Origin of the sequence: Streptomyces sp. NPDC101151, assembly GCF_044768335.1 — a bacterium.
In the GTDB taxonomy this organism is placed as follows: Bacteria; Actinomycetota; Actinomycetes; order Streptomycetales; family Streptomycetaceae; genus Streptomyces.
On the sequence record NZ_JBIWPP010000003.1, the window covers coordinates 363,177 to 420,847 of the forward strand.

A 57,671-nucleotide genomic window follows, 5' to 3' on the forward strand; every position below is an offset into this window, starting at 1 on the left:
CTGCTCTTCGACGCCGGCACCACCAGCTCGAAGACCCTGCTCGAGGTCGGGCCGGCCGGCTCCTCCGCCTCCCACGCGGCCGACCCGACCTCCCTGCACGACATCTACGTCCGCATCGGCGGCGCGGGCGTCGGCAAGGCGGCCACCGGTGTCGTCGTCAACAGCGACCACGTCATCGGTGACCACATGTGGATCTGGCGCGCCGACCACGGCAGCGGCGTCGGCTGGACCAGCAACACAGCCGACACCGGGCTCACGGTCAACGGCGCCGACGTGACGATGTACGGGCTGTTCGTCGAGCACTTCCAGAAGTACCAGGTCATCTGGAACGGCAACGGCGGCCGCACCTACTTCTTCCAGAACGAGATGCCGTACGACCCGCCGAACCAGTCGGCGTGGATGAACGGTTCCACCCAGGGCTACGCCGCCTACAAGGTCGCCGACTCCGTCACCGGCCACCAGGCCTACGGCCTCGGCAGCTACTGCTACTTCAACGTCAACCCGAACGTGACCGCCGCGCACGCCATCGAGGCACCGAACAACGCGAACGTCCGCTTCACCAGCATGGTGACCGTCTCCCTCGGCGGCACCGGCACCATCAGCCACGTCGTCAACAACACGGGAGGACCCTCCAACTCGGCCACCAACGTGGCCGACCTCACCAGCTATCCCTGACCGGTACGGGCGGCGGGGACACCAGGTCCTCGCCGCAGCCGGGATCCGTCCCGTCCCACCCCGTGTCTGCGCGGGCCGCCGACTCGACATCGAGGCAGACTGGACCGAAGAGGACGGGAGGACCGCTTCGGTGACGGGTCTGCTGTGGGAGTACGACGGCTACGACCCCGCGGAGGAACGCCTGCGGGAGTCCCTGTGCACCCTGGGCAACGGCTGCTTCGCCACCCGGGGCGCGCTGCCCGAGTGCGCCGCGGACGCCGTGCACTACCCGGGCACCTACGCGGCCGGCTGCTACAACCGGCTCACCTCCGAGATCGCCGGGCGCCGGGTCGAGAACGAGGACATGGTCAACCTCCCGGACTGGCTGCCGTTCCGCTTCCGCCCCGCCGGCCACGACTGGCTCACCCCCGACACCGCCCCGGTCACCGAGCACCATCTGGCCCTCCATCTGGACCCGGGCGTACTGGAGCGCCGCACCCGCTACCGGCTCCCCGCCGGCGGCACGCTTCTGGTCCGGCAGCTCCGACTCGTCCACATGGCCGACCCGCATCTCGCCGTCCTGCGCACCGACCTCACCGCCGAGGGCCGCACCGCCGAGCTGGATGTCGAGGCCGCGCTCGACGGAAGCGTCACCAACTCCGGAGTCGCCCGCTACCAGGACCTGGACGGCCGGCACCTCACCCACGTCGAGGCCGGCAGTGCCGCACCCGGTACGGCGTGGCTGCGCTGCCGTACCCGTACCTCGGACATCGTCGTCGGGCTCGCCTCACGGCTGCGGGCCGACGCACCGGTCGAGGACGCGCACGAAGCGCAGCGGGCCGTGCAGCGCCTGCGGCTGTCCCTGACACCCGGCCGTACGGTCACCGTGGACAAGACCGTCGCCCTGCACACCTCCCGCGACCCCGCCATCAGCGACGCGCTGTGCGCGGCCCTCGACCGGGTCACCGACGCACCCGGCTTCGACGAACTGCTCAGCTCGCACAGCACCGCCTGGGAGCAGCTGTGGCGGCGGGCCCGGCTGGAGGTTCCCGGCGAACCCGGCCGCATCCTGCGCCTCCACCTCTTCCACGTGCTGCAGACCCTCTCCCCGCACACCGCAGACCTCGACGTCGGCGTGCCCGCGCGCGGACTGCACGGCGAGGCGTACCGGGGGCACGTCTTCTGGGACGAGCTGTTCGTCCTGCCCTACCTCAACCTCCATCTCCCCGAGGTCTCCCGCGCCCTGCTCCGCTACCGCCACCGCCGCCTGGACGCGGCCCGGCACGCGGCCCGCCAGGCCGGCCGGCGCGGTGCGCTGTACCCGTGGCAGAGCGGCAGCGACGGCCACGAGGAGACCCAGGAACTGCACCTCAACCCCCGCTCGGGGCACTGGCTGCCCGACCACTCCCGGCTGCAGCGGCACGTCGGCTCGGCGGTGGCGTACAACGTGCTCCAGTACTGCGAGGCCAGCGGTGACACCGACTTCCTGCAGACCGAGGGCGCCGAGATGCTGCTGGAGATCGCCCGCTTCTGGGCCGACTCGGCCGCCTACGACGAGCACCTCGGCCGACACCGCATCCGCGGTGTGGTGGGCCCCGACGAGTACCACGACGCCTACCCCGACGCGCCCGTACCCGGTCTGGACGACAACGCGTACACCAACGTCACCGCCGCCTGGGTGCTCAAGCGCGCCCTCGGCCTGTTTCGCTCCCTGCCCGAGCCGCGCCGCCGCGAACTCACCGAGCGCACCGGCCTGGAAGACGACGAACTCGCCCGCTGGGAGGAAGTCTCCCGAACCCTCCACGTGCCCTTCCACGACGGTGTGATCAGCCAGTTCGAGGGCTACGGCGACCTTGCCGAGCTGGACTGGCACGGCTACCGCGAGCGGTACGGCGACATCCGGCGCCTGGACCGGATCCTGGAGGCGGAGGGCAACACCGTCAACCGCTACAAGGCGTCCAAACAGGCCGACGTCCTGATGCTCGGGTATCTGTTCTCACCGGCCGAACTCCGTGACCTCTTCACCTGGTTGGGCCATCGCCTCGACGAGGACACCTGGACCGCGACGGTCGACCACTATCTGCACCGCACCACGCACGGCTCCACCCTCAGCGGCCTGGTCCACGGCTGGATCCTGGCCCGCGCCCGCCGCGCCGACGCCTGGACCTTCGTCCAGGAGGCCCTGCGCGGCGACATCGCCGACGTCCAGGGCGGCACCACCGGCGAGGGCATCCACCTCGGCGCCATGGCCGGCACCCTCGACCTCGTCCAGCGCTGCCTCACGGGCCTGGAGACCCGCGACGGACTGCTCTGGCTCGACCCGGTCCCGCTGCCGGAACTCTCGACCTACGGCTTCGCGTTGCGCTACCACGGCCACTGGGGCGTCCGCCTGCGCCTGCGCTCCGGCCAGCTGGAGGCCGCCATTCCGTCCTCCCCCGGCCGTACCCCCATCGACATCCGGCTGCCGGACCGTGTGGTCCGGGTCGGGCCGGGGGAGAGGGTACGGATGCGACTGCCCGACTGACCCGCTCCTGGTGCGCGATGTCTCGACGGCGGCCGTCGTCGGGCCCAGGATTCCCTCGCATGGGGGTCGGTGTCGGTACGGGAGCGGAGACGAGGACATGCGGGAGACGATCGCGACCGGGTGGCCGGGGCGGCGGGCGCCCGCCGGTCGGGGTGCCGACGGGCAGGCCCTGCTGCGCGCACTGGCGGTGGACGACGAGGAACCCGCGCTCGAAGAGCTGCTGTACCTCCTGGGCGGGGACCCGCGGGTCGGCACCGTCGTGCCCGCCCTGGACGCCGGCGAGGCGCTGCGCGTGCTCGAACGGGCCATGGCGGCCGGGCCGGACGGCCCCGAGGCCGTCGACGTCGTCTTCCTCGACATCAACATGCCCGGACTGGGCGGCCTGGACCTGGCGGACCTGCTCGGCGGCTTCGCCGCACCACCGCTGATCGTCTTCGTCACCGCCCACGAGGACTTCGCGCTGCGGGCCTTCGACCTCAAGGCCGTGGACTACCTGCTCAAACCCCTCCGCAAGGAGCGCTTCGCGGAAGCCGTACGACGCGTCGCCGAGCTGACCCGGGCCGGACAGGGCCCCAGGCCCCCGGCCGGCCAGGGCGGGCCGGGACCGGAGCCGGCCGGCGCGCTCGGCGACCAGGTCCCCGTGGAGCTGGGCGGGGTGACACGCTTCGTCCCGATCGCCGACATCACCTACGTCGAGGCACACGGCGACTACGCGCGACTGCACACCCGGCAGGGCAGCCACCTGGTGCGGATCCCGCTGTCCACGCTGGAGGAGCAGTGGCGCTCCCGCGGGTTCGTGCGCATCCACCGCAGCCGTCTGGTGGCCCTCGGCCGCATCGAGGAACTCCGCCTGGACGGCGGCAATCTGACCGTCAGGATCGGCGACCGCATCCTCGCCGTGAGCCGCCGCAACGCCCGGGAACTGCGGGATCTGCTGGCCAGGCGGGCCCAGGGCGCGGGGGGCGCGCCGCGGTGAACCGCCGGCTGCCGGGAGGCGACCGCGGCGCGGCTGTGGCGAGGGTGTGGCGAACCTCGTCGTGCGTCTATCTCACCGATGGCGCGCTGCGTACACTCGCCGCAACAAGGTGATCACCGCGGCGTCGGGGGAGTGCGTCATGGGTGCGGATTCCGTCCCTCGCAGAGAAGTGGTCACCGGAGGGCCCCGCACCGACCGCCCCGGCCCCTCGTCGCACCGCCCGACTAGCACACCCGGCATCCGCCCCGCAGCCCCCGGCGAGGCCACCCTGGTCAGGGCACTCATGCGGCGTCAGATGCGGGCCGCTCTCACGGCCACGGCCCTGCTCGCGGTCTCCCTCGGTCTGCTTCCCGTACTCCTGCGGATCCTTCCGCTCGCCGGCACCCGGCCGAGCGTCCCGCTCGCCGTGTGGCTCGTCCTGGGCGTGGCCCCGTATCCGGCCCTGCTGTGCACGGGAGCCTGGTACGTCCGCCGTGCCGAGCGCAACGAGGGTGACGTGACCGCGCGTTGAACCAGACGTACGGAATAGCCGGCGTGTCGGCCGTGGTCCTCGCCACGGTGCTCGTCGGCGCGCTGGGCCTGCGCATCTCCCGGACCACCTCCGACTTCTACGTCGCCTCGCGCAGCGTCCCGCCGCGGCTCAACGCGTTCGCGGTCAGCGGTGAGTACCTGTCCGCGGCGTCCTTCCTCGGCGTCGCCGGACTCGTCCTCGCCCAGGGCGTCGACATGCTGTGGTTCCCCATCGGCTACACCGCCGGATTCCTGGTCCTGCTGGCCTTCGTCGCCGCCCCGCTGCGCCGCTCCGGCGCCTACACCCTGCCCGACTTCGCCGAGGCACGGCTGGAGTCCCGGGCCGTCCGGCGGATCGCGAGTGTGCTCGTCGTCGGCGTCGGCTGGCTCTATCTGCTGCCCCAACTGCGCGGCGCCGGACTGACCCTGCGGCTGCTCACCGGCGCGCCCAGCTGGTTCGGCGGTCTGGTCGTCGCCGCCGTGGTGACCGTGGCGGTGGCCGCCGGAGGCATGCGCAGCATCACCTTCGTCCAGGCCTTCCAGTACTGGCTGAAACTCACCGCCCTGCTGGTGCCCGCCGTGTTCCTGCTGCTCGCCTGGCGCGCCGACCACAGCCCGGTCCCGGCCTGGGACGAACGGCCCGTCTTCCAGCGCTCCACCCAGATGCGTGTCGACAGCCCGCTCACCGTCTCCGTGCACGAACCGGTCCGTGTCACCGCGACCGGAACCGTCGACGGACGGACCGTGACCGGCGGCCCCGTCACCCTCGGCACCGGCACCCACCGGATCGGCGCCGACACCACCCTGCGGTTCCCGGCGGGCGCCCGTGTGCCCGTACCCGACGACGGCGCCGACCGTGCGGCCCCGCCGAGCTGGGCCGACCCCCTGTCGGCCGGCCGTGAACAGCACGGCCTCTACGCCACCTACGGGCTGATCCTCGCCACCTTTCTCGGCACCATGGGGCTGCCGCACGTCGTCGTGCGCTTCTACACCAACCCCGACGGCCGCGCCGCCCGCCGCACCACCGTCGTCGTGCTCGGCCTCCTCGGCGCCTTCTACCTGCTGATCCCCCTCTACGGCGTGCTCGGCCGGCTCTACGCGCCCGACCTGCTGCTGACCGGCGACACCGACGCCGCCGTCCTCGTCCTGCCGCAGCGGCTGATCGGCGGAGCCGGCGGCGACCTGCTCGGCGCCCTGGTCGCGGGCGGCGCCTGCGCGGCGTTCCTGTCCACTGTCTCCGGACTCACCATGTCCGTCGCCGGCGTACTCGCCCAGGACGTGCTGCCGACCCTCGGCATCCGGCACTTCCGGCTGGCCACCCTGCCGGCGATCGCGGTGCCCACCGCCGCCAACACCGTCGTCAGCGACCTGCCCGTGGCCGACGCGGTCGGCCTCGCCTTCGCCGTGTCCGCCTCCTCCTTCTGCCCGCTGCTCCTCCTCGGCATCTGGTGGCGCGGCCTCACCCCGCCGGGCGCGATCGCCGGACTGCTCCTCGGCGGCGGTTCGGCGCTGACCGCGGTGACGGTGACCATCGCCGGCGGGGCCCGCTCCGGCCCGCTGCACACCCTGCTGGCCTGGCCCGCCGTCTGGTCGGTACCCGTCGGGTTCGCCGCGATGGTGCTGATCTCGCTCGCCACCCGCGAGCGTGCCCCGGCGAGCGCCGACGCCACGATGGCCCGGCTCCATCTGCCCGAGGCGCTCACCGCCGGGGCCGCGCCGCAGCACGCAGGGCCGCAGCGAGCCCGAGGGCGCCGCCCGTGACCGCACTGGGCACCGTCGCTCTCGTCGTGGCCGCGCTCGCGCTGTTCGCCCTCGGCGTCGCCCTGGGCCATGCCGGCGCCCGCCGGCAGCAGGAGAATCCGGCCGGCCCCGGCACCCCCGTCGAACGGGCCACCTTCCACACCCTGCACACGGCCTCGCTCGCCGCACCGCCGCTGCGCGCGGGCCTCACCCCCGACACCGCCCGCAAGGCGGCCAGGCGGCTGCGCCCCCTGCTCGGCACGGTCGCCCTCGCCCTCACCGACGAGGAGTCCGTGCTCGCCTGGGACGGCGCAGGCGACCACCACCGCGCCGAGGCCGAGGCCCAGCTCGCCCATGCCCTGCGCACCGGCCGCGCCCAGACCTTCGCGCTGTCCTGCGGCGACGACGGCTGCCCGGTCCGCTGGGGCGTGGTCGCACCGCTCGGTGTCGACGGCCGGGCCCCCGGCACGCTCGCCGCATTCGGCGGCCAGGAGTCCGCCGTGATCGTCCGGGCCGCCGAGGAGGTGGCCCGCTGGGTCTCCGTGCAACTCGAACTCGTCGACCTGGACCGGGCCCGCTCCGGCGTGATCGAGGCCGAGATCCGGGCACTGCGGGCCCAGATCTCCCCGCACTTCATCTACAACTCCCTGGCGAGCATCGCCTCGTTCGTCCGCACGGACCCCGAGCGGGCCCGGGAACTCCTGCTGGAGTTCGCCGACTTCACCCGCTACTCCTTCCGGCGGGGCGGCGACTTCACCACCCTCGCTCAGGAGCTGCGCTCCATCGAGCAGTACCTCGAACTCGCGCGCGCCCGCTTCGGCAGACGCCTCGAAGTGACCCTGCGGATCGCCCCCGAGGTGCTGCCGGTCACCCTGCCGTTCCTCTGCCTGCAGCCCCTCGTCGAGAACGCGCTCAAACACGGTCTGGAGGAGTCCGTGGACCGCGGCCACATCATGATCATCGCGGAGGACGAGGGCACCGAGGCCCGGGTCGTCATCGAGGACAACGGCGTCGGCATGGATCCCCAGCGACTGCGCGACATCCTGCGCGGCCGGGGCGGTCCGGACGCCGGCATCGGCCTGAGCAACGTGGACATGCGCCTGCGCCAGGTGTACGGGGACGAGCACGGCCTCGTCATCGAGACCGGTGTGGGCGCCGGCACGAAGATCACCGTACGCGTCCCGAAGTTCCGCCCGGGCATCCCCGCGGCATGAACCACCTGAAGCACGACGACATGAAACGGACGGAAGAACGCATGGACATGAACACCGAGCCCGCTGCCCCCGCCGCCACCGAGCAGGCCCTGACGCTCCTGCGGGAACTCGGTGCCGACGGCATGGCGCACCCGGGCGGCACCCTCCTCGCGCACCTCGGGCGCGTACAGGCCCGGCTCGCGGTGTGGGGTGCCCGCCCCGCCCTGCAGCTCGCCGGTCTCTGCCACGCCTTCTACGGCACCGACGGCTTTCCCACCGGGCTGCTGGCCGTGGACCGCCGAGCGGACCTCACGGCGGTGATCGGCGCCGAGGCCGAGGCGATCGTCCACCTGTACGCCTCCTGCGACCGCCAGGCCACCTACCCGGACCTCGCCCGGCCCGACGGCCCCTTCCACGACCGTTTCACCGGCCGGTCCCGGATTCCGGAAGCGCAGCTGCGCCGCGACTTCGCCGAACTGTCGGCCGCCAACGAACTCGACCTCGCCCGCATCGACCCCGCCTTCCGCGACCGATGGGGCCCCGACCTCCTCGCTCTCTTCACCCGCCTTCAGGACCTGCTGAGCCCCGACGCATGGCTCGACTGCCGCACGGTCCTCGCCGCCCCCGCGCGGTGATCCTGCCTTGCCCGCGCCGGATGCCCGGCGCAGTCTGTTCCTATGGGCGCTCACGACGGCCCCACGCTCATCACGTCCGTGCAGCGAGCCTTCCGGCTGCTGGAGGCGGTGAGCGCGCACGAGAACGGCGCGCCGGCGAAACAGCTGGCACGCGAGACGGAGCTGCCCCTGGCCACCGCCTATCACCTGCTGCGCACCCTGGTCCACGACGGATACGTGCGGAAACTGGACGACGGCGGCTTCATCCTCGGGGACAAACTGAAGTCCCTGCACGCCGCCGGCCGTGCGCAGACCCTGCTCAGCCGCGTCCGCCCGGCCCTCGCCGGCCTGCGGGACGACCTGTCCGCCGCCACCTACCTCACGTTCTACGAGGAGGGCGAGATCAGGGTCGCCGAGATCGTCGACGGTCCCCGTACGCCACGGGTGGACCTCTGGGTCGGCTTCGAGGACGCCGGACACGCCACCGCGCTGGGCAAGTCCGTCCTGCGTGAGCTGGACGAAGAAGACCGCCGGGACTATCTGTCCCGGCATCACCTCCCCGATCTCACGCCCCGGACGATCACCAGCCTTCCGGAGCTGCTCCGCAGGCTCGAATCCGCCCCGCTGGCACCGGCCGTCACAGACCTCGAGGAGTACGCGCTCGGCACGGTGTGCGTGGCCGTGCCCGTCTACTGCGGGGACACGCTCGGCTCGCTCGGTGTCTCCCTGCCCGTGGAGCGGCACGTCCAGCTCCAGGAGGTCCGGGCCCGGCTGCTCCCGATCGCGAGCCGTGTGACCAGGGGCCTCTCGCTCACTATCTGAAAACCCGCGCCTTGTGGCTGCCCGCACCCAGCCCGTTTCCTTGATGAAACGGACATTCCGGGTTTTAACCCCTTACCGGCGAGGACTGCGGACGACCCATGAGCCAGGCCCGACACCATGATGGCGACCACGCGCCGATGCGGCAGTTCAGGAACCGTGTGGCCGGTGTCCGGGCGTCGGTCCACCGGCGTGCCGCCGGGCAGCTGGCCGCCGGGATGTCCGTGCTGCCGGTGGTGGTCGTCGCCGTCGTCGTGATGGCCGACATCGCCGGAGGGGCGGGGATGATCTGGCTGCCGCTGCTGGCGGCCGGACCCGCCCTGGCCGCCGCCACCAACGGCCCGCGCGGTGTACTCGGCGTCGGTCTCCTGGCGGCCGGCATGGGCGCGGTGCTGGGCACCGGGAGGGGGGTTCCCAGCCACGAGCTGGCGGCCGTGCTCTCCGCCGTGCTGGCCGTCACCGCGGCGAGCGGCCTGGCCAGCGTGCTGCGTGACCGTCGGGAACGGGTCCTCGCCGCCGTCCGCTCGGTCGCCGAGGCCGCCCAGCACGCGCTGCTCCAGCCCGTCCCGGAGACCGTCGGCCCGTTCCGGGTGGCCGTCCGCTACAGCGCCGCGGCGGCGGAGGCGCGGATCGGGGGCGACCTCTACGCCCTGGTGCCCACCCCGCACGGGATCCGGCTGATCGTCGGCGACGTGCGCGGCAAGGGGCTGCCCGCCGTGGGGACCGCCGCACTCGTGCTCGGGGTCTTCCGGGAGGCCGCCTGCGACGAGCCCGACCTGCTCGCCGTCGTCGGCAGGATCGAGCGGAGCCTGGCGCGCAACCTCGGCCCCGACGACTTCGTCACCGCCGTGGTCGCCGGATACTCGCTGTCGGGGCATCTGGAAGTGGTCAACTGCGGACACGCGCCGCCGCTGCTGATATCCGCATCCGGAGACGTCGTGGCGGTGGAGCCGACCCATCCCTCTCCGCCCCTCGGGCTGCGCGCCCTGTCGGGCCAGGCCCCCCGCCTCCAGCGGCTGTCCTTCGACGTGGGAGACCAGCTGCTGCTCTACACCGACGGGGTCACCGAGGCCCGCGATCACGAGCGCGAGTTCTATCCGCTGGCCGACGGGGTGGCGCGGCATGTCTGCGGCGATCCGGCACGCACGCTCACCGCGCTCCACGACGAGCTGCTGGCGCATGTGGGCGGCCGGCTGCACGATGACGCGGCCCTGCTGCTGATCCGTAAGCAGTCCGAGGACGGACCGGCCGCCGTGGCGTCCCCGTCAGGTGCCTCGGCCCATCAGGAGCCGCGTCTCATATCGTGACCAGTTCGGCCCACCGCGTGACCCCGCCGGGGTGGACGCGTATGCCGTGACGAGTCGCGAGGGCGTGCACGATCGCCTCGCCCCGGCCGTGCTCGTCCGGGTCGATCCCCGGGCGGGACTGCCCTGCCGGAAGCGCGGCTCCCGCGTCGGTGACCTCGACGCGCAGGGTGGAGCGCCCGCCGACGTGAACCCAGGACAGCCGCAGCACGGCCGGGGGCACGGCGTGCACGATCGCGTTGGTGACCAGCTCCGACACCATGACCAGGCTGTCCTCTACGATCTCCGTGGCCACGTCCCAGTCGGCGAGGACAGCCGCCACGCGGCGGCGTACGGCGGGGACGGCGCCGGGGACGGGCGGCAGCGGACACACGTGTTCGCATGCCTGCCGAAGCAGCGTGTTCAGCTGAGCCGCCATGGTCTCTCCTCGGGTCTGCCAACCGGTCGGGCACCGTTCCGCAGTGCGTGTCCGGGCCATGAAGCACGCTATGAAGACAAACCGGGCAGGTCAATGAACGGCGGTCGGCATTACCGAACGCTTGGCTCCGGCCGACGTCGGAGGGCCCGCCCGCCCGCGAAGCGAACCGTCCATGGCGGTAATAGGCTCGCCTCATGGCCGGCCCAGTCCAGTCGATCGAACGGGCGGCGGCGATTCTGCGCCTGCTCGCCGGCGGGCCCCGCCGACTCGGCCTCGGCGAGGTGGCCGCCTCGCTGGGGCTGGCGAAGGGGACCGCCCACGGCATTCTGCGCACGCTCCAGCACGTGGACTTCGTGGAGCAGGACGCGGCGACCGGGAAATACCAGCTCGGGGCCGCCCTGCTGCACCTCGGCACCAGCTATCTGGACGTCAACGAGCTGCGCTCGCGCTCCCTGAACTGGGCCGATGCCCTGGCCGCGCGCAGTGGGGAGACGGTGCGCCTGGGGACCCCCCTGGAAGGCAGCGTGCTCATCGTCCACCACGTGTTCCGGCCGGACGACACCTTCCAGACCCTGGACGTGGGCTCGCTGCTGCCCCTGCACGCCTCCTCGCTCGGCAAGGTACTGCTGGCCTACGGGACCGCACCCTTCGAGCCGCCCCAGGAGCCGCGGCTGGAGGCGTACACCCGGCACACCCTGGCCGATCCCGAGAAGCTCGCCCGGGCGCTCGCCGAGGTACGGGAACTCGGCTGGGCCTCCGAGATCCAGGAGATGAGCATGGGCGAGGCCGGTCTGGCCGCGCCGATCCGGGGGCACGGCGGCCTCGTCGTGGGCGCCATCGGGCTGTCCGGGCCGGTCGAGCGGATCTGCGACAGCCAGGGGCGCCCCCGCCCGACCCTGATCACCCTGATCCGTGAGGCAGCCCGGGCGATCTCCAGAGACCTGGGAGCCACCCGCTGGTAGACCAGGACAGCCGCCCCTCGACCCGTCGGAAGGCAGACCCGATCATGGCTGAACGGTTCGTAATGTCCATCGATCAGGGCACCAACTCGACCCGATGCATTCTGTTCGACCACCGTGGGCGGCTGGTGTCGGTCGCGCAGAAGGAGCACCAGCAGCACTTTCCCAGGCCCGGCTGGGTGGAGCACGACGCCGTCGAGATATGGCAGAACCTGCGACGTGTCGTCCCCGAGGCCCTGTCCGACGCCGGTCTCGACGCGGGACAGGTCGCCGCCATCGGCGTGGCCAACCAACGCGAGACGACGGTGCTCTGGGACCGGCGGACCGGCGCCCCGCTGGGCCGGGCGATCGTCTGGCAGGACACCCGCACGGCGCCGCTCGTCGAGGAGCTGGGAGAGCGCCCCGGGGAGGACTTCTTCCTCGACCGGTGTGGTCTGCCGCCCTCGACCTACTTCTCGGCGCTGCGTCTGCGCTGGCTCTTCGACCACGTCAAGGGTCTGGAACAGCGCGCGACGGACGGCGAGGTGCTGTTCGGGACGATCGAGAGCTGGCTGATCTGGAACCTCACCGGAGGCACCGACGGCGGCCTGCACATCACCGACGCCACCAACGCCAGCCGCACCATGCTGATGAACATCCGCACGCTCGCCTGGGACGCGGAGCTGCTGGCCTTCTTCGGGGTGCCGCGCGCCATGCTGCCCGAGATCAGATCGTCCGCCGAGCCGTACGGCGAGGCCCGCGCGCTCCTCCCGGGCGTCCACATCACGGCCGCCCTCGGCGACCAGCAGGCCGCCCTCTTCGGCCAGACCTGCTTCTCCCCGGGCGAGGCGAAGTGCACCTATGGCACGGGAAGCTTTCTGCTGCTCAACACCGGCCGCGACCTCGTGCGGTCGAGGCACGGACTCCTCACGACCGTCGGCTACAAGATCGGGGACCAGCGGCCGGTCTACGCCCTCGAAGGGTCCATCGCCGTCACCGGCGCACTCGTCCAGTGGTTCCGTGACCGCCTGGGGCTGATCAGCAGCGCCCCGGAGATCGAGACCCTCGCGCGGACGGTCGAGGACAACGGCGGCTGCTACATCGTCCCCGCCTTCTCGGGCCTGTTCGCACCCCGCTGGCGCAGCGACGCACGCGGGGTCATCGTCGGCCTCACCTCGTACATCACCAAGGGACATCTGGCCCGTGCCGTCCTGGAAGCCACGGGATGGCAGACGCGTGAGGTCGTCGACGCCATGAACGCCGACTCCTCCGTCCCCCTCAAGCAGCTCAAGGTCGACGGCGGCATGACCGCGGACAACCTGCTCATGCAGTTCGTGGCCGACGTGCTCGACGTGCCCGTGGTGCGGCCCATGGTCGCGGAGACCGTCTCCCTCGGCGCCGCCTACGCCGCCGGACTCGCCGCCGGCTACTGGCCGGACCTGGAAGTACTGCGCCGCAACTGGCACCGGGCCGCCCAGTGGCTGCCCGACATGGACCCAGGTCTGCGGGAGTCGGAGTACGACAACTGGCAGCAGGCCGTCGAACGGTCCCTGGGCTGGGTGCGGCCGCCACACTAGTCCCCGCACCCTGCACATCATCATTCCGGCTTTCCCGGGTCTAAGAATTCAGCTCCCCCTTTTGGAACACCTGCCCCAATCAGCCGTCACTTGCGTCACATCGTCGAATGAATGATCGATCCGGAAAGAGTGCAAGCGGAATATGCTGCTGAATTTTTCGCATTGTCTTCACGAAACCCTGACCCCGGTTCATACTTGTCGACCCGAGGGGTGACAGGGGGGTCTGGCCGAATCCGGGGGGATTCATCGTCGGGGGAACACCAATTCCGTCGCGTACGCGTCCGCGTCGCGACGAGTGCCGTGGGCACGGCATCCACTGGCCCATCAATGCGTGTTCTCTCCATGTCTTCGCGCCTCGACGCCGATCTCCACGAAGAGAAAGAGATCACCATGAGCACGACGACGGTTACCTTGCGCAACGCGATTTCCAACGCGCGCCAGGACATCACCATCCAGCCGGGCCGGACCGTGCGGCAGGCGGTCGACGACAGCGGGTTCATCGCGGCGGGCAGCCGCTTCAGCGTGCGGGACAAGAACGGGCAGGTGGTGGACGACCAGCCGGTGGAGGAATACGCCAACACCGTGCTCTCCGTGGGACTGCCCGGCGACGGTGTCGTCGGCGGTTCCCCGGCAGGGGGCTGCCATGGCCGTTGAGCGCTACGCCAGGCAAAGCGGAATCCTGGTCCAGGAGCTGGTCGCCGACGCGCGGATCGCCGTCCTCGGCACCGGACCTGCCCTGACCCATCTGCTGCAGTGCCTGGCCATGATGGGCGCCGGGAGCCGGCACGGACACATCAGACTCGTCGGGATGGACCGGCCCGTGACGGAGCGGGACCTCGCCGACCAGTTCCTGCTGTGCCGCGACGACCTGGACCAGCCACTCGATCAGGCCCTGGCCCTGCGCACCCAGGAGACGAACCGGTCGGTGCGCGTGTTCGGCGACAGCCGGCCCCCGGACGGCCGCGAACTGACACTGGCCGTGCCGCGGGCCGCCGAGACGGAGACGGTCGCGGCCCGCTGCGCCGTGGACGTGTGGGGGCAGGTGCTGCCCGCGGCCGTCCGGGTGGGGCCCGATGCCATGCCGGACGCGAAGGACGAGCCCGGCCCGCTGACCGCCGCACTGGGCGCCGTGTGCGGGGGACTGCTGGCGCAGGCGGCGCTGGTCGAGCTGGGCGCACTGGTGGACGGCCCCGCCGTCGTGTCCCAGTGGGCGGAGGAGCGGCTCATGCTGCATGCCCCGGGCGTCGGCACGGCGGCGGAGCACCTGATGCTCAACGGCAATCCGCAGCCCGACCTGCAGGGCGTGCTGGAGCAGGCGGCGCAGGCGGGGCAGCTCCGCGATTTCTCGGTGCGGCTGGACGGGGTGCCCGCGCGGCCCAGGGTGACGGCGGTGGTCGACGAGGACCACGTGCTCGCGTCCGTCGTGGTGCGGGAACCGGGCCGGACCCGTACACCCCTGGTCGTCGTACCGGCTCGGCGGCCGCCCCGGCGTGCGCCGGTGTGCTTCTGGTCTCCGCTGGAGGACGTCGTCCCGGAGGACGGGGGCGGCCTGCCGAAGTCCTGGGAGCGGCTGCCGCGCCGTGACGCCCGGGTCCTGGTGTGCGGCGCAGGAGCGCTCGGCGGCTGGGCGGCCGGGGTGCTTGCCGCGAGCGGCGCCGTCGCACAGCTGACCGTCGTCGACATGGACGACAGGGTCGAGCTGCACAACCTCAACCGGCAGATCCTCTTCAGGGACAGCGACATCGGAGCCCCCAAGGCCGAGCGCACCGCCGCACGGCTGCGGGAGATCGACCCGGAGCTGAAGGTCGAGGCCCTGGCGACGGTGATCGGTCCCGAACTCCTCAGTGCACCGGCCGTCGTCGACACGGCCGCCTTCGCCGGCCCGCCCGAACTGCGCGCACGGCTGGCCGAGGCCGCCCGGTCGCGTGCCCGGCTGGAGGAGGAGCTGGCCGCGGCGACGGCGGTGCTGTCCTGCCCGGACAACCAGCAGACCCGGTGGACGCTGAACGTGCTGGCCGAGCGGCACAAGCTGCCCCTCGTCAACGGCGCGGTGGACGGCGTGATCGGCCGCGTGCACGTGTGCGACCCGGGCACGTCGAGCATGTGCCTGGTCTGCTGGCTCGGTACCTCCATCGCCGACGATCCCGTCCGCCGCTCCTGCACGGACGTGGTCGACGGCATACCGGTCCAGGCCCTCGTCACCAGCGCTGCGGTCGTCGGCGCCGCCCAGGCCGCGGCGCTCATCGCGACGCTGGCCGGGGCCGGGGACCGGGTCCGGCGCTTCCACGTCTGGGACGGCACCGAGGCCTCCTTCAGCGGCCACCGGGCCGGCGAACGGGACCCGGCGGAGTGTCCGGCGCATCTGGGCGACCCGCTGCTCGGCACAAGCGACAAGGAGTGAGGCCGTGGCTGTTGCACCGCATGAATTCCTCCAGGCGAAGGCCCAGTTCTTCGACCTCGAACCCCTGGTGACGGACCGGGACAACTGGGTGACCAGTGTCGCGGTGACGCTGCGCGGGATTCTCGGTTCCGCGAACACCTCCCTGCGCGCCAGGCCCCAGGACTACCGGCTGCTGGTCGATGTGGGCCGGCTGCGCGACGAGTTGCCGGTCGTCTGGATCTTCTCTCCCTCGGACTCCGAGATCCAGCACGTCAACATCTTCCGGCCCAGGGAGACCTGTCCCTTCACCGGGGACCGGCGGCCGACGCTGTGCTGGGGGACCACGGACTCGGCCTGGCGGCACATCCCCCAGGAGAACCGCTCCCTGTCGAACTTCCTGGAGGCCGCCCGGCAGGTTCTCGCCGACACCAACATGCAGAGCCGGGCGCGCTGATGCCGGTCACCGAAGCGGAAGTGACGGCGCTGAGACCCGACTTCCCAGGCATCGGCGTCCTGGCCCGCGAGACCCGGCAGGGTGCGCTGCTGATGGCGCGATGGCGGGCCCTGCTCTCGCCGTACCCCGCGGTCGGACAGCCCGACGTGTGCGCCGTCAGCGCCCGGGTGGGAGGCATCGTCGGCGGCGGATCCCGGATCCGGCGGGACTACCAACTCGTCATGGACGTCGGCACGTTGCACCGGCGGCTGCCCACGGTCTGGATCACCGCCCCGGCGGACGCCCAGATCCGGCACGTGAACATCTGGCCACCGAAGGGCGAAGCCGCGTGGTGTCCGTGGCTCGGCCTGCGGCTGCCCCACGTGTGCTGGTTCACGTACACGGACGCCTGGTCGGACGCCCAGCAGACGAGCCGCACGCTGGGCGCCGCGCTCGAATACGTCAAGCAGCTTCTGAACACGGAGAATCATGACAGTCCGGCACGTTGAACACCGGGCGCCGAGTCTGCGCCTCGCCATGCCCCTCGCCCTGGTCGGCCCCGCCCTCTTCCTCGCCCTCTACCTCCTGTCCGTCGGCTGGGCGGTGCCGAGCGGCCGCCGGGCGGCGGTGGTCGGGCTCGCGGCGACCGTCGTCGCCTGGCTCGGCTCCTCCGAGTGGCTCACCAGCCGTCCGTCCGTCCGCCCCGCCGGCCCCGACACGAGCGCGGCACTGTTCGCGGCGGTGCTGCCCTGCGCGGCGCTGACCGCCCTGTCGGTGGCCCTGCTGCGGAGCGGGGACTCCGCCGGCGTCTGGGCCGTCATCCCGGTGGTCGCACTCGCCCAGGCCGGTGTCCTGCTCCATGCGGTCCGGCACGGCCAGGACGCGGGGTCCGGCGGCCCGGAACAGGCCGCCGGCCATTCGGCGGCCGCCCCGGAAAGCACATCCCGGGGCGAGCCGTCGTCCGCCACGGAAGCGACGGCGGACCGGCCGGGGGAGAACCCGTCGGGCAGCCCGGGGACGGAGCCGGACGACAGCATCGAACCGGCCGAACAGGACCCGGCGGCGGCCCGTACCGCCACCGGTACGGGCCCTGACGACCCGGCAGGGGAGGTGGACGCGGACCCGGACCCGGCACCCGGCGCCGAAGCCACGGCGCTGACGGACCAGCCGGACGCGGCGGACCCACGGGACACGGTGGATGCCGCGGACACACTGGCCACGGCCGAGGAACAGGGCCGGGACGAGGGCACACGACCGGCCTCGAAGAAGCCGCAGCTCCCCCAGGTCGGCATCGACGCCGAACTCTGGCGCAACCTCGCGGACGCACTCAGCGAACCCGCCGACCACCGCAGGGAACAGGGCGGCGTCGCCCTCACCGCGCGCACCGACGACGGACTGTGGACCATCGTCGGCGTCGTCCTGCCCCAGCAGACCTGGGCCAGCTCGGTCCGGTGCGAGTTCTCCGTCCTGGAGGTCGAACGGGTGCGGGACGCACTCGACTCCCTCGGACCCGACCACCAGGACGTCGTGAAGATCACCTGGCTGCACACCCATCCCGGCCTGTCGGTGTTCCTGTCGGCCACCGACCATGCCACCTCGGCGAGCTGGCGGGCGCTCGACCCCGACTTCCGTCCCGTGGTGGTCGACGTCACCAAGGACGAACTCGAGGACCAGATCGGTGTGTTCGACGAACGCGGCAAGGCGCTGCGCATCGCGCTGGTCGACGACGTGCTTCCCACCAAGACGGCGGAGGCCGTCCGCGACGCCGTCCTGGACCGCTACCGCCGGTCGGGCGGCCCGCTGCCCCTGGTGCTCGTCGGAGCGGAGCCGTGCGCGGCGTGACCGAGCCACCTTCACCGCCACCGGCGCAGGGACGGATGATGCCGAGGTCACTGATCCGCGGAAACCCGGGAGACGACATAGCCCTGGACCGGGCGTGGGGCAACACCCTGCTCGCGTACTTCGCCCGCTTCCCCACCGAGCGCGGCGGCGTGCTGGTCGGCCGACGGTCGGTGGGCCTGGTCGAGATCACCGCCGCCGTCTTCCCGCCGCAGCAGGTCTCCACCCCGACGCGCTGCTCGTTCGACACCAGCGTCATCGAGGGAGTGCACGACACCCTGAAGACCGTACGCCGCACCCCGCTGGGCGACTGCGTGGCGACGGTGCTCGGCTGGGTGCACAGCCACCCGCACATGGGCGTGTTCCTCTCCGAGCAGGACCAGCACACGCTGACGACCTGGACCGACCTGGACGCGGCCGCCGTCGCCCTGGTCGCCGATCCGTTCACCCGCGGCCACAGCATCCAGGCCTGGGGACGAAAGTGCGCTCGCCGCGCCCTGCGGGTCCGTGACGAGCCCGCGGGGCTCATGCTCGACGAAGGGGCCCGGCTCGCCGACGCGTTGAGCGGCGCGGCGGACCCGGGGCTGCGCGGCCTGTGGGACGTCGTGGCCTCCGGCGGGATCGTCTCCGTCCATGTCTCCGGGCGGACGTCCGCCGCACGACGAACCGAGGAGGAACGGTGAACGGGGACGCGACGGTCCGGGCACTCACGGACGACGAGGTCATCCACGGCCACTGCTTCACCAACGTGCCGGGCTCGGCGGCCGGCGACCTGCTGCGGGTGGCCACGCCCGACACCGCCATCTACTGCCGTGTCGTATGGGACCTCGCCGACCGCTTCGGCCCGGCGCCCGAGATCGCCCTCGACCGCTGGCAGCGCGGGGCGCTCGGCTGCGCCACCGGGAGCGAGGTCCGGGTCGAGCCGGAACGCGGGCCTGTCCCCACCGCCGACGAGATACGGCTGAGCCTGCTGCGCGGCAGCACGGCCTCGGGTCCCGAACTGCGGGACTTCCTCGCCGCCGGACGCTATCCGCTCTATCCGGGCCTGCGGTTCTGCCACCGCCCGCTGGGCGCGGCCGGAGACGGTGCCGACGGATACGGGGAGTACGTCGTGGACCATGTCGTCGCCGACGGCACGGACGTACCCGTCGCCGCCGTCGATCCCCTGCTGCGGGTCACCGTCCAGCGTTCCCCCGCGCTGCGCGCGGTGTGGCCCGGTTACGAGGACCTCGGCGGCATCGACGACGTGGTGGCCCTGCTGCGCCGGGAGATCGAGGTGCCGCTCAGACGCTCCGAGGAACTGCGCCGCCTCGGCGTGTACGCCCCGGCGGGCATCCTGCTGCACGGCCCGCCGGGCACGGGCAAGACGACACTGGCCCGCGCGGTGAGCATGCGGTGCGCCCAGGACGGCGTGGAGACGGTCCTGCTGCGCGGATCTGCGCTCGTCACCCAGCAGCGCGAGGATGCGGAAGCCGAGCTGCGCGAGGCGTTCAGCCCGGTCGCCGACGGCGGACGAACCCGCCTGGTCGTCCTGGAGGACGTCGACTACCTGGCACCGGCCCGTGACACGCCCGTCGTGGGCGGCTCCCTGCTGGGGCTGCTGCACGAACTGCTGGACCGGCCGGACCGGCCGGTGATCATCGCCACGACCAGCCGCCCGGACGACGTGGATGCCGCGATCCGCCGTCTGGGCCGGCTCGGCCAGGGCATTCGGATGCCCCTTCCCTCGGAGGCGGACCGCCGCGCGATCCTGGCGATCCACACCCGGGACCTCGCCCTGGCCACCGACGACGAGACGGCACGGACCGCCCTGCTGCGGGATCTGGCGGCTCGTACGTCCGGGTTCGTGGGCGCCGACCTGGCGGCCCTGTGCCACGAGGCGGGCCGCGTGGCACTGCGCCGGGCCTTCCCGTTGGACATGCTGGAGCACGAGAACCCGGCGCCCGGCCCCGGGACCGAGGACCCGGAGGCCGCCTACGAGTGGGAGGGGGCCGCCTCGCCGGGCGACGGACTCGAACCGGTCTGCGCCCTGCGCATCCAAGAGGCGGACTGGACGGCCGCCCTGACGCTCGTCACCCCGTCCGTGATCGGTGGCGTCGTCCCGGAACTGCCGACGACCGGGTTCGCCGACGTGGTCGGTCTCGACACCACGGTCACCCAGTTGCGCGAACGCCTGATCCTCCCGCTGCGCAACCCGGCGCTGTTCGCGCAAGCCGGAGTGCGCGTGGAGCGGGGCGTGCTGTTCCACGGCCCGCCCGGCACCGGCAAGACGCTGCTCGCCCGCGCCCTCGCCCACGAGTGCGGCAGCCGCTTCCTGTCCGTACGCGGGCCGGAGCTGCTCAACCAGTGGTTCGGCGAGTCCGAGCGCGCCGTGCGTGACCTGTTCCAACGGGCCCGGAACCTCGCCCCGAGCATCCTCTTCTTCGACGAGGTCGACGCCCTGGCACCCCGGCGCAACAGTGGCGGCGGGGACGGCGGGGCGGCCAACCGGGTGGTCAACCAGCTGCTCGCGGAACTGGACGGGCTGGAGGACCTGGGCCATGTCACGGTCGTCGGCGCCACCAACAACCATGAACGCATCGACCCCGCGTTGCTGCGGCCCGGCCGGCTCGGCCTGCACATCGAGGTGCCGCTGCCCGATGAGGCGGGGCGGGAGGCCCTGTTCGAGCTCTACCTGCCGCAGGGCGCGGTGGCGGACCGCATCCCGGAGTACGCGCGAGCGTCGGAGGACATGTCGGGAGCCGGCATCGCGATGGTCGCCCGGGAGGCACGGCTGGCCGCGCTGCGCCGCGGCCGCTTCGAGGAACTTCTGCCGGTCTCCCACGACGACGTGCTCCAGGGCCTGGCCAGGGTCCGCGGTGACGCCCGCACGCAGCCCGCCGACACGAACGGGCGGCCTTGGACGCCACTCCCAGGCGGCCGTCCCGTCTGACGGGCCGGCGCCCGGGAGTGTGCGTGGCGTCCGCCGTCCCCAGAACGCCCCCGCACGGGCCCGTCCGTACCCGGAAAGACAGGTGGCCGAATGACCTTGTACGCCCTTCTCGTGGGAATCGACGCCTATCGCCCGCCGGTCACGCCCCTGCGCGGCTGCCTCAACGACGTCGCTGCCGTGACGCGTTTCCTGCGCGGCCGGGTTCCGGACGCGGGCCTGCGGACCCTGAGCCTGACGGACGAGGCGGCGACCCGAGCGGCGGTGATCGACGGGTTCCGGCGCCACCTGGGCCGGGCCAAGGCGGGCGACAGCGCGCTGTTCTGGTACAGCGGCCACGGCTCACAGGCGCCCGTGCCGCCGGAGCTCGCGCGTTTCGAGCCGTCCGGCATGCTGCAGACCCTGGTGTGCGCCGACAGCCGCCGTGACGGCGTACCCGACCTGTACGACAAGGAACTCGCCGTCCTCGTCGGGGAGATCACCGCGAGCGGAGCCCACCTGGTGGCCGTGCTCGACTGCTGCCACTCCGACAGCGGCACCCGAGGGCCGGTCGCCGCACATCTGCCCCCTCCGTCCGGGCGGCCGCCGCTGCGGGTGCGCCGTCATCCGGCGTCGGCCACCGCGCCACCGCTCACGGCCCTGCTGGAGGATCTCCACACTCTCCCGCACCGGGCCGCGACGGCGACGGGCGGCTCGGCGGCCGCCCCGCACGTGCTGCTGGCGGCCTGCCACGTCGATCAGTACGCCGTCGAGGTTCCCGCGCCCGGCGGATCGCACGGCCTGTTCAGTCTCGCCCTGCTGGAACAGCTCGAATCGCTCGGCCTCGGAGCCACCTCACGGGAACTGCTGACCGGAGCCCGGTGCCGCGTCGAGGACAGCGCCCAGCGTCAGGTGCCGGTGCTGTCCCCGGCCGCGGACGCCGTGGTGGACAGGCCCTTCCTGGGCGGCCCGGTCAGTCCGGCCGGCTCGCCGCTGACGCTGCGCCGACTGCGCGGCCGCTGGGAGGTCGACGCGGGCGCCTGCCACGGCGTGCCCTCCGACGAGCCGGACGACCCGGTGCGATTCGCCGTGACCGGCGCGGACGGCGTGGCGGAGGTCGTGGTGACCCGGCTGCTGACCGACCGCAGCGTGGTGGAGCCGCTCGGCTGGGTGCCCGACCCGGGCAGACGGTACCCCGTGGTCCTGACGAGCGTCCCGCTGCCCGTGGGCACGGTGTCCCTGGACGGCGACGACGAGGGCGCGGCCCGGGTCGCCGCGCTGATCACCACGGCCCTCGGCACCGCGGGCCCGGGAAAGTCGGCGTCGCCGCACGTCCGTACCATCGGCGCCGCCTCGGGCGAGCAACTGCCCGATCTCCGGGTGCGCGTGCCGCGTGCGGGCACCGTGCGGATCTGCGCGAGCGACGGCACCCCGCTCGTCCCCGACGCCCCGTGCACGACGGCCGAGGAGGCGGCCGGGGTGACCGCGGACCTGGAGCACATGGCCCGCTGGCGCCGCGTCAAGGACCTGCACAATCCGGTCTCCGCCCTCGCCAACGCGGTGTCCGTGGAGGTCGTGGCCGCCGGCCGTGGCGAGACCGTCGATCAGGGCACCCGCCCGGCGCTGCGGCCGGGCTCGGACGGAGCCGTTCACCTCGCCTACCGCCGGGGACCGAACGGCTGGGAGCCGCCGGAGGTGTTCGTACGGCTCCGCAATGCGACGGGCCAACGGCTGTACTGCGCCCTGCTCGACCTGACCGACCGGTTCCGTATCCACCCCGGGCTGTTCTCCGGTGACTGGATCGCTCCCCGGCACACCGCCTCGGCGGCCTGGGGCGGGGCGGTCACCATGAGCCTGCCGCCCGGTCGCCCGGTCGAGCCCGGCGCCGTCGGAACCGACTGGCTGAAGGTCCTGGTGGCGCAGACGCCCTTCTCCTCAGCGGGCTTCGTCCTCGGCCGGCTCGGCGAGCCGGAGCCGCCGGCCGCCCGGGTCGCCGCCCGCGGATACCAGGGTGTCCTCGACCGCTTGGGGCTCGCCGCACTGCACCGGGACGCCGAGCCCGCGCGTCCGGGTGCGGGCGACTGGACCACCGGCATCCTGCCGGTCGTCGTCCACGTCCCCGCCGGCTGAGCGGCCGCGCACGTCGGGCCCTGTTCAACGTCCGATGTGTACGAAGGCCGCCCACGAGGCGATGTCCGACGACTGATGCGTGCGCAGCCGCTCGCGCAGGTGCCTGGGCATCGCCGTCGGTCTCTCCCGGCGGCCTACCATGCACAGCTGGGCCTGATGCAGCGCGTCTGCCGGGCACATGCCCTCCGCCCGCAGGAAGTGGTGGAACAGGAACATCAGCACGGTGGTCGCCGCGTCCTCCACGCTCCAGGTCGCGCTCACCACCGAACGGACCCGGCCCGCCAGCAGGGTGGTGCTCAGACTGAACGCCTCGTCGTGCCCCCGCCCCGACCGGCCGGTGCTGCACGCCGCGAGGACCGCGAGCGTGATGTCCCGGCCGGGCCCCTGCACCAGGACCTCCAGGACCCGCTCCGCCGCGAGGTGTTCTCCCTCGTGGAGCAGCAGGTAGGAGCTGTCGCCGGACGCGGTGCTCTCCGCCACGATGCCGTGGCAGGCCAGGTGCACCACGGAACCGCCGCCGGGCTCCGCGAACCACCGCAGCACCTCCTGACCGGTCCCCGCCCCCTCCGGGCTGGGCTCGCCGTCGGGCATCCTGCCGACGTAGCGGGCCTCGGGGTAGAAGCAGTCCCTGACCGCCAGGGCCTCCAGACGTGCCCCGGGCAGCTCGCGCGCCGCACCGGCCGTGTCCGGGTCGCCGACGACCAGTCCGCCGTCGGTCAGCGGAACCGGGTCGCGCCACGCCGTCTCGCACAACAGCCGCGCGGACGGGGCGTAGGAGAAGACGGCGCGTTCCATCGCGTACCGCCAGGTCCCGTCCGGCGCGCGGGTGCGCGCCGCATGCCAGGGAATCCGGCACAACTCCCGCACCGGAATGAGCACCAGACGTGCCGGGCGGTCCGCGGGCATGCTGAGATGCCCCTGGAGGAGGGGGCCGATCGCCGCGTCCCAGGCCCACTCGCAGATCCCGTCCAGCACCTGGGGCTCCTTGAGCACGGCGTCACGCTGGGCCCGGTCGCGATCGTCGGCGTCCCGTTCCGCCATGCCCCGGGCCGCATCGGTGAGAAAGTCGTCGAACGGCGCGGTCCCGGAGCCGTTCAGCCGGGGCAGCGCCAGCCAGGTCGCGGCCGCGTGGGCGGGGATCACGACCGCCGCGCCCGGCCCTTCGTCGCCCGGCATCAGGTAGACGAGCGCGTCGGCCCCGAGGGCCCGCAGCGCGGCTCGCGTCTCGTGGACATCGGGTGGGTCGAGCAGGCGCGAGGTTCCCTCGCCGGGGCCCGCCGCCGGCGTGCCGTCGTCCCGCAGCGGAACTCCGGACAGGGCCGCGACCACCTGGCGGCGCAGGTCCACCGGTACCTCGGCGGCGGGGGCGGCCGCCCGTGCCCGCTGCCACTGCCGGGCAAGGCCGGTGTGACCCGCCGAGGTCAGGCGCGCCTCCAGGTCGCGGGTCTCGGCCGAGGCGTACAGGATGAGGCCGCGCCCGGCGTCCAGGGCGGTGGCCGCGTCCTCCGCGGCGTCGTCCGCCAGACACCACCGGGCGGTGTCGAGAGCGTCCCCGGCCGCGTGCCGTGCGGTGGCCTGCATCTCGTCCGCCGTGGACTCCAGCAGCACGCTCCAGGCGTGCCCGCGCAGCCCGCGCAGGGCGGTCGACCGGCCCAGCCCCAGGCGGCCCGAGAGCCGGTAGGCGTGTGCGAGCGGCATGGCGACGGCGGTCCACAGCACGTGCGTGCTGGACGCGGTCGCGTCCCGGGCCTGTTCGAGCAGCTCGGTGCCGGCCTTCAGCGCCTGCCGGTCACCGGTCAGTTCGACCTGCCGCAGATACGCGGTGCCCGTGATGAGCTGGTAGTACGTCCGCCGCGGGTCGTGCACCGGGCTGAGAGCGAGGGCCTCGGTCAGATGGCCGACGGCGTCGGCCACCGACCGGGTTGTGTGCAGGGCCAGTTCGGCCGCCGCGAGCTGGCTCAGCCGGAAGGCGCGGTCCATGCGGGACAGCCCGGCCTGGGCTGCCGCCTCCCGCAGCGGCCGCAGACCGTCTTCTGCGTCTGTTGCCGTCTCTCCGGTCCGGCCTGCGGCGGGTCCCTGCGTGGGGTCGACGGAGGAGTCGTAGATCCGCAGCATGGGAGCGGTCGTGTCCAGCATCTGTTCCAGCTGCGTGCGCAGCGGATCGCCGGGAGGCTGCCGCAGTGCGATGGCCCGCAGTTCGTCCAAGTACCGTCCCATGTCCGAGAAGTCGCCGCGCACGGTCTTGGCGTGCATCTCCTGCATCAGCCGCATGATCTCGGCCCGGTCGCGCACGGGGGCTTCCCGGTCGCTCATCCGGCTGGAGAACCGGCGCATGTCGTCGGTCACCTGCCGGGCTTCGGAAGCGGTGGGATTCTCCTGGACCAGCAGGTGCCGTACGCCGAGCCGCGCGGACTCGACCCTGTCGACATACGGTGACGTGTCGCCGACGACCGCGGCGTACTCCTCCAGCTTCCGCAGCGCCGCGCGCGGGTCGAAGCCGGGCCGGCTCTCCTGCGCGGCCGCGAGCAGGTCGCCCGCGCGCAGGGAGGCGGACGTTTTCGGCCAGGACGGCAGCGGGGTGGGATCCGCGTCGGCGACGTCGGCCAGGGCCACCGCCCAGGACAGTCGAGGGGACCCCAGGAGCCCGCCCGACTCCAGCAGGGCGGTGGCGAGGACCGTCGCGAGCTTCGCCCGGCCCGGCACGTCGGACGGCAGGGCCTGGAAGTCCGCCAGCGCCTGGTCGATGTCCGCGTCCCTGCCGTGGGCCTCGTAGTGGCAGGCGTGGATCCAACAGCGCGCGAAGAGCCAGGGCGTCCGTTCGTCCGGACCGACCGCCTCCATGGTCTGTGTGGTCAGGGTGATCAGCGCGGCCGACATGTCCGTCCCTGGCACCTCACCCATGACGACGCCCCCGTCGGCCGGCCTCGAACTGCGCATCCCCCGCACGCCGGTTGAGCCGCGGCCGACGCTCTTCGACAGTAACGGCAAACCGGGGCGGGCGTACCGGCTCCGCACGGGGTGGAACCAAGTGGAGAACAATGGTCGCTCTGCTGCCGATTCCGGTCGGAAGAAGACGCCCGCCCGGTACGGCAGTTGCTCCCGATCGAGCCATGAGCCCATGGTGGACGGGCTTTCGGCCAGGACGACCAGCTGGGCACTAGCGGTCCGCGGTGCCGATCGGCTGTCCGGCGGGGGAGTCCACGAGGTCGGTGCGCCGAGCCCGCCACCACGGCACGAGCTGGACGACGCCGAACGCCACCTCGACGACGAAGAACAGCCACAGCCAGCGCGGGGCACCGTGGGCCAGCGCGTACGCCTGCCATGAGGCGAACAGCGTGCGTGCGACGCCGTCGAACAGCCCGTGCACGGGCAGCGGCTCGACGATCCGCAGGAGCGCCCAGACGACCACCACCGAACCCATCAGATTCGCGAAAAGGATCTCCATCGGCTCGGGGGCGGGCAGGGCGCCCAGCCCGAGCCCGTCACCGAGCTTCGACAGCGCGTCGTGCACCAGCGCGTAGGTCCACGGCGTGGCGAATCCGGCCGTGACCACGAGGTCGTACCAAGCACTCGTGCGGACGGCACGCAGATAAGCGGGGCGGGAAGGGGCGAAAGGACGGATCACGGCGGGGCTCCTGCTGGTCTCCTGCATGACAGCCACGACGGTAAACAGTGGAGTACTGTCCAAGGTCAAGTCCGCAGTTCGGGGGAGAGACGTGCGTATCGGGGAGCTGGCCGCGCAGGCGGGACTGACCAGGGACACCATCCGCTTCTACGAGAAGATCGGCCTCGTCACAGGTCAACGGCTTGCCAACGGTTACCGCGACTTCCCGCCGGAGACGGTGCCCTGGCTGCAGTACGTCCGCACCGCACAGACCCTCGGCTTCTCCCTGTCCGAGATCGCGCGCACCGGCGAGGAACTGCGCGACGCGCCCGACACCGCTGAGGCGTTGTCCGCGCTGTTCGAGGAGAAGATCAAGGTCGTCGATGCGCGCATGACGCGACTTGCCGCCCTGCGTGCCGAACTCGAAGCACGCGTGGGCACCGGATGCCCGTTGCGCGCGGCAGCGACGGCCGGGTGACACGGGCCCTCCGGTCGTACGCCGAGGCGGAGCGCATCAGCGGGGGCCGGCTGCTGATCAAGAACCTCGACCCCGCGGAGCGCGGCCCTGACCACCGAACACTTCGCCCCGGTTCAGGCCGTCCTCGAACTGCCCGGCGACATCGGACAGTTCCTCGACGAGGCGATCCGCACCGTGAACGAGGACTTCACCGGCACCTCGGCGTGAACGTGACCGCGCACCATCCGCAGCCCCTCGGCGGACGGCGCTGCGGGCGATCTTCGCCTCCGCACCGCGCGGCTGACCACGTTTCCCTCCCGAGGCCATCCCGTCCGAGCGGGTGGAGAAGGCCGGTGGGGTCGGGCGCGGCGCGGCCATCCGGACGTTCTCGAGGTCGCCGTTGTCGCGCGCGCACCCTCCGTGGGGCGCGACCGTGGGGGCCGTCGTCGTGCCGCGCCGGGGGCCGGGCCGGCCGAGCGGTGGTGAGTGCCTGACCCCCGCCGCACCTGGCCACCCTGTGTGCGCCGTGGCCGAGGTGCGTCGAATAGGGTCGCGGCATGGCGGAGGAGCGGGTGGAACGGGCGCGGAGGGGGCCGGGACGGCCGCGGCAGGAACACGTCACCGCGGCGGCGCTGGACGCTGTCGTCGAGCTGGTGGCGGAGAACGGCATGTCCGCGTTGACCATGGACGCCGTCGCGGCCCGTGCCGGGGTGAGCAAGCCGGCGATGTACCGGCGCTGGTCGACCAAGCAGGATCTCGTCATCGCTGCCGCCGAATCGCGGATCGGCCCTCTCACCGTGCCTGACATGGGCGACTTCCGTGCCGAGCTGCGCGCCGTCCTGATGGCACGCATGGAGGCGTACCGGCAGCCCGGTGTCGCGCGTCTGCTCGCCGGAATGATCGGCACCGCCGCCGAGGCGGACGCGGAACCCGGTGCCTACCGCGCCTACACGGCGCGGGTGATGAGCGAGACGAGGCACGTGCTGGAGCGCGGTGTCGCGCGCGGTGACGTGCGGCCCGACGTCGAATTGTCGGACGCCGCGACCCTCGTGGCGGCGTCGCTGGTCTTCCGCATGGTCGGTGAACAGCGGCTGCCGGACGAGGCTCTCGTGGTCTCGGTGGTGGACATGATCGGCCGGGCGGTCGCCACCCGGCCGTGATGCGCACCTGACATACGCCGTCTCTGCTGCGTGCCGGGAGAGGTGATCCGCCCGGCGCGCCGTCGTCTTGCCCTGCGGGCCTTCGTCTTGCCCTGCGGGCCTTCGTCATGCCTGGCGGGCCTGGTCATGCCCCCGTCGGGGTCTTCGGCATCCCCAGTGCGTGTTCGGCATTCCCGGCGGGTGTTCCCGGCCCGGAGAACGCTCCGGAAATCAACTCGCTCCAGCCCCTTGCCCCGCCGTCGCTCAATATCGATACTGCCGGTTACGTATTTGGCGTCCTTTGCTGGGAGGAACCCCCGTGCACCCTGCCGCGACCACCCCCGTCGAGAACCCCAGGCCGGTACTGGACAAGCCCCTCATGCACTACGGGAGCCGCGTCCTGGAACGCCTCGCCCCCGGTGCCGAGCCGTCCGAGTTCCGGCACGTGGAGATCAACCCGCTCACCCCGCACTTCGGCGCGGTGCTCGGTGGCGTCGACCTGACCCGCCCGATCGGCGACGCACTCGCCGAGGAGCTGAGGCAGGCGCTGCTGGAGTGGAAGGTGATCTTCTTCCGGAACCAGACCGGCTTCACCGCCGAACACCACCTCGCCCTGTCCGGAGTCTGGGGCCCGCCCGAGCCGAACCCCTTCTTCCCGAAGACCGGGACCGCCGGCGTCTCCCGGCTCGCCAAAGACGCGAAGGCCGCCGGCAACAAGAACATCTGGCACAGCGACCACTCCTTCATGGCCAACCCGGCACTCGGCTCCGTCCTGCGCGCCCTCGACGTGCCCGCCGCGGGCGGCGACACGATGTGGGCGGACATGGCCGCGGCCTACGACAACCTGCCCGCCGGCATGAAGGCCCGGATCGGGAACCTCACCGCGGTCCACGACTGGGAACCCAGCTGGGGCGCCCTCATGAACGACGAGCAGAAGGCCGCCTTCCGCACGCGGTGGCCGCAGGTCGAGCATCCGGTCGCGGTGCGCCATCCGCGCAGCGGCCGCCGGACCCTCTACGTCAACGAGCCGTTCACCACCCGCATCAAGGGCCTGTCCGCAGCGGACAGCCGCGAACTGGTCGACATCCTGGTGCTCCAGGCGCGCATCCCCGAGTACCAGGTCCGCTTCCACTGGGAGCCCGACTCCATCGCCGTCTGGGACAACATCGCCACCCAGCACTACGCGATCAACGACTACTACCCGCGGCGACGCGTGATGGAGCGCATCGCCATCGCGGGAGTCCCGCTGTCCTGAACCGGGCCGGGCGCCCACCACCGCCGGCTGCGAGTGCCGGCCGGTTCCGCATCTCCCCAACGGTCCTACGGTGTACGGCCGCCACCCTTCTCCGACAGGAGCACCCATGACCGCGGTACCGACCATGCCCCAGCGACCCGCGGGGACCGCCCGGACCGCCGGCAGCAGCGTTCGCGCCTGGGCAGTGACCGCGCTGCTCGTGGTCTTCATGATGGTCAACTTCGCGGACAAGTCCGTCCTCGGCCTGGCCGCCGACGAGATCCGTGCCGACCTCCGTCTGAGCGCCACTCAGTTCGGGCTTGCCAACAGTGCGTTCTTCCTGCTCTTCTCCGTGGCGGCGGTGTTCGTCGGGCTGGCGGCCGATCGGCTGTCGACAAAGACACTGCTCCTCGTGATGGCCGTCCTGTGGTCCGTGGCTCAGGTCCCGGCCGCGATCGGCGGTGGCCTCGCGGTCCTGGTCGTCTCGCGGGTCCTCCTCGGAGCCGCGGAAGGGCCCGCGTTCCCCGTCGCCCAACAGGCCACCCTGGCCTGGTTCCCCGACGAACGGCGCAACCTGCCCGGCGCGCTGGTCACACTGGGCGTCACCCTCGGGGTGATCGTGTCCGCGCCCGGGCTGTCGTGGGTGATCCAGAACCACGGGTGGCGAGCGGCCCTTTGGGTGCTCGCGGCCGTGGGGCTGGTGTGGGCCGTGGCCTGGGCGGCACTCGGCGCCGACGGCCGACACGCGGCCGGGACGGACGGCGTCGACCGACCGGTCGAGGCGCGGGCGGATGTGCCGTACCGGAGGATCTTCGCCACCCGCACCTGGATCGGTGCCACCCTGGCCTACTTCACCAGCTACTGGTCCGTGGCCCTGATGCTGGTCTGGCTGCCGTCCTATCTGCGCAACGCCCTTGGCTACTCGGCCCACGAGGCGGGCACCGTCGTCGTCGCACCCTGGGCCATAGGCGCTCTCGCGCTGCTCGCCCAGGCCGGCATCACCGGACGGCTGATGCGCCGCGGCGTCGGCAGCCGCCGGGCCCGCGGCTGGGTGGGCGGCTGGCTGCTCGCCGTCGGTGCGGCCTGTTGTCTGGCCCTGCCCTTCGTCGACGGCCCGACGGCGAAGACCGTCCTGGTCGCCCTCGGCTTCGGCCTGGGCGGCTCGTACGCGACGGTCGCCGCGACCACCGTCGCCGAACTCGCCCCGCCGTCCCGCAGTGGTGGCGCCCTGGGCGCCATGAACGCGGTTGTGACCATGGCCGGACTCGCCGCGCCCGCCGTCGTCGGAGCGCTGGTCGACGCCCAGGGCACCGACGGCTACCAGAACTCCCTGCTGCTGTCCGGCCTGTTCCTGGCGGTCGGAGCTGCCGCTTCCTTCCTGCTCGTCGACCCGCGCCGGGACATCGCCCGGCTGGACGCCTGACCCGATGCGACCGGAGTCCGCCGTCAACGCCACAGCAACTGAACGCCACATCATGGGAGTTGACTCTTGAGTACCACGCCGGCCCTCGACACCGTCCCCCTCGATCGCGCCGTCGCCGACCTGCGCCGGAACGCCGGGTCCTGGACCGCCACGCCGCTCACGGACCGGATCGGACTGCTGGAGCGGATGCTCCCGCGGATCGCCGACGGCGCGTCCGGCATGGTCGCCGACGCGGCCCGCGCCAAGGGCTACAGCGCCGCGTCCGGCTGGGCCGCCGAGGACTGGGTCACCGCGCCCTGGGCGCTCGCGCAGACCGTGCGCGCCTACCTCCATGTGCTGCGCAGGATCGCCGACGGACAGGACCCGGTTCCCGCCAGGGCCGTCCACGACCGGGACGGCCGTACCGTCGTCGACGTCTTCCCGGCGACCGCGTCGGACCGTCTGCTGCTCAACGGATTCACCGCACAGGTGTGGACCCTGCCGGGCACGACACGGGAACAGGTGTGCGCCCGGGCGGCGGGGGAGTACCGGGGGCGGGCATCCGGCCCGGCCGTCGCGCTGGTGCTCGGTGCGGGGAACGTCCCGGCGATCACACCGCTCGACGTCCTGCACAAGCTGTTCGCGGAGGGGCAGGTCGTCATCGCCAAGATGAACCCGGTCAACACCTACCTCCGCCCCCATGTCGAGAAGGTCTTCGGCGAGTTCGTGGACCGTGGCTGGGTCCGCTTCATCGACGGCGGTGCCGAGGAGGGCGCGTATCTCACCGCCCACGACGACATCGACACCCTCCACGTCACCGGCAGCGAGCGCACGCACGACGCCATCGTCTGGGGAACGGACGAGCAGGCGGATGAGCGCCGCCGGGAGAACGCCCCGCGCACCGACAAACCCCTGACGAGCGAGCTGGGCGGCGTGAGCCCCTGCATCGTGACGCCCGGACCGTGGAGCGCGGCGGACTTCCGCTACCAGGCCGAACACATCGTGACCAGCAAGATGAACAACTCCGGCCACAACTGTGTCGCCACCCAGGTCCTTCTCGTGCCGCGCCACTGGGACGGCACCGACCGGCTGCTCGCCGAGATCCGCCGCCTGCTGCGCGACCTGCCGGCACGCCCCGACTACTACCCCGGCGCGGCCGACCGTCTGAACGCGGTCACGCAGGCCCACCCGAAGGCCGAGGCGCTCGGCGACGGCCCCTCCCGTCTCCTCGTGCCCGACATCACCGACGCCGACGATCCCATGCTCACGGACGAGGTGTTCGCCAGCGCCCTGGGCGTCGTACGACTGCCGGGCGACGACGTGTCCGCCTTCCTGGGCGCGGCCACGGAGTTCGCCAACGCCAAGCTGCCCGGCACGCTCGGCGCGACGCTGCTGGTCCACCCGCGGACCGAACGCGCGCACCGCACCGCCGTGGACGAGGCCGTCGCCGCACTGCGTTACGGCACGCTCGGCGTCAACTGCTGGTCGGCGTTCGGCTTCCTGCTCGGCTACACACCGTGGGGCGCGTTCCCGGGCCACACACGCCAGGAGATCGGCAGCGGCACCGGCTTCGTGCACAACGCCTTCATGCTGGAGGACGTGGAGAAGACCGTGCTGCGCGCACCCTTCGCACCCGCACCGCGCGGCCTGCTCACCGGCTCGCCCTCCCTCTCGCCCCGCCCGCCGTACTTCGTCACCAACCGCACGGGCCGTACGACGATGCAGCGGCTCACCGCCTACACCACGGACCCGAGGACGGCCAAGCTGCCGGCCGTCTTCGCCTCGGCGCTGCGCGGCTGAGCGCCGCCCCCGCCGACGTCCTTCACTACAGCCGCCGGTGGCGGCCTGGGCGCCCTCGCCGGAAACGTGCGGCAGCACGTGGCCATGGTGCCCTTGATGAGCATCGGGTCGCTCCGCCGACGGCGATCTGTGCGCGCGGAACCCCGCAGAAAATCTGGTCCAACCAGTTGACCAGTGGGCCGGACGGGTTCACCCTGATCGCCATGAATCAGGGACTCATCCGGCGCGAGGCGGTCTCCGACCAGCTCTTCGCCCTGCTGCGTGACAGGATCCTCGGCGGGGAACTGCCGGCCGGTACCGCGCTCACCGCCGAACGGGGTCTGGCGGCCGAGTTCGGGGTGAACCGGCACGCCGTCCGGGAGGCCGTCAAGCGGCTCCAGCAGGCACGGCTGGTCGAGGTCAGTCACGGCGGTCGCACGCTCGTCCTGGACTGGCGGAAAACCGCCGGCCTCGACCTCGCCATGGGCATCGCGGCGGCCGACGCCGGGCCCTCGGTGGAGGACCTCGCCCGTGACGCCCTGGAGATGCGGGCGTGCATAGGGGCCGACGCGGCCCGGTTGTGCACGATCAGGTGCTCCGAGAACACCGCGGGGGAGATCGTCGAGGCCGCGGGCCGGTACGCGAGTACCGGGCCCGATCTGACCGAGCTGGCCGATGCGGACGTCGCCTGGTGGCGGCTGATCGTGGAGGGGTCCGGGAACGTCGCCTACCTGCTGGCCTTCAACAGCCTGGTGGGCGGCACACTTCCGGTCGCCGACGTGCCGGACGACCTGCGGACCGCGGAACTCCTCGACGTCGAAGCACATCAGCGGCTGGCAGCGCACATCGCGGCACGCGAGGCCGGGGCGGCCGAACGGCTGGCGCGCGAGCTGCTGTCCCGCAGCGTGCCCGCGACGCCGCGGAAGGCGGTGCGCTGACATGATCCCGGCCGTGGTCTACGCGATACCCGCGTTCGTGCTGCTGGTCGTCGTCGAGGCGCTTTCCTACCGCTTCCTCCCGGACGACGACGAGCGCGGCTACGAGTTGCGCGACACCGCCACCAGCATGTCCATGGGCGCCGGCAGCCAGGTCATCGCGATGCCCTGGAAGGCGGTGACGATCGTGCTGTACTCGGCTCTCTTCGCCGTCGCCCCCTGGCAATTGTCGCCGTCCTCCGCGTGGACGTGGGTGCTGCTGTTCTTCGGCGACGACCTGGCGTACTACGCCTTCCACCGCGCCCACCACCGGGTGCGGGTGCTGTGGGCGAGCCATGTGGTCCACCACTCCAGTGTCCGGTTCAACCTCTCGACCGCCCTGCGCCAGAGCTGGACGCCGATGACGGGCCTGCCCTTCTGGCTGCCGCTGGCACTGCTCGGCATTCCGCCATGGATGATCCTGCTCCAGCAGGCCTTCAGCCTCGTCTACCAGTTCTTCCTGCACACCGAGCGGGTGGACAAGCTGTGGCGGCCCGTGGAGTGGTTCTTCAACACGCCCTCCCACCACCGCGTCCACCACGGCTCGAACGACGTCTACCTGGACCGCAATTACGGCGGCATCCTCATCGTCTGGGACCGGCTCTTCGGCACGTTCGAACCGGAGGGCGAGCGGGTGGAGTACGGCCTGACGAAGAACATCGGCACCTACAATCCGGTGCGGGTGGCCTTCCACGAGTTCGCGGCCGCCTGGCGCGACGTCCGCGCGGCGCGGCGCTGGCGCGACCGTGCCGGATATCTGGTCGGCCCACCCGGCTGGGCACCCAGGTCGGACGGGTGACATGCCGCCGCTGATCGTCGCCTTCGCCGCGCTGGCCGCCCTCGACATCGCCGGGGTCGCGGCGGGCCTGCCGCCCCTGGAGTGGGTCGCCAAACCCCTGCTGGCACCCGTGCTCGCCGTACACCTGTGGCGCCTGACCGGCACGCGGCACCTTCCGGTTCTGGCCGGCCTCTGTCTCGCCGCCGCCGGGGACACGGCGCTGATGCTGCCGGGCCGGGTGGCCTTCGCCGTCGGAATCGCCTTCTTCCTGGGCGCGCAGCTGTGCTGGACGGCCGCGTTCCTCCGCGCGGGCGCCCTGCGGTATCTGCGTCCCCGCCGCCGGCTGTGCGCCGTCCACCTCGCCGGGTGGGTCGCCGCGGTCGCCGCTCTCGCTCCTGCCCTCGGGCCGGTGCTGGGCACCGCGGTGGCCGTCTACGCATCGGCTCTGGTCACCATGGCACTGACCGCGCGAGTGCTGGGGCGCAGGGCGACCTGGGGCGGGCTGGTCTTCCTCGGCTCGGACCTGCTCGTCGGGCTGGGAGCCGCGGGAACCGACTTCCCCGGACGTGCCGTGCTCGTCATGGTGACCTACACGGTCGCCCTGGCCCTGATCGCCACCGCCTTCACCGTGGCTGAAGCACAGCAGGCGGTCGAAGTGCCCTCCGCTCACCGGGGGATGCTCATGACCCGCGCGACGGATTGACGCCCCTGCTGCTCTGCTCCGCCGGTCCAGCAACTGCGCACGGGACGCCCTCACGGCGGAAGCGGAGTACCGCTCTGTGAGCGAGTGTTCGTACGGCGAAGAGCCGTGCTGAGGGCAAGAGGTCGACACACATGGGGCGAGTTGCGGCCGATCGCCCGGGCCCAGATGAGCGCCCGGACGTGACGTGCCGGCAGGCGATGTGGGGGACGTGTGTGTGGCGGACGGCGTGTGATCCTTCGTACGCACAGTGCGTGTTAGCCTGCCCGCGGTCACGACGGAATGCATACGGGGGAGGCACGGTGGGCTCGGACGGTTACCAGGTCAAGGCAGGTATGACCGGCCAGGCCCAGCAACTCGACGACGCCGGCACGGGTATGGACGGTGTCAGCTCGGCCGTCAAGTCCCGCACGAGTTACTCCTACGACGATGTCGGCGGCGGCGACGCCGCGTCGGCGCTGAACGCGTTCGTCAAGGCCTGGGAGGCCGAGACCAAGACGCTGGCGTCGGCGTTGCACGAGCTCGGCGGCAAGGTGCAGTTGGCCAAGAAGACCTACCACGGCACCGACGGCCTGGTGAAGACGCACGCGGACAGCGTCCCCGCCGGCGGCACGAGCAGCCTCACCGGTACATCGACGCAGAGCGGCCGCACCTCGGCCCTGTCGAGCTACTGAGGAACGGGCCGGTGTCCTTCTTCTCCTCTCCCCTCGACTCCCCTTCCTTCCGCCTCGCGTGGCTCGCCGGGCTGTCCAAGAAGATGCTCGGTGCCGGGAGCAAGAACGAGCTCCTCGACCTCATCGACAACGCCCTCTCGGTGCCCGAACCGGGCGGCGACCAGGGCGTGCTGGAGGGCCTGGCAGGGCTCTACCGCGGCCAGGTCGACCAGGTCGGCAGCGTCTTCGACCAGGTCGACCGGGTGGGCCGCAAGGGTCTTCCTCAGGTGTGGGTCGGCGACACGAGCGTCCTCGCCTCCGACGTGGTGAACGCGGCCGCGCGGTCCGCGACCCAGATGAGCGAGGCGTTCCAGGGCTGCGCGACGGTGCTCCTGACGCTGGCCGACGCGATCGGCGACGCGCAGCGCAAGGACGAGCAGGGCCGCGGACAACTGCTGGAGCAGAAGAAGACGCTCGGCGGCAAGGACGGCTTCTTCGACGACCTGCACGAGAACGACGAGGAGGAGTGGGACCGCAAGAACGCCGCGCACTTCGGCTCCTACGCGGTCGACCTGATGCACGCCGCCGTCTCCGACGCGCAGGAGGCCACCCGCGTCGCGGCCCGGGACCTGAACAAGTGGGCCGCCGAGGCGCGGGCCGGGAAGATGGAGACCAGCGAACTCACCGCCGTCGACAAGCTGATGCTCGCCGACACCGGCGTCGCGGGCGCCGACACCGAGCTGAACGAGATCCTCACGGCCGGCGACCTGACACGCGCGTCGACGCGGATGGACCTGCTGAGCCTCGACGACGAGACGGCCATGGAGCGGATGCTGGCGAAGTCGGACAACCCGCAGGAGCGGGCCTACCTGATGAAGGCCCTGGCCGCCGGCCACAGCGTCGCCGAGATCGGAACGTTCCAGGACAAGATCCACGGCAAGGACCCCGACTGGCTGCGCCGGCACCTCACTCCGGTGGTCACCGCCGGGGACAGCATGAACGACGAGGGCCTGGCGCCGGACGGCTCGAACAACAACAAGGACGACGTCACGTTCGACGGCCAGCGGTGGATCCAGGGCGGCGACGGCTCCGAGGGCACCTGCGTGGCCTCGTCCACCGTCACGTCCCGCGCCATGGTCGACCCCCTGTACGCGCTCGACCTCACAGGCGGTCCCGACGGCCAGCAGGACGACCCCGACGCCTTCAAGCAGCGCCTGGTCGCCGAACAGCACCGGCTGCACACCGAAGGCGACGGCGGCAAGAACTGGGGCGGCATGGGGCCCGAGGGGCAGGAACGGATCAACGACACCGCCGTCGGCAGTGCCACCGGCAGTGACTACGAGCGCCAGGACCTGAACAGCGCCGACGACCGCAGGGCGGTCCTCACCGACGTCGAGAAGTCGGTGGCGCAGGGGCGGCCGGTGCCGGTCGACGTCTCGGGCAAGGAGGGCGCCCACGCGATGACCATCATCGCCCAGGAGGGTGACAAGCTTCAGGTGTACAACCCCTGGGGCCAGACCACCTGGGTCAGCGAGGACGACTTCATCAACGGCCACATGGGCAAGGCTTCCAACAATGATCTCCCCAACGCGTACAGCGTCTATCTTCCTCGGTAGCAGGGGCGGTGCCGCGATCGCGGCGGCCGCGCTCCTCGCTCTCGCCACGGGCTGCGGCTCGGGCACCGACGGACCGGCCGGCGGCTCCACGAGCACCGCGAGCCGCCCGACGAGCCACCCGGTGAAGGACACCAGCATCACCGCCGAGCCGGGCGAGCGCTTCACGCTCACCGTCGACCAGAACGCCTCCACCCGCGAGTACTGGTACCTGGTCGACCCCCGGCCCGACACCTCGGTGCTGGTCAGCCGCGGCCAGGACTACGCGTCGGACTCCAGCGACGAGCCGGCGGCCGGTGCCGGCGGCCGGCTCACCTTCACCTTCGAGGCCAAGGGCAAGGGGACCACCCGGTTCACGCTGCTGCACTGCACTTTCACCACCTGCCAGGGCAACACCTCCACCCTGCCCCCCCGGACGACCGGACCCTCCGCCACCCCGGCCACGGGGGCGGCCACCCCCTCCCGGGCCCCCCAGCGCATCACCTACACCGTCACCGTCGACTGAGCCGCAGCGGACCAGTCAGATGAGACGAGACACCCGAGGCCCCGCCATGAACGACGACGCCCCGTACCCGCCGGACCGCACGGACGACGAGCTGGCTCGGCTCGACATCACCGTCCTGCTGCGTTACGGCCTCACAGCCGAGCCCGGGGCCCGGCGCACCGCCCTGTTCGGTGACGGCGCCGCGGCCGCGGCCGTCATCCTCGACCGCCTCGTCACCGAGCCGCGCTCGGTCGCCTTCCTCGCCGACACCGTGCGCGCCGGCGGACTCGCCCGCGCAGCGGAGCTGCCCGAGCCCCTGCCCCGCCCGGAGGCGGCCGTCCTCGCACGGGAGTGGCTGCGGGCCGGCAGCGAACTCGCGGGCGGGATCGCCGCCGACGACACGGCGGCCACCTGGCTGCGCGCCGTCGCGACCATCATCGAACTGAAGCAGCTGACCCGGGCGCGGGGCCGGAGTACGTGATCTGAGCAGGAGATCCGGGTACGGCGGCGGGTGTGGGGCCACCGGGCGAACCGCCCCCCCGACGCTGCCGCTACGGCCATGGGGAAGAGCCTGCTCTCTCACGAGCCCCAGAGCGTGACGTGTACCGGGGGCCGGAACCGGGAGGGCGGGACGCCCGCGCCGGGCGCGCGCATGATGCGGTTTGCCGCGGGCGTGTGCAGGAAGTGCAGGAACGCGTCGGTGGCAGGGGAGCGGTGTTCCGGCTGCGGGACAGTGGCGTGCCATGTGGCGTCCGACGGCGTGGCCGGGGTCTCCAGCAGACGCAGCTCGTCACGCCGGATGCGGGGCGACACCAGATGGGCCAACGCCGGTGCCACCCCCGCGCCCGCGGCGGCGGCCGCCAAGGTCGCGGCCTGGTTGGGGAACACCCACACGTTTCCGTCGGCCACTCCGAGCCGACGAAGCAGCCGCCCGGCGTCCGCGTCCGGATCGGTCCCGGAGGAATCGACCAGCCACGACCACTGCGGTGGCGGACCTGGCGGCCGCGGCGACCTGGCACCGGTCACCACGACCAGCTGGGTGCGGAACAGCGGCTCGCTCACCAGCTCGCCTCTGTGGGTCGCGTCGAGATGCGGCCCGAGCGCGATGTCGGCCAGCCGGCTCTCCAGCAGCACACGTATCTCGTTGCCGGAAGCCACTCCGAACGAGGTCTCGGTCCTGCGTCCCGAGCGAGAGGCGAAGGCCTCCACCAGCGACGGGAGCACGAACTCGGCCAGCGTGCTCGTGGCGACGACCCGCAGCTCGTCGGGCGCACCCCGCGCCGCCCGCACCGCAGCCTCGGCGTCCGCGCTCAGCGCGACCATCCGCGACGCGACCGGCAGCAGCCGCGCCCCGGCGGGCGTCAGGCGCATTCCACCGCCGCCGGTGCGCCGGATGAGCGGGTCGCCGAAGTGGGTGCGCAGCGCGGCGAGCGCCTGCGACACCGCGGACTCGCTCACGTCCAGAGTCCGCGCCGCGGCGCCCACGGAACCGAGCCGGGCAACCAGCACGAAGGTGCTGAGCTGCGTGACGGTCACTATCCGATTTTCCAGCATTTGGCGCGATAAGTGAATGCTTATGCGCCCATTGCGTGACCGGTAGTCAAGGGCGCAGCATCGATGCAGCAACGGGCACAGCGTCTCAGGAGGCCCCGATGCAGGTACCGGCTGCATTCCAGTACGAGAGGGCCACCAGCATCGAGCAGGCGATCGAGCTGCTCACACGGTACGGCCCCGAGGCCCGGGTGGTGGCGGGCGGACACAGCCTGCTGCCGATGATGAAGCTCCGGCTGGCCCAGCCCGAAGCCCTGATCGACATCAACGACCTCCGTGAGCTGGCGTTGATCCGGGTGGACGGGCACGACCTGGCGGTCGGAGCGATGGTCCGCCACGCGGAGCTGCTCGCCTCGCCGGTCGTCGGCGAGCACTTCCCCATCCTTCGGGACGCGGAACGGGTCATCGCCGATCCGCTCGTACGCAACCGCGGCACCGTGGGCGGCTCCCTGTGCCAGGCCGATCCGTCGGAGGACCTGTCCGCGGCGTTCTCGGCACTGCGGGCGACCCTGGTCGCCCACGGCCCCGGCGGCAGGCGCACCATCGGCATCAGGGAGTTCTTCCGCGGACCGTACGAGACCGCGCTGCACGAAGCGGAGCTTCTGGTGGAGATCCGCGTGCCCATCCGCTCGCACGCCAGCGCCTATCGCAAGGTCGAGCGCCGGGTCGGTGACTGGGCGGTCGTCGCCGCGGGAGCGGTGCTGGAGATCGCCGGCGGGGTCGTCACCGAGGCCGGGATCGGGCTGACCGCGGTGGGTGCCCCACGATTCGTGGCCGAGCGGGCCGAGGACTTCCTGCGCGGCGGACGGCCGGACGACGAGCGCTTCGCCGAGGCGGGCCGGATCGCCGCCCAGGAGTGCAGGCCGACGGCCGACCAGCGCGGCCCGGTCGACTACAAGCGGCATCTGGCCGGGGAACTGACCACGCGGGCGCTGCGCGCCGCCGCCGCGCGTGCCCAGGGGCAGGAGGCGTGACATGCGGATCACCGTGACCGTGAACGGCGAGCAGCACTCGAGGGACGTCGAGCCCAGGCTGCTGCTCGTGCACTTCCTGCGCGACGAACTCGGACTCACCGGCACCCACTGGGGCTGCGACACCTCCAACTGCGGGGTGTGCACCGTCTGGCTGGACGGGACGCCGGTCAAGTCCTGCACCGTGCTCGCGGTGATGGCCGACGGCCATGACGTGCGGACCGTGGAGGGCTTGGCGCACGGGGCCGAACTCGACCCGGTGCAACAGGGATTCATTGCCTGCCACGGGCTGCAGTGCGGCTTCTGCACGCCGGGGATGATGATGACCGCCCGCTGGCTCCTCGACCACGACGCGGATCCGTCCGAGGAGGACATCCGCGAGGCCATCTCCGGACAGATGTGCCGCTGCACCGGTTACGAGAACATCGTGCGCTCCATCCGCTGGGCCGCCGAGCGCGGCGGCGCGGCGCGGACCGCGGACGCGGCCACCGAGCCGGCGCCCGGCCGCGAGGAGGTGCGGGCATGACGACCACCGAGGAACGGCCGGTCGGTTTCGGACGGATGCCCCGCAAGGAGGACGCGCGGTTCGTCCGCGGCCACGGGACCTATGTCGACGACGTCCGGCTGCCCGGGATGCTGCACGGCGCGATCCTGCGCAGCCCGCTGGCCCACGCCCGGATCGTGTCCGTCGACACCAGCGCCGCCGAGGCACACCCGAAGGTCAGGGCCGTGATCACCGGGGAGACCCTGGCCGGTCTCGGGCTGGCCTGGATGCCCACGCTCTCGTACGACACGCAGGCGGTGCTCGCCACCGACAAGGTGCGCTTCCAGGGCCAGGAGGTCGCCTTCGTCGTCGCCGATGACCGCTACGCCGCCCGGGACGCCCTCGAACTGATCGACGTGGAGTACGAACCGCTCCCGCCGGTCATCGACGCCCGGCGGGCGCTCGACCCGGACGCGCCGGTGATCCGCGACGACAAGGACCAGCAGACCGACAACCACATCTTCGACTGGTCGGCGGGCGACCAGGAGCGGACCGACGAGGTCTTCGCGGCCGCCGACGTCGTGGTGGAGCAGGACATGCTCTACCCGCGGGTGCACCCGGCGCCGCTGGAGACCTGCGGCACCGTGGCGGACATGGACGCCATCACCGGGAAGCTGACGGTGTGGTCCACCACCCAGGCCCCGCACGCCCACCGCACGATCTACGCGATGGTGGCCGGCATCCCGGAGCACAAGATCCGGATCATCTCCCCGGACATCGGGGGCGGCTTCGGCAACAAGGTCGGCATCTACCCCGGATATGTGTGCGCGGTCGTCGGCTCGATCGTCACCGGCAAGCCGGTCAAGTGGGTGGAGGACCGCTCGGAGAACCTGATGAGCACCTCCTTCGCCCGCGACTACCACATGCACGGGGAGATCGCGGCGACGAGGGACGGAAAGATCCTGGGCCTGCGCGTCCAAGTGATCGCCGATCACGGCGCGTTCAACGCCACCGCACAGCCGACACAGTTCCCGGCCGGGTTCTTCGGCGTCTTCACCGGCTCCTACGACCTGGCCGCCGCACACTGCGCCGTGACCGGCGTCTACACCGACAAGGCCCCCGGCGGCGTCGCCTACGCCTGCTCGTTCCGCGTCACCGAGGCCGTGTACCTGGTCGAGCGGATGGTCGACGTGCTCGCGGACAGGCTCGGCACGGACCCGGCCGAACTGCGGATGCGCAACCTGCTGCGGCCGGGGCAGTTCCCGTACCAGACGCAGACGGGGTGGGAGTACGACTCCGGCGACTACCCGCGAGCCCTGCGACTGGCCATGGACATCGCCCACTACGAGGACCTGCGCCGGGAGCAGGCCGAAAAACGCGAGCGCGGCGAACTGATGGGCATCGGGGTCAGCTTCTTCACCGAGGCCGTCGGCGCCGGCCCGCGGGGGCACATGGACATCCTCGGTCTTGGCATGGCCGACGGCGCCGAGCTGCGCGTGCACCCGACGGGCAAGGCCGTCCTGCGGATCTCCGTGCAGACCCAGGGGCAGGGCCACGAGACGACGTTCGCCCAGATCGTCGCCGAGGAACTGGGCATCCCGCCCGAGGACGTCGAGGTGGTGCACGGCGACACCGACCAGACCCCCTTCGGGCTCGGCACCTACGGATCCCGCTCGACGCCGGTGTCCGGAGCCGCGGCCGCGCTGGTCGCCCGCAAGGTGCGCGAACGCGCGAAGACCGTCGCCTCCGCGATGCTCGAAGTGAGCCCGGACGACCTGGAGTGGGAGAAGGGCCGCTGGTACGTCACGGGCGACCCCGACCAAGGCCGGACCATGGCCGAGATAGCGCTCGCCGCACACTCCAACCTGGAGCTGCCCGAGGGCGTCGAGGGCCACCTGGACGCGACCTGCGTCTACAACCCGCCGAACCTCACCTTCCCCTTCGGCGCCTACATCTGCGTGGCCGACGTGGACGCGGCCACCGGGCAGGTGAAGATCCGCCGGTTCGTCGCGGTGGACGACTGCGGCAACCGGATCAACCCCATGATCGTCGAGGGTCAGGTGCACGGCGGACTCGCCGACGGCCTCGGCATGGCACTCATGCAGGTGATCGCCTTCGACGAGGACGGCAACTGCCTCGGCGGGTCGTTCATGGACTACCTCCTGCCCACCTCCGTCGAATGCCCCTCGTGGGAGCTGGGCGAGACCGTCACCCCCTCCCCGCACCACCCCATCGGAGCCAAGGGCGTCGGCGAGTCCGCCACGGTGGGCTCGCCCGCCGCCGTGGTCAACGCCGTGGTCGACGCGCTGAAGCCGCTCGGCGTACGCCATGTCGACATGCCGCTGACGCCCGCCGCGGTGTGGCGGGCCGCCCAGGGCCGGCCACTGCGCACCGACCTGGCGATCACCTGAGGCGCCCGCGATGACGAACCCCGAACTGCTGACCCGCGCGGACGTGCTCCGGCACGGCCGTACCCCGTTCGTCCTGGCCACCGTCGTCCACGCGGAGCGGCCCACGAGCGCCAAGCCCGGGGACAGCGCGCTGGTGCTGCCCGACGGCACCGTCGAGGGCTTCGTGGGCGGCACCTGCGCCGAGACGACGGTGCAACTGCAGGGCCTGCGGGTGCTGGAGACCGGAGAGTCGCTGCTCCTGAGGATCACGCCCGCCGTCGACACCGGCACCGAAGGCGCGCAGGACCCCGTCGAAGGCCTGGTCACGGTGGCCAACCCCTGCCTGTCGGGCGGGACGCTCGACATCTTCCTGGAGGCCAACCTCCCCCCGGCGCTGGCCTATGTCTACGGTCACGCCCCCATCGCCCGCGCCCTGCTCGACATCGGTCGTGTGCTCGGCCTCGACGCCCGGCCGGCCTCGCCCGGGGAGCCGCTGCCGCCCGATCTGGACGTCGTCGTCATCGCCACGCACGGCCGTGACGAGGAGACCGTGCTGGTCCAGGCCGCACGCGCAGGGGTCCCGTACATCGGGCTGGTGGCCAGCCCGAAACGCGGCGCGGATGTGCTCGCCGGGCTGGACATCACCGAGGAACAACGCGCGTGCGTCCACACCCCGGCCGGTCTGGACATCGGCGCGCGGACAGCGGGCGAGATCGCCCTGTCGGTGTACGCCGAGATCACCGCCTTGCGACCGAGGGCGGCCCGAGCCGCGCGCTCCCAAGCAGACTCCACCGCGCCGCAGGCAGGGGCCGAGGAGGTGGATCCCGTGTGCGGCATGACCGTGGCGATCACGCCCGGCGTCCTCTCGCTGGACCGGGCCGGCAGCAGGGTGTACTTCTGCGGGCCGGGGTGCCGACACGCCTTCGCCGACGACCCCTCCCGTTACGCGCATGCCTGACCTCGACGCCCTCGTCCCCGATGCGCCCGACCTGCGCTCGCGTCTCGACGCGGTCGGCTACCTGGCCGACGACTCCCTGGCCACGGCGCTGCTGCTGGCCGTGCGCATGCGGCAGCCGATCCTTCTGGAGGGCGAGCCCGGCGTCGGCAAGACCGAGGCGGCCCGCGCGCTCGCCGCCGTGCTCGACACCCCGCTGATCCGGTTGCAGTGCTACGAGGGACTGTCCTCGGCCGAAGCCCTCTACGAGTGGAACTACCCCCGCCAGCTACTGGCCATACGGCTGGCCGAGTCCCGCGGGGAGCCCTTGCGGGACGCCGACCTGTTCACCGAGGACTACCTGCTGCCACGACCGCTGCTCGCCGCGATCTGCCACCCGGGACCGCGGCCGGCGGTGCTGCTCATCGACGAGGTGGACCGCGCCGACGACGAGTTCGAGGCGTTCCTGCTGGAACTGCTCGCCGATGCCGCGGTCACCATCCCCGAACTCGGCACCCGGTCGGCCGCGGTACCACCGGTGGCCGTGCTGACCTCCAACCGCACCCGGGACCTGCACGACGCGCTCAAGCGCCGCTGCCTCTACCACTGGATCGACTACCCGGACACCGCACGAGTCGCCGCGATCATCCGCAGACGGCTGCCGGAGTCGGCCGGGTGGCTGGCGCCCCGCGTGGCGCACGGAGTGGCGCGCCTGCGTGCCAGGCAGGAGCTGACCAAGCCGCCCGGCATCGCCGAGGCGATCGACTGGGCCGGGGCGCTGAACGTGCTGGGGCTCTCCGTTCTCGACGCCGACGCCGCCGACCGCACTCTGGGAGCGGTCCTCAAGTACGCCGAGGACCTCGACGCCGTGCGCCGGGCGGGACTGGCGCAGCTGGTCGACGCGGAGCCGCGCTCCGATGGCTGATCTGCCGGAGCTGGCCGCCTCGTTCACCGCCGCCCTGCACGACGCGGGGATCCCGGTGGGCCCCGACCGCACCCGGAGCTTCGCCCGCGCGCTCACCCTGCTGGCACCGTCGACGACGCGCGAACTGCGGCACTGCGCGCTCGCCACCCTGGTGTCCGACCCCGAGCAGATCGAACCGTTCGACGCGGTCTTCCGGCAGGTCTTCGCCGGCTCGGGCGACCGTGGAGCACCACGCGGGCAACCCGGCGACCCGGCCCGATCGCTCCCGGACGCCGTCCCCGGCCGCCTTCCGAACGCCCGGAAGGCCACCGCGGACGGAGGAGGCCGGGATGCCGACGCACAGCCGCGGGACGCACCCGTACCCATCGCCGCCAGTCCGCTCGACCGTCTCGCGAGCCGAGACTTCGCGGACCTGTCCGCCGAAGAACTCGCGCTGCTCTCCGAGGTGATGCGCACCCTCGTGCTGCGCACCCCGACCCGACCGTCCCGCCGGCGCCGCACCGCGCACCACGGTGCGCGCATCGACGTGCGCCGCACCCTCTCCGGCAGCCGGCGCACCGGCGGATACCCGCTGCGGCTGCACCGCTCCGTGCCCCGCGCCCGACGCCGCGACCTCATCGTGCTCTGCGACATATCCGGCTCGATGGAGCCCTATGCCCGCGCGATGCTCCAACTGCTCTACTGTGCCGCCCGGGCCACCCACGCCGAGGTCTTCACCTTCGCCACCCGCCTCACCCGCCTCACGCCCGCCCTCCGGCGGGCCGGGCCGGACGACGCCCTGGCACGGGCCGGACGGGCGGCCCCGGACTGGTCCGGGGGCACTCGGATCGCGGACTGCCTGGCGGAGTTCAACGAGCGGTTCGGCCGGCGCGGCATGGCGCACGGCGCCGTGGTCGCCATCGTTTCCGACGGCTGGGACACCGGCGCGGCCGCCGACCTTGCCACCCACATGGCTCGGCTGTCCCGGGTCGCCTACCGCGTCGTCTGGGTCAACCCGCGCACGGCAAGCCCGCGCTACCGTCCACTCGTGGCCGGCATGGCCGCCGCACTGCCCTACTGCGACGCCGTCGTCAGCGCCCACAACCTCGTGGCCCTGGACGACTTCATCGCCGCTCTGTGCGCCCCGCGCCGTCGCCGATGACCCCGCCCGTCCCGTCCCGTTCCGTCCTGTGCCGGGCCCTCGAAGGCGCCGAGAAGCCGGGTCCGAGGCAACCTGTTCCCGTGACCGGAGCAGGTCGTGTCATCGGAGTCGACGCCACCGAGAGACCTCATCAGTGGCCACGCCGTGGCCCCGCGCTCCTGTCGGCGATCAGTGGCTGACTGCAAACCCGCCCGGCCTGCCTCTGATGCCGCCCCCGGGCCATGAGGACGTGAGGGGAGGTCCTGTTCGAGGCCACGCTGCCCGCAACCAGCACGCGTTAAGGTGCTTCCGCAAATGTCGTGCATGCTCAGGCGTGCGAGGAGGGGGGAGGCCGCGCGGTGTCGGATCTGGGGCGGCTCATAGCCAACCGATACCGGTTGGTGGAGCGCGTGGGCCGTGGCGGGATGGGTACCGTGTGGCGGGCCGAGGACGAGCTGCTCGGCCGGCACGTGGCGGTGAAGAAGCTGCACGTTCCGCCGCACCTGCACGACGATGAAGTCCAGCGCCTCCACGAACGCACCCGCCGGGAGGCCCGCAGCGCCGCCCGGATCACCCACCCCAACGTGATCGTGGTGCACGATGTCGTCGATGACGAGGGACTTCCGTGCATCGTCATGGAGTACATACCATCGGTCACACTGAGTGACGTCCTCAAGCGGCAGGGGACGCTGTCGCCCGCCGAGGCGGCCCGGATCGGCGGTGCCATGGCTGCCGCGCTGCGCGCCGCGCACGCCGCCGGAGTGCTGCACCGGGACATCAAGCCGGCCAACGTTCTGCTCGGAAACGACGGACGGATCGTGCTCACCGACTTCGGGATCGCCGTGGAGCCCGGAACGCCGTCACTGACCAAGACCGGCGAGCTGGTCGGCTCGATCCACTACCTGGCGCCGGAACGCCTCCGGACCGGGATCGCCGAGCCCGGCCCCGCATGCGACCTGTGGGCCCTCGGGGCGACGCTGTACCAGGCAGTGCAAGGATCTCCGCCGTTTCATCGGGACACTCCGATCGAGACGGCGTACGCCATCGCCACCGAGGAGTGCCCTCGCGCGAGCAACGCCGGGCACCTCACCCCGGTGATCGAGGGTCTGCTGGTGAAGGAACCCGGCGAGCGCATGGACGCCCACGAGGTCGAGCGTCTCCTGAGCCGTGCGGCCGCAACGGGCACCGTCACCCTCGAATCGCCCACGCGCTTGGAGCAGGCGGGCAGCCTCGCGGCTCCTGCGCACGGGGGCACGCGCGGCCGCCGCAGAGCGCTGTGGATCGTCTCGACCGTAGTGGTGGCCGCCACCGTGGCGGGCGGAGCGCTCTGGCTCGGGCCCGGTGACGCTTCGCCGAGTGCCCCGTCCGAGGCCGGCACCTCGAGTCGCTCGGCGCCTCCGAGCGCTTCCTCGTCGCCGTCACTGCCGCCGCTTCCCCGCGGGTACCACCTCGAGCAGACGGCCCAGGGCATCTCAGTCCCCCTGCCGGACGGCTGGACCTCCAAGAACATGCCCGGCGGTGAGGTCGCCTACATCTCCGGGCTGGCCGGCCTGAGGATCAACGTCGTCCAGTTCGCGGGGGGCGATCCTCTCCGGCACTGGCGGGAGACCGAGGAGGCCCAGACGCGGCGCGACAACCCGGGCTATGAACGGGTCAGGATGGACCGCACGACGTTCCGGGGACGGCCCGCCGGGTACTGGGAGTTCACGTTCCAGGGGAGAGTACGGGAGTACCGGGCAGTGGAACTGGCCTTCAGCGGCATCGACGGCACTCAGTACGTGATCTACCTCTCGGCGCCGAACGACCAATGGAACCGGTACCGGCCGGTCTTCGACAACGCTGCCGAGGGAATCCGCCTCCGCGCCTAGAGGACGCCCATGGTTGGCAGGAGAGCCCCGTGGCGCCTCCGGCAGCTGCCTCGCCCGCTGCGTGGTCTCGGCCGGGAGCGACCATAGGCAGCAGCACCCGGGTAATCTCCTGGCGCTGTGCCGCGCCGTCGACGCGGGCCGCCTCCAGGACTTCGCCAAAGACTTCAACCGTCGCCAAGGTGCGCTCGGGCGAGGCGGGGCTGAGCCGGATCACCGGCGCCAAGGCTCCCACCGGCGCCCCGCTCGACGGCGGGCCGGCCTCCCCCGACCCAAGGACAACAACGCTCCCTTCCGCGGCCTCGGCACCAGCAAGGACACCTCCCGCGGCGTCGGCGGCAGGTCCCGAAGGGCCGGCGAGGCCCGCAAGCTCGCCGAGGCCCGCAAGGCCGCCCTCGTGTCCTGCTGCGCCCGGCATGACAAGCTGTGGTTGTCCACTCCCGACCCCAGGAGGTCACCATGACCGCAGAGCCCGTATCTACGGAGGGTTCGGAGCCGGCTGCCCCCGAGACGTCCCCTCTGGCGCCGGACAGCGACGGCAACTACGACCTCAAGCGCAAGTTCCGCGAAGCCTTGGCGCGCAAGCGCGGTGCGCAGGCGGACGCCGCCGACGTTGCCGCCAACCCGGATGCGTCGAAGGTGCGTGCGGCGCACGGTCCGGCCGCGAGCCAGCGGTCGTTCAGGCGTAAGAGCGGTGGCTGAGCCGATCAGTCCCGCGATCTGGCCGCTTCACCGGCACTCGCGCTGTCCACTCGCGCGCCCCGCGCAGTGGCCCGCAACGTGCGCACGCCCGTGCACATGTTGCGGGCGGAGCGTAGCCGGTGGTCTCGCCTGGGGGAATGGCCCAGCTGCGGTTGGCTCGGGTCGGTGGCGCCGCCGCACTGCAATTCCGGGATGAGGGCACTGCCTTGTCCGACGGCATGCGGCCGGTGTCGCGCGCCTGGCGTGCCCGCTGCACCGCTGTGAGAATCGGCGGCGGTCGTCCGGCGTGACGGCAGGCATCCGTGTGGCAAAGGACATTCGCTTCCCGTCCTCCTGCAGCTGACGTACGGTCGGTCGCATGCGCCTTGGTGCCCAGCCACGACGTGCAGGTGCCGACCTGCCCCGAGCGGACGCTGTCCGATCTGGTGCAACATCTGGGCGGGGTGCACCGCCGCTGCGCCACCGGTTCCTCCCGCGGCTTCGGCCGCCGTGCGGCGGACATCACCTGCCACTCACCCACCGCGATACGCCGGTTCATGGCGGTGAAGGGCTCTGAGCGACGCCCAGGGGGCCGTGGCTCGCAACCTTGCGGTGGGACTCATTGCCGCCCGTTGACCGGGTCCCGCAGAAGCGCAGGCAGGGAGCCTTCTCCCCAGAGCGAACCGACGTTCCTCGCAATCTTCGAGTCCGACGCGTGCCGGTGTACAGTGAAGAACGCCCTTGACCTGCAGAAAGCTGGCAGGGAGCCGTCTTCTAGGAGTGCTAAATGCTGCGCACTATGCACAAGTCCAAGATCCACCGCGCCACCGTCACCCAGGCCGACCTGCACTACGTGGGATCGGTGACCATCGACGCCGACCTGCTGGACGCCGCCGATCTGCTGCCCGGCGAGCTGGTGCACATCGTCGACATCACCAACGGCGCCCGTCTGGAGACGTACGTCATCGAGGGCGAGCGCGGGTCCGGGGTCGTCGGGATCAACGGCGCGGCCGCCCACCTCGTCCATCCCGGGGACCTGGTGATCATCATCAGCTACGCTCAGGTCACCGACGCCGAGGCGCGGGCGCTCCGGCCGCGGGTCGTGCACGTCGACGCCGGCAACCGGATCGTGGCCCTCGGTGCCGACCCGTCCGAGCCGGTGCCCGGTTCGGACCAGGAGCGCAGCCCGCAGGCCGTGTCGGCCTGACCGGACGGACCAGGACCAGGAGCGTGCGTGCCCATGAGCGACGTCGAGATGCGTGACGACCGGGCGGCGGGCCGTCTGGACGCCGTCGGCGACGGCGAAGTCGTCGGTCACATCGAGTACTTCGTCCTCGAGTCGCCCGCGCGCGCCCTGGTCCCGGTCCACACCTTCGTGGAGCCGGCCCACGAGGGGAAGGGCATCGCCGGGTCCCTGGCCCGTGAGCTGTATGCCATGGCCGAGCGTGAGGGCATCCCCGTCGCCCCGCTGTGCCCGTACGTCGTCAGGTGGGCGGAACGTCACTCCGAGACGGCCCCGGCGGCCGACCCGGAACTGCTCGAAGCCGCGAAGGACTGGCTGCGGGCGCGTCCCGGACAGTTCTGATCACGTTCCGGGGCCGGAGCGCGTGCACGTTCCGGGGCCGGAGCGCGCGCACGCATCCCGGGACCGGTCGCCTTCCGGCCACCCGGCGCGGCCACCTGGGCCCGTTCCGTGCCGTCGTCGGGTGAGTGGCCGAGCGGGCCTCGGGTACGCGGGGGAGTAGTCCAGAGGCGACGTCCCGCGACCGCCCGGAGGCCCCCATGACGAATCCGTACCTCGACCCCGTATCCCCGGTACCGCCCCCAGCCCCGGGCCCCACCCCACCGGACCCCTATCCCAGCCCGGTCCCGCCCCCGGAACCGGGCCCAGGCCCGGAACCGGCACCACCCCCGCCGCCGCCGACCCCGGGCCCGCCACCGGAACCCTCACCCTCCCCGATCCCTCCGGGCCCGGAGCCCGTACCGAACCCGGAACCGGGACCACCCCTCACCTGACGGCAGGGGCGGGACCGTCACACGGGGGCGGGGCGGAGCCGCATGCCGACACCGCCCCGCCCCACCAGGCGCACGGAAACTAGGCCGAGACCTCGGTCCGGTCTCCACCCCACAGCGTGTGGAACGACCCGTCGCGGTCCACCCGCCGGTAGGTGTGGGCCCCGAAGAAGTCCCGCTGCCCCTGCGTCAGAGCCGCCGGCAGGCGTTCCGCACGCAACGCGTCGTAGTACGCCAGCGCCGCCGCGAAGCCGGGCGTCGACACCCCCTGCCGGGTCGCCGCGATCAGCACCTCGCGCCAGTCGTCCTGCGCGGCGGCGATCTCCTGCGCGAACGTCTCGTCCGACAGCAGGCTCGGCAGGTCGGCCCGGGCGTCGTACGCCGCGCGGATGCGGTCCAGGAAGGCCGCGCGGATGATGCAGCCCCCGCGCCAGATCGAGGAGACGGCACCGAGGTCGATGTCCCAGTCGTACTCCTCGCTGCCCGCGGCGATCTCGTGGAAGCCCTGCGTGTACGACACGATCTTGGACGCGTACAGCGCCTGCTCCACCCGGTCGGCGAACGCGGCGGCCTCCGCCTCGCCGAGCGGGGCCGGCTTCGGGCCGGCCAGGCCCAGCGAGGCCTCGCGCAGCGCGGCGTGCCCGGACAGCGACCGGGCGAACACCGCCTCCGCGATGCCCGACACCGGCACGCCCAGGTCCAGCGCGATCTGCACCGTCCAGCGGCCGGTGCCCTTCTGCTCCGCCTGGTCGACCACCACGTCCACGAACGGCTTCCCGGTCGCCGCGTCCACGTGGGACAGCACCTCGGCGGTGATCTCGATCAGATAGGAGTCCAGGCGCCCGGTGTTCCAGGTGCGGAAAATGTCCGCGATCTGCGCGGGGGAGTATCCGGCGACGTCCCGCAGCAGCTGGTAGGCCTCGCCGATCAGCTGCATGTCGGCGTACTCGATGCCGTTGTGGACCATCTTCACGAAGTGCCCGGCGCCGTCGGGGCCGACGTGCGTGACACAGGGCGCCCCGTCCGCCGCCTTCGCCGAGATCTTCTCCAGCATCGGGCCGAGGGAGTCGTAGGACTCCTTCGGGCCGCCCGGCATGATGCTCGGCCCGTGCAGCGCGCCCTCCTCGCCGCCGGAGACACCCATGCCGACGAAGTGGATGCCCTGCTCGCGCAGCGCCTTCTCCCGGCGGCGGGTGTCCGCGAAGTGCGCGTTGCCCCCGTCGATGATCATGTCGCCGGGCTCCAGGAGCGGGGCGAACTCCTCGATCACCGCGTCCGTAGGATCGCCGGCCTTGACCATGATGACCAGACGGCGCGGGCGCTCCAGGGCCGTCACGAATTCCTTGGCGGTCTCGGCCGCGATGAAGTCGCCCTCGTGCCCGAACTCCTTCACCAGGGCGTGCGTCCGCGACGACGTCCGGTTGTGCACGGCGACCGAGTAGCCGTTGCGCGCGAAGTTCCGGGCGAGGTTGCGGCCCATGACCGCGAGACCCGTGACGCCGATCTGCGCTGAAGTGCTCATACCGCCTGCTCCCTAGCTGCCTCGTGACTACGGCTCCGTCAGTACGGGCCCTCGCCCATCCTGACGTGCCGCTACGGCGAGCGCACATCCGACCCGCCACGCATGCTTACGGACGGAAGGCGCCCGTCGCCTCAGCGTGGCCGCCGCTGACGTCCGATCCCGTCAAGGAACGCCCGTTCCCAGCCACTTGGGAGCGGCATGAGGCCGATTTGCCGTCTTGTCATGGCCTGTTCGCAGCGCTTACTTTTGCCGCTCCTGACGCATGCCGAGGGGATTTCGGACATGGCCGTACGCGGCCGGCATCGCCGGTACCAGCCGAACAGGATCAACCGCGCCTCACTCACCGTCACGGCGGGCGGCGCCGGCCTCGCCATTCCGCTGGTCGCCGTGGGTACCGCCGACGCGGCCGACGCGTCCACCTGGAACAAGGTCGCCGCCTGCGAGTCCAGCGGCAACTGGAGCATCAACACCGGCAACGGCTACTACGGTGGGCTGCAGTTCACCCTGTCCACCTGGGAGGCGTACGGCGGCACCCGGTACGCGCCGCGCGCCGACCTCGCCACCCGGGACCAGCAGGTCGCCGTCGCCGAGAAGGTCCTCGACGGGCAGGGACCCGGCGCCTGGCCGGTGTGTTCGGTACGGGCCGGACTGACCCGGGGCGGCAGTGCGCCCGAACTCCACACGGACAGCGCCACGACCCGCCCGGCGAAGAGCAGCTCCGTGCGGGACGTACAGCCGCAGACGACCCCGCAGTCCCGTGCGGGCAGGGCCGAGATGTACACGGTGGTGCACGGCGACACGCTGTCCGGGATCGCCGGCGAGCACCACGTCCAGGGCGGCTGGCGGCGGCTCTACGCGGGCAACCGGGCCGCCATCGGTTCCGATCCCGATCTGATCGTGCCGGGCCAGCGGCTCAGCCTGCGCGCCACCGCGTCCCCGGCGTCCGACACGCACACCGGCAGCAAGCCCAAGTCCCCGAAGAAGAAAGCCCCTTCGCAGAGGAAGACCTCACCTCACCCGCCCTCCACCAGCGGCCACTCCCTGGTCGCCCCGGTGCACGCCGCCATCGGCACCGGCTACCACGTGGCGGGCTCGCACTGGTCGAAGGGGTACCACACCGGAGTCGACTTCCTCGTGCCGACCGGCACCTCCGTGAAGGCGGCGGCGGCCGGACACGTGGTCGCGGCGGGCTGGGGCGGTTCCTACGGCTACCAGGTGGTGATCCGGCACGGCGACGGGCGCTACACCCAGTACGGCCACCTGTCGGCCATCTCGGTGCGTGTCGGGCAGAGCGTGTCCGCGGGCCAGCGCATCGGCCGGTCCGGGGCCACCGGAAACGTCACGGGCCCGCATCTGCACTTCGAGGTGCGGACGGGGCCCGGCTTCGGTACGGACGTCGACCCGGTCGCCTATCTCCGGGCCGGCGGCGTCAGGATGTGACCCGCGTGCGGTGCCGGCGCCGGACCGGCACCGGCACATAGAAGCTCGCGGACAGCGGGGTGTAGGACGCAGGGGTGTACGGCACCGGTAGGGAGGCGGCGGCCGACGGGCCGCCCTCCTCCTCCGACACCTGCTCGTCCAAGGTCTCTCCGATCAGAACCCGGTCGGCCAAGGCCTCGTCGACCGGCAGACGGTCTCCGAAGGCCTCCTCGATCAGCATCGGGGAGGCCGTGGCCGCCTCGACCGGCGGACGGTCGTCCAAGGCGTCCCCGGCCGGCAGACGGTCGCCGAAGGCCTCCCCGGCCGGCGGACGGCCGTCCAAGGCCTCCTCGACCGCCGCTTCCGCTTCCGTCTCCGCCCGCTGGTGCGGCACGGCCACGAGCCCCTCTCCGGCGCCGGACTCGGTCTCCGGCATCGAAACCGGCTCCGTGGCAGGGGCCGCGGCCGGGGCGCGCTCCAGCCGCTCCGTCGTCAGCAGGATCAGGCCGCCCGCGGCCACCACGCCGCAGCCCAGGGCCAGTACGGTGCCCGTGGTGCCGTAGCGGAACGTCTCGCCGAACATCATGATGCCGACCGCGGCGGCCAGCACCGGGTTGACCACCGTCAGCGTGGCCAGCGGTGCGGCGAGGCCGCCACCCCGGTAGGAGGCCTGGGACAGCAGGACGCCGGCGGTCGCGAACACGCCGATCACGGCGAGTGAGGGCAGGTCGGCGAGGCTGATGCCGTTGTCCCAGTCGACCGCCACGGTCTTGGTGAACACCGACGACATTCCGAACGCCATGCCGGAGGCGGCGGCGAGCAGCACACTGCGCACGGCCGGGTGCCGGTGCACGGCCAGGCCCGCGCACATCAGCGCCGCGACCGCCCCGCCGGTGACCAGCGCGACGGCCACCCGCTGGGCCGCGTCGAGGGAGTGCACGTCGGACGAGCCGACCAGGGACAGCAGGCCCGCGAGGCCCACCGTGGCCATGACGGCGCCCCGCCAGGCGGTCGCACCGGCCCTGCGGCCGACGAACAGCGCCGCCATGGGCAGCGCGAAGACGATGGTCAGCGCGCCCAGCGGCTGCACCAGGCTGAGCGGGCCGTAGGCCAGCGCCACCACATGCAGCCCGCCGCCGAGCCCGTTCAGCGCCAGTGCCGCCCACCAGCCGGTCCGGCGCAGCGGCATGTACGACCCGTCGGGTGAGGACACCGCGACCTGCTCCTGCACGATCGCCCCGCCCGCGTACGCGACGGCGGAGACGAACGACAGCAGCACGGACAACGCAAGGGCGCTCATCTGCAGCTCCAGTGCGTGAAGCGGGACCCCCGGGTCCGGCGCGGCGAACGGTCGGCTTCCATGGTCAACACTCTGCCCGCTCGGGCTCTTCCCGTCGTCGTCCCTGAGCACGCAATGGGTCCTACTACCGATGGAGTACGCCGACCGCCCGATCATCCCCAAGGGGGGTGACCGCGGGTGGCCCCCCCCGGGTCCCGTGCCACGTTCCGGCCTGGTACTAGTGCTCCTCGTGGACCTCGACCCCGGCCTCGCCGCTCTCCGCCCGCTCGGCGGCTTCTTCGTCCTGCGCACGGCCGGGGCGGCGACGCCGGCTTCCGTGTCGTTGCCGACCCTCGCGGAGACCTACGCACCGGCACCAGGCGATGTTCACCGGAACGCGCTCGCCTTCCGCGTCGACACTGTCGGGCGCCGTCTGCGCACCACAGAACCGCGTGTTGCCGTCTCCATCACCCACCAGGGGCTCGCCGCCCGCCTCTGGTCCGCCGCCCTGGCCTGTGCCGCTCTCTACGGCGGCGTGCCCGACCTCGACCCCCGGCTGCTGCGCTGGGACGCGGCCGCCACCGCACCCGACGACCTGTGGCTGACCGAGGTGCGCCCGCTGCCCGGGGACGCGCCCACCGTCGCGGCCGCCGTGCTGCACGCCCACCTCGAACCCCTAGGGGAGACCCTGACGGCCCGTTACGGCATCGCGGCCGGACTGCTGTGGGGCAACGCCGGCTCGGCGCTCGCCGGCGCGGCCCGTGAACTCGACCGCTGGGCACGCGCGAGGGGCCGTACCGACGTGGCGGACCGGGCCCGCGCCCTCACCGGCGAGCTCTTCGCCCACCCCCTGCTGCGCACCACCGGCACCCGCACCGGAACGGCCTTCCGCCGCCGCAGCTGCTGTCTGTACTACCGCGTCCCCGGCGGCGGAGTCTGCGGCGACTGCTGCTTCACCCGGCCGCCGCGCTCTTCCCCGCACGCCGCATCTGGGTGACCATGAAGGGAACCTGCCGCCGGTACAAGGGGGTTGTCGGGTGCGTGTGGGACTGCTGACCCGGGAGTACCCCCCGGACGTGTACGGCGGCGCGGGCGTCCATGTGGAGTTCCTCGCCCGGGAGCTGACCTCCCTGGTGGACCTGGAGGTGCACAGCTGGGGTGAGGGCCGCGGCGTGGGCGTAGTACGCCACCGCCCCTGGTCCGCCCTCGACGGCTCCAACGACGCACTGCGCACCTTCTCCGTGGACCTGTCCATCGCCGCGGCCCTCCAAGGCCGCGAAATCGTCCACTCCCACACCTGGTACGCCAATCTCGCCGGCCACTTCGCCAAGCTGCTGTACGGCATCCCGCACGTGGTGACCGCCCACTCGCTGGAGCCGCTGCGCCCCTGGAAGGCCGAGCAACTGGGCGGCGGGTACGCCCTGTCCGGCTGGGCCGAGCGCACCGCGATCGAGGCCGCGGACGCCGTGATCGCCGTATCGGGTGCCATGCGGGCGGACATCCTCGCCTGCTATCCGGGGCTCGATCCGGCGAAGGCGCACGTGGTGCACAACGGCATCGACACGAACCTCTACCGGCCCCACCGCGGCACCGACGCCCTGACCCGGACGGGACTCGACCCCGCCCGCCCGTACGTCCTGTTCGTCGGCCGGATCACCCGCCAGAAGGGCGTGCCCCATCTGCTGCGCGCGGTACGGGACATCGACCCGGGCGCGCAGGTCGTGCTGTGCGCGGGAGCGCCCGACACCCCGGAGATCGACCGCGAGTTCCGGGAGCTGTACGAGGAGCTGAGCCGGGCCCGCGAGGGCATGTTCTGGATCCCGCAGATGCTGCCGCGCACGGATGTCATCCAACTCCTCACGCACGCCGCCGTGTTCGTCTGCCCGTCGGTGTACGAACCCCTCGGCATCGTCAACCTGGAGGCGATGGCGTGCGGCACGCCCGTGGTGGCCTCTCGGGTCGGCGGCATCCCCGAGGTGGTGGAGGACGGCAGGACGGGTCTCCTCGTCGATGTGGACGACGGTTTCGAGGAGGGCCTCGCACGGGCGCTGGACACGGTCCTCGGCGACCGGGCGGCGGCCCGGCGGATGGGGGAGGCCGGACGGGAGCGGGCGGTCGGTGAGTTCGGCTGGGACGCGGTGGCCCGGCGCACCGCCGGACTGTACGAGGAGATCCTCAAGCAGGCTTAGTCCGCTCTGCTCGGGGCAGCCATGGTTCAACGAGGGTGAGGGGAGCGGCCATGCGTCGTGGAGGACCTTCGGTGCTCGGAATCGTGCTGGCGGGCGGGGAGGGCAAGCGCCTGATGCCCCTGACCACGGACCGCGCCAAACCGGCCGTCACCTTCGGCGGCACCTACCGGCTCGTCGACTTCGTCCTGTCCAACCTCGTCAACGCGGACGTCCTGCGCGTGTGCGTGCTGACCCAGTACAAGTCGCACTCCCTGGACCGGCACATCACCACCACCTGGCGGATGTCCAGCCTGCTCGGCAACTACGTCACCCCGGTCCCGGCCCAGCAGCGCCTGGGCCCGCGCTGGTACCTGGGCAGCGCCGACGCGATCCTGCAGTCCCTGAACCTCGTGTACGACGAACAGCCGGAGTACGTGGCCGTGTTCGGCGCCGACCACGTCTACCGCATGGACCCGCGGCAGATGCTGCGGCAGCACATCGAGGGCGGTGCGGGCGTGACGGTGGCCGGCATCCGGGTGCCGCGCGCGGAGTCCTCGTCCTTCGGGGTGATCACA

51 protein-coding genes and 1 pseudogene (2 of these 52 cut by a window edge) are annotated in these 57,671 nt (G+C 72.3%); 46 read left to right on the forward strand and 6 right to left on the reverse strand.

Features of this window, described 5'->3' with window-relative positions:
- The 9 genes from ACIRU3_RS07440 to ACIRU3_RS07480 all read left to right on the forward strand — a co-directional run.
- On the forward strand, window positions 1-675 hold the 3' portion of the coding sequence (locus ACIRU3_RS07440) for an RICIN domain-containing protein (protein ID WP_404052672.1). The gene continues 1,518 nt to the left of window position 1, outside the view; the window shows 675 of its 2,193 coding nt (coding positions 1,519-2,193); its start codon lies beyond the left edge, outside the window; it ends in the stop codon at window positions 673-675.
- A gap of 130 nt (window positions 676-805) precedes the next feature.
- Window positions 806-3,178, forward strand: a complete 2,373-nt coding sequence (locus ACIRU3_RS07445) for a glycoside hydrolase family 65 protein (protein ID WP_404052676.1) — start codon at window positions 806-808, stop codon at window positions 3,176-3,178.
- A gap of 169 nt (window positions 3,179-3,347) precedes the next feature.
- Window positions 3,348-4,154: a LytR/AlgR family response regulator transcription factor gene (locus ACIRU3_RS07450; RefSeq protein ID WP_404053204.1), complete on the forward strand. Its 807-nt coding sequence runs from the start codon at window positions 3,348-3,350 to the stop codon at window positions 4,152-4,154.
- 139 nt (window positions 4,155-4,293) lie between these two features.
- Entirely contained in the window at window positions 4,294-4,665 is a 372-nt protein-coding gene (locus ACIRU3_RS07455) for a hypothetical protein (RefSeq protein ID WP_404052679.1), read from the forward strand.
- The gene (locus ACIRU3_RS07460; protein ID WP_404052682.1) at window positions 4,662-6,425 is read left to right on the forward strand and encodes a cation acetate symporter; all 1,764 of its coding nucleotides are present in this window, start codon (window positions 4,662-4,664) and stop codon (window positions 6,423-6,425) included. The genes ACIRU3_RS07455 and ACIRU3_RS07460 overlap by 4 nt, the downstream gene beginning before the upstream one ends.
- Window positions 6,422-7,618 (forward strand): sensor histidine kinase, encoded by a 1,197-nt coding sequence (locus ACIRU3_RS07465; protein ID WP_404052684.1) that lies wholly within the window; start codon window positions 6,422-6,424, stop codon window positions 7,616-7,618. Before ACIRU3_RS07460 ends, ACIRU3_RS07465 begins: the two co-directional genes overlap by 4 nt.
- A 47-nt stretch (window positions 7,619-7,665) precedes the next feature.
- Window positions 7,666-8,232 (forward strand): DUF6817 domain-containing protein, encoded by a 567-nt coding sequence (locus ACIRU3_RS07470; RefSeq protein ID WP_404053208.1) that lies wholly within the window; start codon window positions 7,666-7,668, stop codon window positions 8,230-8,232.
- 42 nt (window positions 8,233-8,274) lie between these two features.
- Entirely contained in the window at window positions 8,275-9,033 is a 759-nt protein-coding gene (locus ACIRU3_RS07475) for an IclR family transcriptional regulator (protein ID WP_404052687.1), read from the forward strand.
- Between the two features lie 98 nt (window positions 9,034-9,131).
- Entirely contained in the window at window positions 9,132-10,337 is a 1,206-nt protein-coding gene (locus tag ACIRU3_RS07480) for a PP2C family protein-serine/threonine phosphatase (protein WP_404052689.1), read from the forward strand.
- Here the strand turns inward: ACIRU3_RS07480 and ACIRU3_RS07485 are convergent.
- Complete coding sequence (locus ACIRU3_RS07485; RefSeq protein ID WP_404052692.1) at window positions 10,327-10,752, reverse strand: ATP-binding protein; 426 nt, start codon at window positions 10,750-10,752, stop codon at window positions 10,327-10,329. The two genes, ACIRU3_RS07480 and ACIRU3_RS07485, sit on opposite strands and share 11 nt — an antisense overlap.
- 194 nt (window positions 10,753-10,946) lie before the next feature.
- Between ACIRU3_RS07485 and ACIRU3_RS07490 the strand changes: the two genes are divergently transcribed.
- From ACIRU3_RS07490 to ACIRU3_RS07535, 10 genes are all read left to right on the forward strand, one after another.
- Entirely contained in the window at window positions 10,947-11,714 is a 768-nt protein-coding gene (locus ACIRU3_RS07490; RefSeq protein ID WP_404052694.1) for an IclR family transcriptional regulator, read from the forward strand.
- Window positions 11,715-11,758: 44 nt separating this feature from the next.
- Entirely contained in the window at window positions 11,759-13,267 is a 1,509-nt protein-coding gene (gene glpK, locus ACIRU3_RS07495; RefSeq protein ID WP_404052696.1) for a glycerol kinase GlpK, read from the forward strand.
- Window positions 13,268-13,609: 342 nt separating this feature from the next.
- Window positions 13,610-13,921, forward strand: coding sequence for a hypothetical protein (locus ACIRU3_RS07500; protein WP_404052699.1), 312 nt, complete (start codon window positions 13,610-13,612; stop codon window positions 13,919-13,921).
- Entirely contained in the window at window positions 13,911-15,668 is a 1,758-nt protein-coding gene (locus ACIRU3_RS07505; RefSeq protein WP_404052702.1) for a ThiF family adenylyltransferase, read from the forward strand. Before ACIRU3_RS07500 ends, ACIRU3_RS07505 begins: the two co-directional genes overlap by 11 nt.
- Before the next feature lie 4 nt (window positions 15,669-15,672).
- Entirely contained in the window at window positions 15,673-16,101 is a 429-nt protein-coding gene (locus tag ACIRU3_RS07510; RefSeq protein ID WP_404052704.1) for a hypothetical protein, read from the forward strand.
- Entirely contained in the window at window positions 16,101-16,589 is a 489-nt protein-coding gene (locus ACIRU3_RS07515) for a hypothetical protein (RefSeq protein ID WP_404052707.1), read from the forward strand. The genes ACIRU3_RS07510 and ACIRU3_RS07515 overlap by 1 nt, the downstream gene beginning before the upstream one ends.
- Complete coding sequence (locus tag ACIRU3_RS07520) at window positions 16,570-17,922, forward strand: hypothetical protein (protein ID WP_404052709.1); 1,353 nt, start codon at window positions 16,570-16,572, stop codon at window positions 17,920-17,922. The genes ACIRU3_RS07515 and ACIRU3_RS07520 overlap by 20 nt, the downstream gene beginning before the upstream one ends.
- Before the next feature lie 38 nt (window positions 17,923-17,960).
- On the forward strand, window positions 17,961-18,602 hold the full coding sequence (locus tag ACIRU3_RS07525) for a Mov34/MPN/PAD-1 family protein (RefSeq protein WP_404052712.1): 642 nt from the start codon (window positions 17,961-17,963) through the stop codon (window positions 18,600-18,602).
- On the forward strand, window positions 18,599-20,851 hold the full coding sequence (locus tag ACIRU3_RS07530) for an AAA family ATPase (protein ID WP_404052715.1): 2,253 nt from the start codon (window positions 18,599-18,601) through the stop codon (window positions 20,849-20,851). The genes ACIRU3_RS07525 and ACIRU3_RS07530 overlap by 4 nt, the downstream gene beginning before the upstream one ends.
- Before the next feature lie 90 nt (window positions 20,852-20,941).
- Window positions 20,942-22,957, forward strand: a complete 2,016-nt coding sequence (locus ACIRU3_RS07535) for a caspase domain-containing protein (protein ID WP_404052717.1) — start codon at window positions 20,942-20,944, stop codon at window positions 22,955-22,957.
- A 24-nt stretch (window positions 22,958-22,981) separates the two neighbouring features.
- Here ACIRU3_RS07535 and ACIRU3_RS07540 read toward each other — a convergent pair whose 3' ends face one another.
- Both ACIRU3_RS07540 and ACIRU3_RS07545 read right to left on the reverse strand, forming a co-directional pair.
- Complete coding sequence (locus tag ACIRU3_RS07540) at window positions 22,982-25,858, reverse strand: CHAT domain-containing protein (RefSeq protein ID WP_404052719.1); 2,877 nt, start codon at window positions 25,856-25,858, stop codon at window positions 22,982-22,984.
- Between the two features lie 256 nt (window positions 25,859-26,114).
- Entirely contained in the window at window positions 26,115-26,582 is a 468-nt protein-coding gene (locus ACIRU3_RS07545) for a hypothetical protein (RefSeq protein WP_404052722.1), read from the reverse strand.
- Between the two features lie 91 nt (window positions 26,583-26,673).
- On the opposite strand from ACIRU3_RS07545, the gene ACIRU3_RS07550 reads away from it, so the two are divergent.
- From ACIRU3_RS07550 to ACIRU3_RS07605, 12 genes are all read left to right on the forward strand, one after another.
- Window positions 26,674-27,039 (forward strand): MerR family transcriptional regulator, encoded by a 366-nt coding sequence (locus tag ACIRU3_RS07550; RefSeq protein WP_404052725.1) that lies wholly within the window; start codon window positions 26,674-26,676, stop codon window positions 27,037-27,039.
- Window positions 27,040-27,575: 536 nt separating this feature from the next.
- Window positions 27,576-28,178 carry a TetR/AcrR family transcriptional regulator gene (locus ACIRU3_RS07555; protein WP_404052727.1) on the forward strand — a complete coding sequence of 201 codons (603 nt, stop codon included), beginning with the start codon at window positions 27,576-27,578 and terminating at the stop codon, window positions 28,176-28,178.
- Window positions 28,179-28,476: 298 nt separating this feature from the next.
- On the forward strand, window positions 28,477-29,412 hold the full coding sequence (locus ACIRU3_RS07560) for a TauD/TfdA dioxygenase family protein (RefSeq protein ID WP_404052729.1): 936 nt from the start codon (window positions 28,477-28,479) through the stop codon (window positions 29,410-29,412).
- Between the two features lie 106 nt (window positions 29,413-29,518).
- Window positions 29,519-30,814 carry an MFS transporter gene (locus tag ACIRU3_RS07565; RefSeq protein WP_404052731.1) on the forward strand — a complete coding sequence of 432 codons (1,296 nt, stop codon included), beginning with the start codon at window positions 29,519-29,521 and terminating at the stop codon, window positions 30,812-30,814.
- 66 nt (window positions 30,815-30,880) lie between these two features.
- Window positions 30,881-32,593: an aldehyde dehydrogenase family protein gene (locus ACIRU3_RS07570; protein ID WP_404052733.1), complete on the forward strand. Its 1,713-nt coding sequence runs from the start codon at window positions 30,881-30,883 to the stop codon at window positions 32,591-32,593.
- 203 nt (window positions 32,594-32,796) lie between these two features.
- Complete coding sequence (locus ACIRU3_RS07575) at window positions 32,797-33,510, forward strand: FadR/GntR family transcriptional regulator (RefSeq protein WP_404052736.1); 714 nt, start codon at window positions 32,797-32,799, stop codon at window positions 33,508-33,510.
- Between the two features lies 1 nt (window position 33,511).
- The gene (locus tag ACIRU3_RS07580) at window positions 33,512-34,345 is read left to right on the forward strand and encodes a sterol desaturase family protein (RefSeq protein WP_404052739.1); all 834 of its coding nucleotides are present in this window, start codon (window positions 33,512-33,514) and stop codon (window positions 34,343-34,345) included.
- 1 nt (window position 34,346) lies between these two features.
- Entirely contained in the window at window positions 34,347-35,027 is a 681-nt protein-coding gene (locus ACIRU3_RS07585) for a lysoplasmalogenase family protein (RefSeq protein ID WP_404052740.1), read from the forward strand.
- 299 nt (window positions 35,028-35,326) lie between these two features.
- On the forward strand, window positions 35,327-35,698 hold the full coding sequence (locus tag ACIRU3_RS07590) for a hypothetical protein (protein WP_404052743.1): 372 nt from the start codon (window positions 35,327-35,329) through the stop codon (window positions 35,696-35,698).
- A gap of 11 nt (window positions 35,699-35,709) precedes the next feature.
- On the forward strand, window positions 35,710-37,293 hold the full coding sequence (locus tag ACIRU3_RS07595) for a peptidoglycan-binding protein (protein ID WP_404052745.1): 1,584 nt from the start codon (window positions 35,710-35,712) through the stop codon (window positions 37,291-37,293).
- Window positions 37,253-37,795, forward strand: a complete 543-nt coding sequence (locus ACIRU3_RS07600; RefSeq protein ID WP_404052747.1) for a protease inhibitor I42 family protein — start codon at window positions 37,253-37,255, stop codon at window positions 37,793-37,795. Before ACIRU3_RS07595 ends, ACIRU3_RS07600 begins: the two co-directional genes overlap by 41 nt.
- 46 nt (window positions 37,796-37,841) lie before the next feature.
- Window positions 37,842-38,255 (forward strand): hypothetical protein, encoded by a 414-nt coding sequence (locus ACIRU3_RS07605; RefSeq protein WP_404052749.1) that lies wholly within the window; start codon window positions 37,842-37,844, stop codon window positions 38,253-38,255.
- A gap of 98 nt (window positions 38,256-38,353) precedes the next feature.
- On the opposite strand, the gene ACIRU3_RS07610 is transcribed toward ACIRU3_RS07605, so the two are convergent.
- Window positions 38,354-39,310 carry a LysR family transcriptional regulator gene (locus ACIRU3_RS07610; protein WP_404052752.1) on the reverse strand — a complete coding sequence of 319 codons (957 nt, stop codon included), beginning with the start codon at window positions 39,308-39,310 and terminating at the stop codon, window positions 38,354-38,356.
- Window positions 39,311-39,426: 116 nt separating this feature from the next.
- Between ACIRU3_RS07610 and ACIRU3_RS07615 the strand changes: the two genes are divergently transcribed.
- From ACIRU3_RS07615 to ACIRU3_RS07665, 11 genes and pseudogenes are all read left to right on the forward strand, one after another.
- Entirely contained in the window at window positions 39,427-40,299 is an 873-nt protein-coding gene (locus ACIRU3_RS07615; protein WP_404052754.1) for an FAD binding domain-containing protein, read from the forward strand.
- A gap of 1 nt (window position 40,300) precedes the next feature.
- A complete protein-coding gene (locus ACIRU3_RS07620) occupies window positions 40,301-40,822 on the forward strand; it encodes a (2Fe-2S)-binding protein (protein WP_404052757.1) in 522 nt (173 codons plus the stop codon).
- Entirely contained in the window at window positions 40,819-43,191 is a 2,373-nt protein-coding gene (locus tag ACIRU3_RS07625) for an aerobic carbon-monoxide dehydrogenase large subunit (protein WP_404052759.1), read from the forward strand. The genes ACIRU3_RS07620 and ACIRU3_RS07625 overlap by 4 nt, the downstream gene beginning before the upstream one ends.
- A 10-nt stretch (window positions 43,192-43,201) precedes the next feature.
- The gene (locus tag ACIRU3_RS07630) at window positions 43,202-44,128 is read left to right on the forward strand and encodes an XdhC family protein (RefSeq protein WP_404052761.1); all 927 of its coding nucleotides are present in this window, start codon (window positions 43,202-43,204) and stop codon (window positions 44,126-44,128) included.
- Window positions 44,121-45,029, forward strand: coding sequence for an AAA family ATPase (locus tag ACIRU3_RS07635; protein WP_404052764.1), 909 nt, complete (start codon window positions 44,121-44,123; stop codon window positions 45,027-45,029). The genes ACIRU3_RS07630 and ACIRU3_RS07635 overlap by 8 nt, the downstream gene beginning before the upstream one ends.
- Window positions 45,022-46,170 carry a VWA domain-containing protein gene (locus ACIRU3_RS07640; protein WP_404052767.1) on the forward strand — a complete coding sequence of 383 codons (1,149 nt, stop codon included), beginning with the start codon at window positions 45,022-45,024 and terminating at the stop codon, window positions 46,168-46,170. Before ACIRU3_RS07635 ends, ACIRU3_RS07640 begins: the two co-directional genes overlap by 8 nt.
- Before the next feature lie 338 nt (window positions 46,171-46,508).
- Window positions 46,509-48,017: a serine/threonine-protein kinase gene (locus ACIRU3_RS07645; protein WP_404052770.1), complete on the forward strand. Its 1,509-nt coding sequence runs from the start codon at window positions 46,509-46,511 to the stop codon at window positions 48,015-48,017.
- Between the two features lie 167 nt (window positions 48,018-48,184).
- Window positions 48,185-48,477, forward strand: a pseudogene (locus tag ACIRU3_RS07650) (hypothetical protein); the annotation flags it as partial.
- Window positions 48,474-48,716: a DUF5302 domain-containing protein gene (locus ACIRU3_RS07655; RefSeq protein ID WP_359391438.1), complete on the forward strand. Its 243-nt coding sequence runs from the start codon at window positions 48,474-48,476 to the stop codon at window positions 48,714-48,716. The pseudogene ACIRU3_RS07650 and the gene ACIRU3_RS07655, both read left to right, overlap by 4 nt.
- Before the next feature lie 766 nt (window positions 48,717-49,482).
- Window positions 49,483-49,902, forward strand: a complete 420-nt coding sequence (gene panD, locus ACIRU3_RS07660; protein WP_404052774.1) for an aspartate 1-decarboxylase — start codon at window positions 49,483-49,485, stop codon at window positions 49,900-49,902.
- A gap of 33 nt (window positions 49,903-49,935) precedes the next feature.
- Window positions 49,936-50,280 (forward strand): GNAT family N-acetyltransferase, encoded by a 345-nt coding sequence (locus tag ACIRU3_RS07665; RefSeq protein ID WP_404052777.1) that lies wholly within the window; start codon window positions 49,936-49,938, stop codon window positions 50,278-50,280.
- A 510-nt stretch (window positions 50,281-50,790) separates the two neighbouring features.
- Here ACIRU3_RS07665 and gndA read toward each other — a convergent pair.
- A complete protein-coding gene (gene gndA / locus ACIRU3_RS07670; RefSeq protein ID WP_404052780.1) occupies window positions 50,791-52,230 on the reverse strand; it encodes an NADP-dependent phosphogluconate dehydrogenase in 1,440 nt (479 codons plus the stop codon).
- 282 nt (window positions 52,231-52,512) lie between these two features.
- On the opposite strand from gndA, the gene ACIRU3_RS07675 reads away from it, so the two are divergent.
- Complete coding sequence (locus ACIRU3_RS07675; protein WP_404052782.1) at window positions 52,513-53,670, forward strand: transglycosylase family protein; 1,158 nt, start codon at window positions 52,513-52,515, stop codon at window positions 53,668-53,670.
- On the opposite strand, the gene ACIRU3_RS07680 is transcribed toward ACIRU3_RS07675, so the two are convergent.
- Window positions 53,660-54,949, reverse strand: coding sequence for a DMT family transporter (locus ACIRU3_RS07680; RefSeq protein WP_404052785.1), 1,290 nt, complete (start codon window positions 54,947-54,949; stop codon window positions 53,660-53,662). The genes ACIRU3_RS07675 and ACIRU3_RS07680 overlap by 11 nt on opposite strands.
- 229 nt (window positions 54,950-55,178) lie before the next feature.
- Between ACIRU3_RS07680 and ACIRU3_RS07685 the strand changes: the two genes are divergently transcribed.
- The 3 genes in view from ACIRU3_RS07685 to glgC are tightly spaced (at most 50 nt apart) and all read left to right on the forward strand, a layout consistent with a single transcriptional unit that may run on beyond the window.
- A complete protein-coding gene (locus tag ACIRU3_RS07685; protein ID WP_404052788.1) occupies window positions 55,179-55,925 on the forward strand; it encodes a (2Fe-2S)-binding protein in 747 nt (248 codons plus the stop codon).
- A gap of 40 nt (window positions 55,926-55,965) precedes the next feature.
- Window positions 55,966-57,117, forward strand: coding sequence for a glycogen synthase (gene glgA, locus ACIRU3_RS07690; protein ID WP_404052790.1), 1,152 nt, complete (start codon window positions 55,966-55,968; stop codon window positions 57,115-57,117).
- 50 nt (window positions 57,118-57,167) lie between these two features.
- Window positions 57,168-57,671, forward strand: the start of a protein-coding gene (gene glgC / locus ACIRU3_RS07695; RefSeq protein WP_404052793.1) for a glucose-1-phosphate adenylyltransferase. It continues 717 nt past the right edge of the window; the window shows 504 of its 1,221 coding nt (coding positions 1-504); its start codon is at window positions 57,168-57,170; its stop codon lies beyond the right edge, outside the window.

Excerpts from the sequence above, each read along its gene's own strand:
- ACIRU3_RS07455 (WP_404052679.1), top strand. The coding sequence starts at position 4,294 with ATGGGTGCGGATTCCGTCCCTCGCAGAGAAGTGGTCACCGGAGGGCCC.
- ACIRU3_RS07470 (WP_404053208.1), top strand. The coding sequence starts at position 7,666 with ATGAACACCGAGCCCGCTGCCCCCGCCGCCACCGAGCAGGCCCTGACG.
- ACIRU3_RS07475 (WP_404052687.1), top strand. The coding sequence starts at position 8,275 with ATGGGCGCTCACGACGGCCCCACGCTCATCACGTCCGTGCAGCGAGCC.
- ACIRU3_RS07480 (WP_404052689.1), top strand. The coding sequence starts at position 9,132 with ATGAGCCAGGCCCGACACCATGATGGCGACCACGCGCCGATGCGGCAG.
- ACIRU3_RS07485 (WP_404052692.1), bottom strand. The coding sequence starts at position 10,752 with ATGGCGGCTCAGCTGAACACGCTGCTTCGGCAGGCATGCGAACACGTG.
- ACIRU3_RS07490 (WP_404052694.1), top strand. The coding sequence starts at position 10,947 with ATGGCCGGCCCAGTCCAGTCGATCGAACGGGCGGCGGCGATTCTGCGC.
- glpK (WP_404052696.1), top strand. The coding sequence starts at position 11,759 with ATGGCTGAACGGTTCGTAATGTCCATCGATCAGGGCACCAACTCGACC.
- ACIRU3_RS07500 (WP_404052699.1), top strand. The coding sequence starts at position 13,610 with ATGTCTTCGCGCCTCGACGCCGATCTCCACGAAGAGAAAGAGATCACC.
- ACIRU3_RS07505 (WP_404052702.1), top strand. The coding sequence starts at position 13,911 with ATGGCCGTTGAGCGCTACGCCAGGCAAAGCGGAATCCTGGTCCAGGAG.
- ACIRU3_RS07515 (WP_404052707.1), top strand. The coding sequence starts at position 16,101 with ATGCCGGTCACCGAAGCGGAAGTGACGGCGCTGAGACCCGACTTCCCA.
- ACIRU3_RS07520 (WP_404052709.1), top strand. The coding sequence starts at position 16,570 with ATGACAGTCCGGCACGTTGAACACCGGGCGCCGAGTCTGCGCCTCGCC.
- ACIRU3_RS07525 (WP_404052712.1), top strand. The coding sequence starts at position 17,961 with ATGCCGAGGTCACTGATCCGCGGAAACCCGGGAGACGACATAGCCCTG.
- ACIRU3_RS07535 (WP_404052717.1), top strand. The coding sequence starts at position 20,942 with ATGACCTTGTACGCCCTTCTCGTGGGAATCGACGCCTATCGCCCGCCG.
- ACIRU3_RS07540 (WP_404052719.1), bottom strand. The coding sequence starts at position 25,858 with ATGGGTGAGGTGCCAGGGACGGACATGTCGGCCGCGCTGATCACCCTG.
- ACIRU3_RS07555 (WP_404052727.1), top strand. The coding sequence starts at position 27,576 with ATGGCGGAGGAGCGGGTGGAACGGGCGCGGAGGGGGCCGGGACGGCCG.
- ACIRU3_RS07565 (WP_404052731.1), top strand. The coding sequence starts at position 29,519 with ATGACCGCGGTACCGACCATGCCCCAGCGACCCGCGGGGACCGCCCGG.
- ACIRU3_RS07575 (WP_404052736.1), top strand. The coding sequence starts at position 32,797 with ATGAATCAGGGACTCATCCGGCGCGAGGCGGTCTCCGACCAGCTCTTC.
- ACIRU3_RS07580 (WP_404052739.1), top strand. The coding sequence starts at position 33,512 with ATGATCCCGGCCGTGGTCTACGCGATACCCGCGTTCGTGCTGCTGGTC.
- ACIRU3_RS07585 (WP_404052740.1), top strand. The coding sequence starts at position 34,347 with ATGCCGCCGCTGATCGTCGCCTTCGCCGCGCTGGCCGCCCTCGACATC.
- ACIRU3_RS07600 (WP_404052747.1), top strand. The coding sequence starts at position 37,253 with ATGATCTCCCCAACGCGTACAGCGTCTATCTTCCTCGGTAGCAGGGGC.
- ACIRU3_RS07605 (WP_404052749.1), top strand. The coding sequence starts at position 37,842 with ATGAACGACGACGCCCCGTACCCGCCGGACCGCACGGACGACGAGCTG.
- ACIRU3_RS07615 (WP_404052754.1), top strand. The coding sequence starts at position 39,427 with ATGCAGGTACCGGCTGCATTCCAGTACGAGAGGGCCACCAGCATCGAG.
- ACIRU3_RS07620 (WP_404052757.1), top strand. The coding sequence starts at position 40,301 with ATGCGGATCACCGTGACCGTGAACGGCGAGCAGCACTCGAGGGACGTC.
- ACIRU3_RS07625 (WP_404052759.1), top strand. The coding sequence starts at position 40,819 with ATGACGACCACCGAGGAACGGCCGGTCGGTTTCGGACGGATGCCCCGC.
- ACIRU3_RS07630 (WP_404052761.1), top strand. The coding sequence starts at position 43,202 with ATGACGAACCCCGAACTGCTGACCCGCGCGGACGTGCTCCGGCACGGC.
- ACIRU3_RS07635 (WP_404052764.1), top strand. The coding sequence starts at position 44,121 with ATGCCTGACCTCGACGCCCTCGTCCCCGATGCGCCCGACCTGCGCTCG.
- ACIRU3_RS07640 (WP_404052767.1), top strand. The coding sequence starts at position 45,022 with ATGGCTGATCTGCCGGAGCTGGCCGCCTCGTTCACCGCCGCCCTGCAC.
- ACIRU3_RS07655 (WP_359391438.1), top strand. The coding sequence starts at position 48,474 with ATGACCGCAGAGCCCGTATCTACGGAGGGTTCGGAGCCGGCTGCCCCC.
- panD (WP_404052774.1), top strand. The coding sequence starts at position 49,483 with ATGCTGCGCACTATGCACAAGTCCAAGATCCACCGCGCCACCGTCACC.
- ACIRU3_RS07665 (WP_404052777.1), top strand. The coding sequence starts at position 49,936 with ATGAGCGACGTCGAGATGCGTGACGACCGGGCGGCGGGCCGTCTGGAC.
- gndA (WP_404052780.1), bottom strand. The coding sequence starts at position 52,230 with ATGAGCACTTCAGCGCAGATCGGCGTCACGGGTCTCGCGGTCATGGGC.
- ACIRU3_RS07675 (WP_404052782.1), top strand. The coding sequence starts at position 52,513 with ATGGCCGTACGCGGCCGGCATCGCCGGTACCAGCCGAACAGGATCAAC.
- ACIRU3_RS07680 (WP_404052785.1), bottom strand. The coding sequence starts at position 54,949 with ATGAGCGCCCTTGCGTTGTCCGTGCTGCTGTCGTTCGTCTCCGCCGTC.